The organism is Acidovorax sp. DMC1 (genome assembly GCF_056314325.1).
Genome location: NZ_JBQUYO010000005.1, coordinates 1 through 53,957, shown reverse-complemented (window position 1 = coordinate 53,957; position 53,957 = coordinate 1). Strand labels below are relative to the sequence as shown.

At 66.9% G+C, this 53,957-nt stretch carries 56 protein-coding genes and 1 pseudogene (1 of these 57 running past the window's edge); 35 read left to right on the top strand and 22 right to left on the bottom strand.

Annotation, left to right across the window (positions count from 1 at the left end; genetic code table 11):
- The 12 genes in view from ACT531_RS12250 to ACT531_RS12195 are tightly spaced (at most 39 nt apart) and all read left to right on the top strand, a layout consistent with a single transcriptional unit that may run on beyond the window.
- On the top strand, positions 1-758 hold the final stretch of the coding sequence (locus tag ACT531_RS12250; RefSeq protein ID WP_476017602.1) for a TonB-dependent receptor domain-containing protein. Its footprint begins 1,126 nt before the window's first position; 758 of the gene's 1,884 nt are visible here — the last part of the coding sequence; the start codon falls outside the window, past its left edge; it ends in the stop codon at positions 756-758.
- Entirely contained in the window at positions 755-2,137 is a 1,383-nt protein-coding gene (locus ACT531_RS12245; protein WP_476017601.1) for a cobyrinate a,c-diamide synthase, read from the top strand. The genes ACT531_RS12250 and ACT531_RS12245 overlap by 4 nt, the downstream gene beginning before the upstream one ends.
- The gene (locus tag ACT531_RS12240; RefSeq protein WP_476017600.1) at positions 2,134-2,736 is read left to right on the top strand and encodes a bifunctional adenosylcobinamide kinase/adenosylcobinamide-phosphate guanylyltransferase; all 603 of its coding nucleotides are present in this window, start codon (positions 2,134-2,136) and stop codon (positions 2,734-2,736) included. The genes ACT531_RS12245 and ACT531_RS12240 overlap by 4 nt, the downstream gene beginning before the upstream one ends.
- Positions 2,736-3,659 carry an ABC transporter substrate-binding protein gene (locus ACT531_RS12235; RefSeq protein WP_476017599.1) on the top strand — a complete coding sequence of 308 codons (924 nt, stop codon included), beginning with the start codon at positions 2,736-2,738 and terminating at the stop codon, positions 3,657-3,659. Before ACT531_RS12240 ends, ACT531_RS12235 begins: the two co-directional genes overlap by 1 nt.
- Positions 3,659-4,741: a FecCD family ABC transporter permease gene (locus tag ACT531_RS12230; RefSeq protein WP_476017745.1), complete on the top strand. Its 1,083-nt coding sequence runs from the start codon at positions 3,659-3,661 to the stop codon at positions 4,739-4,741. Before ACT531_RS12235 ends, ACT531_RS12230 begins: the two co-directional genes overlap by 1 nt.
- Positions 4,742-5,548, top strand: a complete 807-nt coding sequence (locus ACT531_RS12225) for an ABC transporter ATP-binding protein (protein WP_015014793.1) — start codon at positions 4,742-4,744, stop codon at positions 5,546-5,548. It begins immediately after the preceding gene.
- Between the two features lie 21 nt (positions 5,549-5,569).
- Positions 5,570-6,139, top strand: coding sequence for a cob(I)yrinic acid a,c-diamide adenosyltransferase (gene cobO, locus ACT531_RS12220; protein WP_015014792.1), 570 nt, complete (start codon positions 5,570-5,572; stop codon positions 6,137-6,139).
- A 39-nt stretch (positions 6,140-6,178) separates the two neighbouring features.
- The gene (gene cbiB / locus ACT531_RS12215; RefSeq protein ID WP_476017744.1) at positions 6,179-7,156 is read left to right on the top strand and encodes an adenosylcobinamide-phosphate synthase CbiB; all 978 of its coding nucleotides are present in this window, start codon (positions 6,179-6,181) and stop codon (positions 7,154-7,156) included.
- Entirely contained in the window at positions 7,153-8,217 is a 1,065-nt protein-coding gene (locus ACT531_RS12210; protein ID WP_476017598.1) for an aminotransferase class I/II-fold pyridoxal phosphate-dependent enzyme, read from the top strand. Before cbiB ends, ACT531_RS12210 begins: the two co-directional genes overlap by 4 nt.
- On the top strand, positions 8,214-9,008 hold the full coding sequence (locus tag ACT531_RS12205) for a HipA family kinase (RefSeq protein WP_291446125.1): 795 nt from the start codon (positions 8,214-8,216) through the stop codon (positions 9,006-9,008). The genes ACT531_RS12210 and ACT531_RS12205 overlap by 4 nt, the downstream gene beginning before the upstream one ends.
- Positions 8,995-9,387 (top strand): DUF3037 domain-containing protein, encoded by a 393-nt coding sequence (locus tag ACT531_RS12200; RefSeq protein ID WP_209820067.1) that lies wholly within the window; start codon positions 8,995-8,997, stop codon positions 9,385-9,387. The genes ACT531_RS12205 and ACT531_RS12200 overlap by 14 nt, the downstream gene beginning before the upstream one ends.
- Positions 9,388-9,422: 35 nt before the next feature.
- The gene (locus ACT531_RS12195) at positions 9,423-10,877 is read left to right on the top strand and encodes a cobyric acid synthase (protein ID WP_476017743.1); all 1,455 of its coding nucleotides are present in this window, start codon (positions 9,423-9,425) and stop codon (positions 10,875-10,877) included.
- Positions 10,878-10,905: 28 nt separating this feature from the next.
- On the opposite strand, the pseudogene ACT531_RS12190 reads toward ACT531_RS12195, so the two are convergent.
- Positions 10,906-11,694: pseudogene (locus ACT531_RS12190) on the bottom strand (class I SAM-dependent methyltransferase).
- Between ACT531_RS12190 and cobT the strand changes: the two are divergent.
- The gene (gene cobT / locus ACT531_RS12185; RefSeq protein WP_476017597.1) at positions 11,693-12,757 is read left to right on the top strand and encodes a nicotinate-nucleotide--dimethylbenzimidazole phosphoribosyltransferase; all 1,065 of its coding nucleotides are present in this window, start codon (positions 11,693-11,695) and stop codon (positions 12,755-12,757) included. The pseudogene ACT531_RS12190 and the gene cobT overlap by 2 nt on opposite strands.
- Positions 12,758-12,778: 21 nt before the next feature.
- Here the strand turns inward: cobT and ACT531_RS12180 are convergent, their stop codons facing one another.
- Positions 12,779-13,912, bottom strand: a complete 1,134-nt coding sequence (locus ACT531_RS12180) for a GGDEF domain-containing protein (RefSeq protein ID WP_476017596.1) — start codon at positions 13,910-13,912, stop codon at positions 12,779-12,781.
- 249 nt (positions 13,913-14,161) lie between these two features.
- Between ACT531_RS12180 and ACT531_RS12175 the strand changes: the two genes are divergently transcribed.
- The 6 genes from ACT531_RS12175 (at position 14,162) to ACT531_RS12150 (ending at position 20,115) form a co-directional block, all read left to right on the top strand.
- Entirely contained in the window at positions 14,162-15,232 is a 1,071-nt protein-coding gene (locus ACT531_RS12175; RefSeq protein ID WP_291438125.1) for an ABC transporter ATP-binding protein, read from the top strand.
- A 60-nt stretch (positions 15,233-15,292) separates the two neighbouring features.
- Positions 15,293-16,585: an ABC transporter substrate-binding protein gene (locus tag ACT531_RS12170; protein WP_476017595.1), complete on the top strand. Its 1,293-nt coding sequence runs from the start codon at positions 15,293-15,295 to the stop codon at positions 16,583-16,585.
- Positions 16,586-16,767: 182 nt separating this feature from the next.
- Positions 16,768-17,679: an ABC transporter permease gene (locus ACT531_RS12165; protein ID WP_476017594.1), complete on the top strand. Its 912-nt coding sequence runs from the start codon at positions 16,768-16,770 to the stop codon at positions 17,677-17,679.
- A gap of 1 nt (position 17,680) precedes the next feature.
- Entirely contained in the window at positions 17,681-18,568 is an 888-nt protein-coding gene (locus tag ACT531_RS12160) for an ABC transporter permease (RefSeq protein ID WP_146871346.1), read from the top strand.
- 13 nt (positions 18,569-18,581) lie between these two features.
- Positions 18,582-19,346, top strand: coding sequence for a GntR family transcriptional regulator (locus ACT531_RS12155; RefSeq protein ID WP_056747172.1), 765 nt, complete (start codon positions 18,582-18,584; stop codon positions 19,344-19,346).
- Between the two features lie 22 nt (positions 19,347-19,368).
- Entirely contained in the window at positions 19,369-20,115 is a 747-nt protein-coding gene (locus ACT531_RS12150) for an aspartate/glutamate racemase family protein (RefSeq protein WP_295941759.1), read from the top strand.
- Between the two features lie 137 nt (positions 20,116-20,252).
- Here ACT531_RS12150 and nth read toward each other — a convergent pair whose 3' ends face one another.
- Together nth and ACT531_RS12140 are read right to left on the bottom strand one after the other, a co-directional pair.
- Positions 20,253-20,891: an endonuclease III gene (gene nth, locus ACT531_RS12145; protein ID WP_056065129.1), complete on the bottom strand. Its 639-nt coding sequence runs from the start codon at positions 20,889-20,891 to the stop codon at positions 20,253-20,255.
- A 2-nt stretch (positions 20,892-20,893) separates the two neighbouring features.
- Positions 20,894-21,859 (bottom strand): LysR family transcriptional regulator, encoded by a 966-nt coding sequence (locus ACT531_RS12140; RefSeq protein ID WP_056747174.1) that lies wholly within the window; start codon positions 21,857-21,859, stop codon positions 20,894-20,896.
- 124 nt (positions 21,860-21,983) lie between these two features.
- Between ACT531_RS12140 and ACT531_RS12135 the strand changes: the two genes are divergently transcribed.
- Together ACT531_RS12135 and ACT531_RS12130 are read left to right on the top strand one after the other, a co-directional pair.
- On the top strand, positions 21,984-23,456 hold the full coding sequence (locus tag ACT531_RS12135; protein WP_476017593.1) for an amidase: 1,473 nt from the start codon (positions 21,984-21,986) through the stop codon (positions 23,454-23,456).
- An 89-nt stretch (positions 23,457-23,545) separates the two neighbouring features.
- Complete coding sequence (locus ACT531_RS12130; protein WP_476017592.1) at positions 23,546-24,523, top strand: Bug family tripartite tricarboxylate transporter substrate binding protein; 978 nt, start codon at positions 23,546-23,548, stop codon at positions 24,521-24,523.
- Positions 24,524-24,575: 52 nt separating this feature from the next.
- Here ACT531_RS12130 and ACT531_RS12125 read toward each other — a convergent pair whose 3' ends face one another.
- On the bottom strand, positions 24,576-25,055 hold the full coding sequence (locus ACT531_RS12125; RefSeq protein WP_476017591.1) for an AraC family transcriptional regulator: 480 nt from the start codon (positions 25,053-25,055) through the stop codon (positions 24,576-24,578).
- A gap of 125 nt (positions 25,056-25,180) precedes the next feature.
- Between ACT531_RS12125 and ACT531_RS12120 the strand changes: the two genes are divergently transcribed.
- Positions 25,181-26,371 carry an aminotransferase-like domain-containing protein gene (locus ACT531_RS12120; protein WP_146871809.1) on the top strand — a complete coding sequence of 397 codons (1,191 nt, stop codon included), beginning with the start codon at positions 25,181-25,183 and terminating at the stop codon, positions 26,369-26,371.
- A 7-nt stretch (positions 26,372-26,378) separates the two neighbouring features.
- Positions 26,379-26,606 (top strand): SlyX family protein, encoded by a 228-nt coding sequence (locus ACT531_RS12115; protein ID WP_008906148.1) that lies wholly within the window; start codon positions 26,379-26,381, stop codon positions 26,604-26,606.
- 24 nt (positions 26,607-26,630) lie between these two features.
- Here the strand turns inward: ACT531_RS12115 and ACT531_RS12110 are convergent, their stop codons facing one another.
- Positions 26,631-27,263, bottom strand: coding sequence for a TetR/AcrR family transcriptional regulator (locus tag ACT531_RS12110; protein ID WP_476017590.1), 633 nt, complete (start codon positions 27,261-27,263; stop codon positions 26,631-26,633).
- Between the two features lie 97 nt (positions 27,264-27,360).
- Here ACT531_RS12110 and ACT531_RS12105 point away from each other — a divergent pair, with 97 nt between their 5' ends.
- Positions 27,361-29,415: an oxidoreductase gene (locus ACT531_RS12105; protein ID WP_476017742.1), complete on the top strand. Its 2,055-nt coding sequence runs from the start codon at positions 27,361-27,363 to the stop codon at positions 29,413-29,415.
- Between the two features lie 219 nt (positions 29,416-29,634).
- Here the strand turns inward: ACT531_RS12105 and ACT531_RS12100 are convergent, their stop codons facing one another.
- The 3 genes from ACT531_RS12100 to pstS all read right to left on the bottom strand — a co-directional run bounded on the left by ACT531_RS12100 (position 29,635) and on the right by pstS (position 32,993).
- On the bottom strand, positions 29,635-30,303 hold the full coding sequence (locus tag ACT531_RS12100) for a 3'-5' exonuclease (protein WP_476017589.1): 669 nt from the start codon (positions 30,301-30,303) through the stop codon (positions 29,635-29,637).
- 20 nt (positions 30,304-30,323) lie between these two features.
- Complete coding sequence (locus ACT531_RS12095; protein ID WP_476017588.1) at positions 30,324-31,853, bottom strand: CYTH and CHAD domain-containing protein; 1,530 nt, start codon at positions 31,851-31,853, stop codon at positions 30,324-30,326.
- A gap of 102 nt (positions 31,854-31,955) precedes the next feature.
- Positions 31,956-32,993, bottom strand: coding sequence for a phosphate ABC transporter substrate-binding protein PstS (gene pstS / locus ACT531_RS12090; RefSeq protein WP_476017587.1), 1,038 nt, complete (start codon positions 32,991-32,993; stop codon positions 31,956-31,958).
- 359 nt (positions 32,994-33,352) lie between these two features.
- Between pstS and ACT531_RS12085 the strand changes: the two genes are divergently transcribed.
- Both ACT531_RS12085 and ACT531_RS12080 read left to right on the top strand, forming a co-directional pair.
- On the top strand, positions 33,353-35,002 hold the full coding sequence (locus ACT531_RS12085) for a methyl-accepting chemotaxis protein (protein WP_476017586.1): 1,650 nt from the start codon (positions 33,353-33,355) through the stop codon (positions 35,000-35,002).
- An 85-nt stretch (positions 35,003-35,087) separates the two neighbouring features.
- Positions 35,088-35,291 carry a hypothetical protein gene (locus tag ACT531_RS12080; RefSeq protein WP_056747226.1) on the top strand — a complete coding sequence of 68 codons (204 nt, stop codon included), beginning with the start codon at positions 35,088-35,090 and terminating at the stop codon, positions 35,289-35,291.
- Between the two features lie 60 nt (positions 35,292-35,351).
- Here ACT531_RS12080 and ACT531_RS12075 read toward each other — a convergent pair whose 3' ends face one another.
- Entirely contained in the window at positions 35,352-36,614 is a 1,263-nt protein-coding gene (locus ACT531_RS12075; protein WP_476017585.1) for a sensor domain-containing diguanylate cyclase, read from the bottom strand.
- 90 nt (positions 36,615-36,704) lie between these two features.
- On the opposite strand from ACT531_RS12075, the gene ACT531_RS12070 reads away from it, so the two are divergent.
- The gene (locus ACT531_RS12070; protein ID WP_476017584.1) at positions 36,705-37,034 is read left to right on the top strand and encodes a DUF6172 family protein; all 330 of its coding nucleotides are present in this window, start codon (positions 36,705-36,707) and stop codon (positions 37,032-37,034) included.
- A gap of 60 nt (positions 37,035-37,094) precedes the next feature.
- On the opposite strand, the gene ACT531_RS12065 is transcribed toward ACT531_RS12070, so the two are convergent.
- Positions 37,095-38,375: a DEAD/DEAH box helicase gene (locus ACT531_RS12065; RefSeq protein WP_476017583.1), complete on the bottom strand. Its 1,281-nt coding sequence runs from the start codon at positions 38,373-38,375 to the stop codon at positions 37,095-37,097.
- A gap of 227 nt (positions 38,376-38,602) precedes the next feature.
- On the opposite strand from ACT531_RS12065, the gene ACT531_RS12060 reads away from it, so the two are divergent.
- The 3 genes from ACT531_RS12060 to ACT531_RS12050 are packed head-to-tail and all read left to right on the top strand — an operon-like array spanning position 38,603 to position 39,658.
- Positions 38,603-39,073, top strand: a complete 471-nt coding sequence (locus ACT531_RS12060; protein WP_295941780.1) for a DUF2721 domain-containing protein — start codon at positions 38,603-38,605, stop codon at positions 39,071-39,073.
- Entirely contained in the window at positions 39,070-39,432 is a 363-nt protein-coding gene (locus ACT531_RS12055; RefSeq protein ID WP_476017582.1) for a translation initiation factor Sui1, read from the top strand. Before ACT531_RS12060 ends, ACT531_RS12055 begins: the two co-directional genes overlap by 4 nt.
- Before the next feature lie 13 nt (positions 39,433-39,445).
- The gene (locus tag ACT531_RS12050; protein WP_015014757.1) at positions 39,446-39,658 is read left to right on the top strand and encodes a DUF3820 family protein; all 213 of its coding nucleotides are present in this window, start codon (positions 39,446-39,448) and stop codon (positions 39,656-39,658) included.
- On the opposite strand, the gene ACT531_RS12045 is transcribed toward ACT531_RS12050, so the two are convergent.
- Together ACT531_RS12045 and ACT531_RS12040 are read right to left on the bottom strand one after the other, a co-directional pair.
- The gene (locus ACT531_RS12045; RefSeq protein ID WP_476017581.1) at positions 39,613-40,737 is read right to left on the bottom strand and encodes a branched-chain amino acid ABC transporter permease; all 1,125 of its coding nucleotides are present in this window, start codon (positions 40,735-40,737) and stop codon (positions 39,613-39,615) included. The genes ACT531_RS12050 and ACT531_RS12045 overlap by 46 nt on opposite strands.
- Positions 40,712-41,095 (bottom strand): GNAT family N-acetyltransferase, encoded by a 384-nt coding sequence (locus tag ACT531_RS12040; protein ID WP_476017580.1) that lies wholly within the window; start codon positions 41,093-41,095, stop codon positions 40,712-40,714. The genes ACT531_RS12045 and ACT531_RS12040 overlap by 26 nt, the downstream gene beginning before the upstream one ends.
- 335 nt (positions 41,096-41,430) lie before the next feature.
- Between ACT531_RS12040 and ACT531_RS12035 the strand changes: the two genes are divergently transcribed.
- The gene (locus ACT531_RS12035) at positions 41,431-42,324 is read left to right on the top strand and encodes a LysR family transcriptional regulator (protein ID WP_476017579.1); all 894 of its coding nucleotides are present in this window, start codon (positions 41,431-41,433) and stop codon (positions 42,322-42,324) included.
- Between the two features lie 37 nt (positions 42,325-42,361).
- Positions 42,362-42,535 carry a LiaI-LiaF-like domain-containing protein gene (locus ACT531_RS12030; protein WP_015014756.1) on the top strand — a complete coding sequence of 58 codons (174 nt, stop codon included), beginning with the start codon at positions 42,362-42,364 and terminating at the stop codon, positions 42,533-42,535.
- 44 nt (positions 42,536-42,579) lie between these two features.
- Here ACT531_RS12030 and ACT531_RS12025 read toward each other — a convergent pair whose 3' ends face one another.
- Both ACT531_RS12025 and ytfE read right to left on the bottom strand, forming a co-directional pair.
- Positions 42,580-43,056: a group III truncated hemoglobin gene (locus tag ACT531_RS12025; RefSeq protein ID WP_476017578.1), complete on the bottom strand. Its 477-nt coding sequence runs from the start codon at positions 43,054-43,056 to the stop codon at positions 42,580-42,582.
- 17 nt (positions 43,057-43,073) lie between these two features.
- A complete protein-coding gene (ytfE, locus tag ACT531_RS12020) occupies positions 43,074-43,823 on the bottom strand; it encodes an iron-sulfur cluster repair protein YtfE (protein ID WP_476017577.1) in 750 nt (249 codons plus the stop codon).
- A 90-nt stretch (positions 43,824-43,913) separates the two neighbouring features.
- Between ytfE and ACT531_RS12015 the strand changes: the two genes are divergently transcribed.
- Positions 43,914-44,432 carry an RrF2 family transcriptional regulator gene (locus ACT531_RS12015; protein ID WP_476017576.1) on the top strand — a complete coding sequence of 173 codons (519 nt, stop codon included), beginning with the start codon at positions 43,914-43,916 and terminating at the stop codon, positions 44,430-44,432.
- Between the two features lie 92 nt (positions 44,433-44,524).
- On the opposite strand, the gene serB is transcribed toward ACT531_RS12015, so the two are convergent.
- From serB to mfd, 6 genes are all read right to left on the bottom strand, one after another.
- On the bottom strand, positions 44,525-45,238 hold the full coding sequence (gene serB, locus ACT531_RS12010) for a phosphoserine phosphatase SerB (protein WP_056747189.1): 714 nt from the start codon (positions 45,236-45,238) through the stop codon (positions 44,525-44,527).
- Positions 45,239-45,354: 116 nt separating this feature from the next.
- On the bottom strand, positions 45,355-45,543 hold the full coding sequence (locus tag ACT531_RS12005; RefSeq protein WP_015014751.1) for a DUF3149 domain-containing protein: 189 nt from the start codon (positions 45,541-45,543) through the stop codon (positions 45,355-45,357).
- Positions 45,544-45,641: 98 nt separating this feature from the next.
- Positions 45,642-46,439 carry a type I methionyl aminopeptidase gene (gene map / locus ACT531_RS12000; protein ID WP_476017575.1) on the bottom strand — a complete coding sequence of 266 codons (798 nt, stop codon included), beginning with the start codon at positions 46,437-46,439 and terminating at the stop codon, positions 45,642-45,644.
- Entirely contained in the window at positions 46,436-46,690 is a 255-nt protein-coding gene (locus ACT531_RS11995) for a ParD-like family protein (RefSeq protein WP_015014749.1), read from the bottom strand. Before ACT531_RS11995 ends, map begins: the two co-directional genes overlap by 4 nt.
- 81 nt (positions 46,691-46,771) lie before the next feature.
- A complete protein-coding gene (locus tag ACT531_RS11990) occupies positions 46,772-47,434 on the bottom strand; it encodes a hypothetical protein (protein ID WP_295941790.1) in 663 nt (220 codons plus the stop codon).
- A 72-nt stretch (positions 47,435-47,506) separates the two neighbouring features.
- Complete coding sequence (gene mfd, locus ACT531_RS11985) at positions 47,507-50,971, bottom strand: transcription-repair coupling factor (RefSeq protein ID WP_476017574.1); 3,465 nt, start codon at positions 50,969-50,971, stop codon at positions 47,507-47,509.
- A 97-nt stretch (positions 50,972-51,068) separates the two neighbouring features.
- Here mfd and ACT531_RS11980 point away from each other — a divergent pair, with 97 nt between their 5' ends.
- Together ACT531_RS11980 and ispF are read left to right on the top strand one after the other, a co-directional pair.
- Complete coding sequence (locus tag ACT531_RS11980; RefSeq protein ID WP_209820101.1) at positions 51,069-51,983, top strand: IspD/TarI family cytidylyltransferase; 915 nt, start codon at positions 51,069-51,071, stop codon at positions 51,981-51,983.
- 120 nt (positions 51,984-52,103) lie between these two features.
- Positions 52,104-52,583: a 2-C-methyl-D-erythritol 2,4-cyclodiphosphate synthase gene (ispF, locus tag ACT531_RS11975; protein ID WP_209820102.1), complete on the top strand. Its 480-nt coding sequence runs from the start codon at positions 52,104-52,106 to the stop codon at positions 52,581-52,583.
- Positions 52,584-52,613: 30 nt separating this feature from the next.
- On the opposite strand, the gene ACT531_RS11970 is transcribed toward ispF, so the two are convergent.
- Positions 52,614-53,651 carry a LacI family DNA-binding transcriptional regulator gene (locus ACT531_RS11970; protein ID WP_209820103.1) on the bottom strand — a complete coding sequence of 346 codons (1,038 nt, stop codon included), beginning with the start codon at positions 53,649-53,651 and terminating at the stop codon, positions 52,614-52,616.
- Positions 53,652-53,957: the final 306 nt, after the last annotated feature.

The following is a 53,957-nucleotide window of genomic DNA, read 5'->3' as shown; positions in this document are numbered from 1 at the left end:
GTTACAACGCCGCCGGCCACACGGTGCAACTCAACCTGCGCCACGACTCCGACAGCGAGTTCGGCGGCAAGGGTACCGGCAGCGTGGCCTATGGCTATGCGATCACCCCGCAGTGGCGTGCCACGGCGTCGGTGGGAACGGCCTTCCGTGCACCCACGCTGTACCACCGGTTCAGCGAATACGGCGTGGCCACGCTGCGTCCTGAAAGCAGCCGCAATGCCGAGGTGGCGCTGCGCTACGCACAAGGCAATAGCACCTTCTCGGCCACGCTGTTTCGCAACCGCGTGAGCAACCTGATCTCCTTTGGCGGCGCGGGCACTTGTGCCTCCAGCTTTGGTTGCTATGCCAACACCGCCCGGGCCGAATACAAGGGCGTGACGTTTACTGGTTCGCACCGCCTGGGCGACGTGCAGTTGCACGGCTCCATCGACCTGCAGCGCCCGCGCGACCTGGACACCGGCAAGCAACTGGCACGCCGCGCCAAGCAGCACGCCACCTTCGGCGCCGACACGCGCCTGGCGGGCTGGACCGTGGGTGCCGAGGTGCAGGCTTCGGGCCGCCGCTTCGACACTGTGGCCAACACCAACGTGCTGGGCGGCTACACCCTGGTCAACCTGTACGCCAGCACCCGCATTGCGCGCGACTACACGCTGCTGGCCCGCATCGACAACCTGGCCGACAAGGACTACCAGCTGGCCCGCACCTATGCCACCGCAGGCCGTACGGTCTACGTGGGTGTGAAGTGGGCACCGCAGTGAACCTTGCCACGGCCACTGCTGCCCGCTGCCCGGCGCTGCTGATCGCGGCCCCGGCCTCCGGGCAGGGCAAGACCACCGTCACTGCCGCCCTGGCACGCCTGCATGCGCGCCAGGGGCGGCGTGTGCGGGTGTTCAAGTGCGGGCCGGACTTTCTGGACCCGCACTGGCACCAGCTGGCCAGCGGTGCACCCGTGCACCAGCTCGACCTGTGGATGAACGGCGAGGCCGACTGCGCGCAGCGCCTGCATGATGCGGCGTGCGAGTCGGACCTGATCCTCATCGAAGGCGTGATGGGCCTGTTTGATGGTGACCCCAGCGCGGCCGACTTGGCACGGCACTTTGGCGTGCCGGTGCTGGCGGTGGTCGATGCCTCGGCGATGGCGGGCACCTTTGGCGCGCTGGCCTACGGCCTGCGCCACTACCGGCCGGGCCTGCCCTGGGCCGGTGTGCTGGCCAACCGTGTGGGCAGCGCGCGCCATGCCGACATGCTGCGGGACGGTCTGCACGATGCCGATGACTGGATGGGCGCGCTGATGCGGGTGCAGCCCGGCAACGCTCCGACAACCGGCAAGGCCGGTGCCGCACTGCTGCCCGAACGCCACCTGGGTCTGGTGGCCGCACACGAGCTGGACGACAGCCTCCAGCGGCTGGATGCTGCGGCCGACGCGCTCGCCGCCACGCCGCTGGGCCAGATGACGCTGGATGACCTGCAGGGCTGGGCCGTGGACTTCCCTGCGCCCTTGTCGAAGATTGCCGTGCCTGCGCTGCTCGCAGGCCGCACAGTGGCCGTGGGGCGCGATGCGGCGTTCTGCTTCATTTATGCCGCCAACGTGCAGTGCCTGGAACAGATGGGCGCGCGCGTGGTGTTCTTCTCGCCGCTGCACGATGCCGCATTGCCTGATTGCGACGCGGTGTGGCTGCCTGGCGGTTACCCCGAGTTGCACACCGCGCAGATCGCTGCCAACACCAGCATGTTGGCCAGCCTGCGCGCCCATGTGGCCGCGGGCAAGCCCCTGTGGGCCGAGTGCGGCGGCATGATGGCACTGTTTGAATCCATCACCCTCGCGGACGGCAGCGTTGCCCCGCTGTGGAGCCTGCTGCCTGGCCGCGTGACCATGCAAAAGCGCCTGGCAGCGCTGGGCCCGCAGCACCTGACGGTGGCCGGGCACACGCTGCGCGGCCACACCTTCCACTATTCGACCAGCGACAGCAGCGCACCCGTGGTGGCCCGCACGGTGCGCCCCCACGAGGCCGTGGCGCCCGATGTGGGCGAAGCGCTGTACCAGCAAGGCAGCATCCACGCCAGCTACTTCCACGCCTGGTTCTCGTCCAGCCCCGAGGCGGTAGCACACCTGCTGGGCAGTGGGGGCAACGCATGACTTCGGCCCTGCATCCGATCACCACCGAACTGATCCTGGGCGGCCAGAAGAGCGGTAAATCCCGCCGCGCCGAACTGCTGGCGCGCGATTGGCTGGCGCAGTCTGCCGACCACCGCGCCGTGCTGATCGCCACCGGCCAGGCCTGGGACGACGAGATGCGCGAGCGCATCGCCCGCCACCAGCGCGATCGCGCCGAGCGCGTGCCCGGCCTGCGAACGGTGGAAGAGCCGCGCGACGTGGCGGCAGCCCTCACGCGGCTCAGCACGCCGCAGACCCTGGTGGTGGTGGACTGCCTCACGCTGTGGCTGACCCAGTGGACCATGCCGCTGGGGTTCGAAACCATGAATTCAGAGAAAAAACAGGCGCAAGCGCTAGAGTGGCATGCCCAAGCTGCTATGTTTTTAGAAGCGATTCGGCAATCCCCCGGGCCCGTTGTTCTGGTGGGCAACGAAATAGGCCTGGGGGTCATCCCGATGGGGCGCGAGGTGCGCGCCTTTGTGGATGCGCTGGGCACCCTCAACCAGCAGGTGGCGCAGGTCTGCCCCCGCGTTACGCTCATGGCCGCAGGCCTGCCGCTTACCTTGAAAGAACCCCGTTGATGAAACCCACCCCCGTGCGCCGCATCCTCTGGGTGATCGCCATCCTCATCGTGCTGGGCCTGCTCATGGCCGGGCTGGCGCGGGCGCAGCCGGTGCAGGTCACCGACGACCGGGGCCGCTCTGTGACGCTGCCGCGCCCGCCCCAGCGCATCGTGAGCCTGCTGCCTTCGCTCACCGAAACGATCTGCGCGCTGGACCAATGCCACCGCCTGGTGGGCGTGGACCGCTATTCCAACTGGCCCGAGTCCGTCACCCGCCTGCCGCAGGTGGGCGGCGGGCTGGACCCCAACATCGAGGCCATCGTGGCCCTGCGGCCCGACGTGGTGCTGATGGCCACATCGTCCCGCGCATCGGCCCGGCTGGAGCAGCTGGGCCTGGCTGTGGTGGCGCTGGAGCCCAAGACCCACGCCGACGTGCAGCGCGTGATGGGCAAGCTGGGCCAGGTGCTTGCCGTGCCTGACGCCCAGCGCGTGTGGCGCCATATCGACGCGGCGGTCGAGGCCGCCGCGCAGTCCGTGCCGCCGGCGGCACGGGGCGTGCGCGTGTACTTCGAGGTGAACCGGGGGCCGTACGGGGCAGGGGCCTCGTCGTTCATTGGCGAGACGCTGACCCGGCTGGGCGCGCGCAACATCCTGCCCGCGTCGCTCGGGCCGTTTCCCAAGCTCAACCCCGAGTTTGTGGTGCGGGCCGACCCTGACCTGATCATGGTGGGCGCGCGCAGCGTGGAGGGCCTGACCGAGCGGCCGGGCTGGAGCAGCCTGCGCGCCCTGCGCGAGCAGCGGCTGTGCGTGTTTCCGCCCGAAGACGCCGATGTGCTGGTGCGGCCCGGCCCGCGCATGGCTGAAGGCGCGCGCATCATGGCCCGCTGCCTGGCCAGCAAGGCCGCGCCCGGTGCCAAGGCGCCTGCGGCGGTGCGCCCATGATGGGATCGGTGGTGCTGCGCGGTCGCTGGCTGGCGGGCCTGCTGCTGCTGGTCAGCGCGCTGCTGGTGCCGCTGGGCACCGGCGTGGGCAGCGTGGGGCTGGAGAATCTGTGGCCCGCGCTGTGGGATCACAGCACCGACCCCGCCGGCCACGCCGCACGGGACATGGCCTGGCAGATCGTGTGGGAGATCCGGCTGCCACGCACGCTGGGCGCGTGGTGCGCCGGTGCGCTGCTGGGGTTGGCCGGTGCCGTGGCGCAGGGCCTGTTCCGCAACCCGCTGGCCGACCCGTACCTGCTGGGCAGCGCCTCGGGCGCCTCTCTGGGCGTGGCCACGGCGCTGGCGATGATGGGCGGCGCTGCGGGCATGGTGGGCAGCGCCAAGGGCGCGGCGGTGGCCATGGTGTTCTCGGGCCACTGGCTGGTGCGCCTGGGCCTGACCGGCGCGGCGTTTGCCGGGGCCGTGCTGGCGGTGCTGCTCACGCTCGCGCTGGCGCGCGGCGTGCAGCACACATTGCGCCTGCTGCTGGCCGGGGTCATCGTGGGCGTGGTGCTGGGCGCGTTCACCTCGCTCATCCTGCTGCTGTCGCCCGATTCCCTGCAGGCCATGCAGGCGTTTCTGCTGGGCTCCACCGGCTTTGTGGGCTGGACCTCTTGCCTGTTGATGGCAGGGGTGTGGCTGCTGTGCGTGGTGGCCGCCTGGGCGCTGTCGCGCGTGCTGGATGGCCTGGCGCTGGGCGAGGCCACGGCCCACAGCCTGGGCTTGCCGCTGGCACCGCTGCGCGCCGCGTTGGTGGCGGTGCTGGCCCTGGCCACCGGCACGGCCGTGGCGCAGACGGGGCTGATTGCTTTTGTGGGCCTGGCCGCGCCCCACCTGGTGCGGGCCGTGGTCAAGGTGCCGCACGGCCGCCTGATGGGGCTGGCCAGCCTGATGGGTGGTGTGCTGCTGGCCGGCGCAGACCTGCTGGCGCGGGGGCTCATCGCGCCGCAAGAGCTGCCCGTGGGCGTGCTCACCGCCGTGCTGGGTGGCGGCTACCTGCTGTGGCTGATGCACCGGCGCACCGGACCAGGAGGCGTGCTGTAAATGCGCAATGCTCCTGAAAACATAGCTGTCAGCGCAGAGGGAATCAGCGCCAGCATCGGAAAACACCCCATATTGCACGGCATCACGCTGCACCTGGCGGCGGGCCGCTGGACGAGCATCGTCGGCCCCAACGGCGCCGGCAAGTCCACGCTGCTGCGGGCGCTGGCGGGCCTGCTGCCTTGCACGGGCAGCGTGCAGTTGCTGGGCCGCCCGCTGGCCGCCTGGCACCGCAGCGACCGGGCGCGGGCGCTGTCGTGGCTGGGGCAGAACGAGGTGGCCGCTGATGACCTGCTGGTGTACGACGTGGCCATGCTGGGCCGCCTGCCGCACCAGCCCTGGCTGTCGCCCCCCAGCGAGGCCGACCACGCCGCCGTGGAGCAAGCCCTGCGCGCTACGCAGGCCTGGGACTGGCGCCACCGCGCGCTCTCGCAACTCTCCGGCGGCGAGCGCCAGCGCGTGTTGCTGGCCCGCGCGCTGGCCGTGCAGGCCCAGGTGCTGTTGATGGACGAGCCGCTGGCCAACCTGGACCCGCCCCACCAGTCCGACTGGCTGCTGCTGGTGCGCGAGCTGGTGGCCCAAGGCAAGACGGTGGTCAGCGTGCTGCACGAAGTCTCGTTTGCGCTGCAGGCGGACGATGTGGCTATCGTTGCAGCCGGCCGCCTGTGCCACCATGGCTCCACCCAGGACACGCACACCCACCGCGCACTGGAGCAGGTGTTTGACGACCGCATTGCCATCCACCCGGTGGAGGGCCAGTGGCTGGCCTTGCCCCGTTTGCTGCCTCGCCGCACCCCGGCGGAGCAATGACCTCTGATTGAAAGACACGCTATGCAGATCGAAGCCGCCCCCACCGAAAAACGCTACGAAAAGGCCGAAGGCGAACGCCGGGGCCTCATCATCGTCAACACCGGCGACGGCAAGGGCAAAAGCACGGCTGCCTTTGGCCTGGCGCTGCGTGCCCATGGCCGGGGTAAGGCTGTGAAGATTTTCCAGTTCATGAAGGTGCCCACCGCGCGCTTTGGCGAGCACCGCATGTTCGAGCAGATCGGCCTGCCCATCGAGGGCCTGGGTGATGGCTTCAGCTGGAAGAGCAAGGACCTGGAGCACTCGGCCCAGCTCGCGCGCGACGGCTGGGAAAAGGCGCGCGCCGCCATCCTGTCGGGCGAGCATTTTCTGGTGGTGCTGGACGAGATCACCTATCCGCTGATCTACGGCTGGCTGCCGCTCGACGGCGTGCTGCAGACGCTGCGCGAGCGGCCCCGAGACGTGCACGTGTGCCTCACCGGCCGCCGCTGCCCGCCCGAGATCATCGAGCTGGCCGATACCGTGACCGAGATGCAGATGGTCAAGCACGCGTTCAAGGCAGGCATTCCTGCGCAGCGCGGCATTGAAGACTAGGGCCCGGCCCTCGTGTCCACCCCCTGGCTTTTCCTGCTGATGCCCACCTGGGCCTGGCCCGCTGCGGCCGTGGGCCTGGGCGTGCCGTTGCTGGCGCTGGCCATCGACTGGTGGCTGGGTGAGCCGCCAGCGCGCTGGCATCCGGTGGTGTGGATGGGCTCGGCCTTGCACCGGGGGGGCGAGTGGGTGGCCCCGCTACAGCCTGTGGCACGGGACTTTCGGCGTTTTTGGCTGGGGGCGCTAGTGTGGATTGCCCTGGCTGCTATTGTTTTGATAGTTTCCTGGTGGCTGCAGCATGCGGCCTTGATGCTGCTGGCCTGGCTGGCTGTGGTGATACTGGCGTTTTTGCTCAAGCCCCTGCTGGCCTGGCGCATGCTGCACGACGAGGTGCTGGCGGTGGAGGTAGCGCTGGGCCAGTCACTGCCCGCCGGGCGCGCGCAACTGGCGCGCTTGGTGAGCCGGGACGTGAGCGCACTCACCGCCGTGCAGGTGCGCGAGTCGGCCATCGAGTCGCTGGCCGAGAACCTCAACGACTCGGTGGTGGCGCCGCTGTTCTGGTTTGCGCTGCTGGGCCTGCCCGGCGCTGCGCTGTACCGCTTTGCAAATACGGCCGATGCCATGTGGGGCTACCCCGGCATGCGCGGCGGGCGCTACTGGCAATGGGCGGGCAAGTGGGCGGCGCGGGCGGACGATGTGCTGTCGTGGGTGCCTGCGCGCATCACCGCCTTGTTGCTGGCCGTGGTGGCCAAGGGCCTGCCGTTTTCTGCCCTGGCCCGCCAGGCGCGCAAGACGCCATCCCCCAACAGCGGCTGGCCCATGGCGGCCATGGCGCTGGCGTTGAATGTGCGCCTGGCCAAGCCCGGTGTGTACACGCTGCACAGCAAGGGCCGCAGGGCGGGGCCGCTGGATACGCGGCGCGCTGCGCGTCTGGGCACGCAGGTGGTGCTGGCCATGCTGCCGGTGGTGGCGGCCTTGCAGCTTTTGGTGTTGGTGGTGGTTGCCTGGGCGCACACATGACGTCTCCCCGTTGTTCCTCCGCACCTGTGCATGGCGGCCCCGACGCTGCGGGCGTCCCTCTGTTTGATTTCTCGACCAACAGCAATGCCTGCGGGCCATGTCCCGAGGCGCTGCACGCCGTGCAGGCGGCCGACGCGACGCGTTACCCCGACCCGGCCTACACGGCGCTGCGCGAGGCCCTGGGCGCCTTCCACGGCGTAGACCCCGGCCGCATCGTGCTGGCGGCCAGTGCCAGCGAGTTCATCCACCGCATCACCGCGCTGGCCGCGCAGCAGGGCTCCGTGAAGGTGGTCGTGCCACCTCACAGCTATGGCGACTACGCCCAGGCCGCGCAGGTGCGTGGGCTGGAGGTGCTGAGGGGCGATCGGTCGGCTGCAGGTTTGCAGTGGGCTTGCGAGCCCTCTAGTCCTTTGGGCCTGACAGATCCAGCTTTGCACGCCTGGCGGCAGGGGGACGCGGACGCTGCCTGGCGTGTGCTCGACTGCGCGTATGTCCCCCTTCGGCTGGACCCTGAGGGCACATGGACGGGCGCGCCGTCGCGGCGCACGCCCTCGGCCTGCTGGCAGCTCTGGACCCCTAACAAGGCCCTGGGGCTCACCGGCGTGCGCGCCGCCTATGCGATTGCTCCATCGGACTGCGAGGAGCAGGCGCGTGCGCTCGCAGCCCTGGCGCCATCCTGGCCCGTGGGTGCCCATGGCGTGGCCCTGCTGCAGGCGTGGATGCAAGCCAGCGTGCAGCAATGGCTGGTGCACAGCCTGCGCACGCTGAGCGGCTGGAAGGCACGCCAGCTGGCCTTGTGCACCGACCTGGGCTGGGCCATGCACGCGGGCAGCCTCGCCAACTACTTCTGCGCGCAGCCCGCCACCACGACGTTGCAGAGCGACCTGGTGGCGCTCCGCGCCAGTGGCATCAAGCTGCGCGACGCCACATCGTTCGGCCTGCCTGGCACCGTGCGCCTGGGGGTGCTTGCGCCCGCCGCACAAGACGCGCTGCGGGCTGCATGGCAGGCACTGCCGGGCCGTACCATCCCGCATTCCATCGGATCGAGGGAGACCTTGTGAGAACCATCACCGTCAATCGCTACGTCACGCCGCTGCGTGAAGGTGGCTCCATGCCTGCCATCGTCGAAGGCGACGACCTGGGTACCTACGTGCTCAAGTTCCGCGGCGCAGGGCAGGGCGTGCGCGCACTGCTGGCCGAGATGATCGCCGGCGGCATCGCCCGTGCGCTGGGCCTGCCCGTGCCCGAGATCGTGCTGGCCCAGCTCGACCCTGCCTTGGCGCAGACCGAGCCCGACCCCGAGATCCAGGACCTGGTGCGCGCTAGCGGTGGCCTGAACGTGGGGCTGGATTACCTGTCGGGTGCGCTCAACTTCGACCCGGCGGTGGATGTGGTGTCCGATGACTTCGCCTCCCGCCTCGTGTGGTTCGACGCGCTGGTGGGCAATGTGGACCGCACTGCGCGCAACACCAATCTGCTGATGTGGCACCGCCAGCCCTGGCTAATCGACCATGGCGCCGCGCTGACCTTTCACCACGCGTGGAACGGCACGGTGGTGCAGCCCGCGAAACCCTTTGCACCGATTGCCGACCATGTGCTGCTGGCCCGTGCCACGCTGCTCGCGCAGGTGGATGAGGAGCTGGCCGCACGCCTCACGCCCGAGGTAGTGGCCGGCATCCTGGCCGAGGTGCCCGACGAGTTCTTGTTGCTGGCTGGTGCCGACCACGAAGAAGGTCTGCTGACCGCCGCCGCCACCCACCGCCAGGCCTATGTGGACTACTTTTGCGCCCGCCTGGCCGGGCGTGCCATCTGGGTGAATGCGTTGAAGGAGGCCGTCGATGCACACGCCTGAGGTGTACGACTACGCCATCGTGCGCGTGGTGCCGCGCGTGGAGCGCGAGGAATTCATCAACGCGGGCGTGATCCTGTCTTGTCAGCGCACCGGCTTTTTGCAGGCGGCCATTGCCCTCGATGAGGCTCGCCTGCTGGCCATGGACCCGCGGGCCGACATCGACACCGTGCGCCGCCATCTGGCCGCCATCGTGGCCATCTGTGCGGGCGACGAAGCCTGTGGCCCCATTGCCCGCCTGCCGTACCGCCAGCGCTTTCACTGGCTCACCGCCAAACGCAGCGCCATCATCCAGACCTCGCCCGTGCACACCGGCCGCTGCACCGATGCGGCCGCCGCACTTGAACACATCATGGACCGCATGGTCCGCCCATTGCCGTGACTTCCACCACCTCTTCCCCACTGGCCCGCTGCGTGATGGTGCTGGGCACCACCAGCGGTGCCGGTAAAAGCTGGCTCACCACCGCACTGTGCCGCCACTACAGCAACCTGGGCCTCAAGGTCGCGCCCTTCAAGGCGCAGAACATGAGCAACAACGCGCGTGCGGTGCCGGGCCCTGCGGGCGTGATGGGCGAGATCGGCAGCGCACAGTATTTCCAGGCCCTGGCTGCGCGTGCCGAGCCCGAGGTGCGCATGAACCCGCTGCTGCTCAAGCCCGAGGCCGACACGCACAGCCAGGTCGTGCTGATGGGGCAGGTGAGCGCAGAACTCACTGCCATGCCCTGGCGCGGCCGCAGCGAAAAGGTGTGGCCGCAGATCGCCGCAGCCCTCGATGCACTGCGCGCCGAAAACGATGTGGTCGTGATCGAGGGCGCAGGCTCGCCCGCCGAAATCAACCTGCACGCCAGCGACATCGTCAACATGCGCGTGGCCCGCCATGCCGATGCACGCTGCCTGCTGGTGACCGACATCGATAGGGGCGGCGCGTTTGCCCACCTGTACGGCACCTGGGCACTGCTGCCCGAGGACGAGCGCGCGCTGATCCACGGCTTTGTGCTCAACAAGTTTCGTGGCGATGCCAGCCTGCTGGCCCCGGCCCCGCAAATGCTGCAAGAGCTGACCGGCGTGCCCACGGTGGCCACCATCCCCATGCAGTGGCGCCACGGTCTGCCGGAGGAAGACGGCGTGTTTGACGACCGCACCTTGTCTGCAGGCGCCGTGCACACCACCGTTGCTGTGGTGGCCTACCCGCGCATCAGCAACCTGGACGAGTTCCAGCCGCTCAAGAACGTGCCCGGCGTGCGCCTGCTATGGGCCCGCAGCCCGGCCGATCTGGCGGGGCTCAAGCCCACCGACTGGGTGGTGCTGCCCGGCTCCAAGTCCACCGCTGCTGACCTGGCCTGGCTGCGCGCGCAAGGGCTGGACCAGGCCATTGCCCAGCACGCGGGGCAGGGCGGCACGGTGCTGGGCGTGTGTGGCGGCTTGCAGATGCTGGGCGAGGCGCTGATCGACACCGCAGGTATCGATGGCAATGCCCCGGGCCTGGGCCTGCTACCGCTGGTCACCACCTTTGAGGTTGCCAAGACCGTGCAATGCACGCAGGCACAGTTTGGCGCCATGCAGGGCGCCTGGGCCGCGTTGGCCGGTGTGGCCGCCACCGGCTACGAAATCCACCACGGCCAGACGGCCCAGCACCCGGCCATGGCTGCCAAGGGCGATGTGGCGCGCGAGGTCATCCCCGGCATCGCATGGCAGAACCCGGCGGGCAATGTGCTGGGCGTGTACCTGCACGGCCTGTTCGAGGACGCTGCGGTGCTGCACGCGCTGTTTGGCGCGCAGGTGCCCACGCTGGACAGCGTGTTTGACGGCCTTGCAGGCTTCCTGGGCAGCAGCTTCACACCGGGCGTGCTGGATGCGCTGGTGGCGCGGTAGGGACCCGGCCACCGTGCGTCTCAACGCCTCACAGTCGTTCGCAATGGCAGGCGAGGGTGGTGTACGGAAAGCGCACGGTGTCTTGCCCGCGCAGTGCGGGGTGCCGCTCTATCAAGGCCTCGATCTGCGCGCGCACTGCGGCGCGCTCGGCGTCGGGCAGGGCTGCAATGAAGCTGATCGACATGAAGCGGTCCACGATGACCTGCTGGGGTGGCCCCACATGCTCGTGGGTCAGCCGGGTCTCGACCAATGGGCTGAAGCCGGGATGCGGAAAGGGCTTGCGCTAGTCGCCCTTGTAGAAGCGCGGGGCATCGCCCTCGTAGGGCGTGATGATGGAGGTGAGCTCGGCCACCCAGTCCACCGACTCATCGCGAACGTTCCATACCAGGCCGAGCTTGCCGCCCGGGCGCAGCACGCGGTGGAATTCGTCCAGGGCGTCGCGGGTGGCAAACCAGTGGAAGGCCTGCGCACAGACCACGGCATCCAGCGTGGCTGCCGACAGCGGAATGGCCTGAGCCGTGCCCGCCATGGCGCGCACCGTGGGCAGTTGCAGTGCATCGATCTTGGCGCGCATGGCGTCCACGGGCTCCACCCCCACCACCGTGGCCCCGGTGGTCGCAAGCAGTGCGGTGAACTTGCCAGTACCCGCACCCACATCGGCCACCTCGCGGCCGGGGCCCAAGCCCAAGGCCTGTGCCAGCCAGGCCGACAGCGCCGCCGTGTAGTCCGGCCTGCCGCGCGCATAGGCCTGCGCCTCTTTTTCAAAACCCTGCTGTGCCGCTTTGTGCACGGCGTTCTTTGTGTTCTCCATCACCATGACCTCACCTTTCGTACTTCCATCCGTTGCTGACTTGCATGATGCCGCGTTGGCCAGCCGCCTGCAGCACGTCATTGACCACAAGACCAAGCCCCTGGGCTCGCTGGGCCTGCTGGAGCGCCTGGCGTTGCGCCTGGGCGTGATTCTGGGCACCGAATCCCCCGTGCTGCATGCCCCCCAGATGCTGGTGTGCGCGGGCGACCACGGCTTGGCCGCGCGGGGTGTCTCGGCGTTCCCGAGCGATGTGACCTGGCAGATGGTGGAGAACTTTTTGGCGGGTGGCGCGGCCGTGAGCGTGCTGGCCCGCCAGCATGGCCTGGGCCTCACGGTGGTGGACTGTGGCGTGGCCAAGCCCATTGCTGCGCGCGATGCAGCACCTGGCCAGCCGCGCCTGTTGCTGCGCAAGGTGGCACCGGGTACGCAAGACGCCTCCGTCGGCCCGGCCATGAGCGCCGAGCAATGTGCACAGGCGCTGGCCAACGGGGTGGAGGTGGTGCGTGGGCTGCCGGGTAACGCCTTGCTGCTGGGCGAGATGGGCATTGCCAACACCTCGGTGGCATCGCTGCTGCTGGCGCGCCTGGCAGGGCTGCCGCTGGCCGAGGTGACGGGCGCGGGAACCGGGCTGGATGCCGCAGGCATCGAACGCAAGCGCGCGGTGTTGCAGCAGGCGCTGGACGCCAATGCCGGCGCCACCAGCCCGCTGGATGCCCTGGCCGCGCTGGGCGGCTATGAAGTGGCCACGCTGGTGGGCGCGGTGCTGCAGGCAGCGGCCGAGCGGCGCGTGATTGTGGTGGACGGTTTTATCACCAGCGCGGCCGTGCTGGTGGCCAGCCGCATCGCGCCGCAGGTGCTGCAGCGCTGTGTGTTCGCCCACCGCTCGGGCGAGCGGGGCCACAGCCTGATGCTGGAACAGATGCAGGCCGAGCCTCTGCTGGACCTGGGCTTGCGCTTGGGCGAGGGCTCGGGCGCGGCGCTGGCCTGGCCGTTGCTGCAATCGGCCTGTGCCGTGCTGCGCGAGATGGCGAGTTTTGAATCGGCCGGTGTGGCCACGCAGACGGCCTGAGTCGCCTTACTGGAAGAGATTTCAGCCCACCACAGTGCGGTTGCGGCCTTCTTCCTTGGCGCGGTAGAGGGCGGCATCGGCGCGGGAGAGCATGGCGTCCAGGGTTTCTTGTGGCCCGGTCCAGCTGGTCAGCCCGATGCTCACCTCGCAGTCCAGCGGGTGGCCCGTGGCCAGCGTGGCGTGGATGCGCTGGGCCACACCCAGGGCTGCCTCGGCGTCGGCTCCCGGCAGCAGCACCAGGAATTCCTCACCCCCATAGCGGCCCAGGCGGTCGGCGCGGCGCAGCACCTGGCGGGTGCGCTCGGCAAAGTGCACCAGCACCGCATCGCCATGCTGGTGGCCGCGTGTGTCGTTGACTGCTTTGAAGTTGTCCAGGTCCACCATCATGATGGACGGCCCGTTGCCGTAGCGCTGCGCGCGCTCCAGCTCGTCCGCGCAGCGTTGCAGCAAGGCTCGGCGGTTGAGGGCCTGGGTCAGCGAATCGTAGGTGGCCAGGTGTTCCAGCTCGGTGCGCAGGCGGTCCGTGGCCATCAGCACCGCGCCGATGGACAGCATCAGGACGGTGAGCGCATAGGCCCCGATGTACAGGGTCTGGAACAGCGATGGCTCCATCAGGTCATTGCCTGCATGCCCAGCCAGAATAGATCCCAGCCGCATCCCCAGCACCAGCATGTGCAGGCCCAGCATCACCTCCACCAGCCGTACTGGGAAGTTGCGCCCGCCGTGGCGCAGCATGAAGCGCAGTTGCGCGGCATACAACGCCCCCATCACCACGGTGAAAAACCCCACCCGCACCGCATAGTTGGGCCACCCGTAGGTCAGCCAGGCAAACACGACCGTGGTGCCCGCCATCACCCAGTTCCAGGTGCGCCAGGTGGCGGGCTGGCCCATGAACTGTCGCGTGCCCATGTAGTAGATGACCGAGCCCAGCACCAGCAGCTGGTTGGCCAGCACCAGGCCCAGCCAGTCAGGGATGGCGCCGCGCGCGCCAAACAGCACGGTGGACAGCAGCCATAGCAGCGGCGCCGCTGCCCAGCCCCCCACACCGCGAATGCTGGGCGGGTAGTGCCGCCGCATGAACAGCAGCACCATGGCCATGACGGCAGACATGAAGCCCGCCAGGGCGATCATGGAGCGCGGGTCGAGGTTCGTCATGCGGCAGGCAGGAGAAGGGGGAGGAACGCGCTGACGTAATAAATTGTTTCAGATGCGAAGCCAGTATAGCCACGCACCTGAAAGGCAAAGCGCTGTTTCGGTGCATGGTTTGCCCGGGGTGGAGGCGGAGGCAGGACGGGTGTGGGCCGGTATGGGGCGGCAATCTGCGCCGTGTTGGTGCATTTTGTATGCAATGTGACTAAAACATTGTGTACAAAGTTGGCATGGGCTTTGCGTAGGGCATACCCCATGCAAAGCACCCACCCTGCGCCTACCCCCGCCGCCATCGAAATCATCGCGCTCACCAAGCGCTATGCCAGCGGCAAGCCTGCCGTGGATGCCATCAACCTGCGCATCGCCAATGGCAGCTACTGCTGCCTGCTGGGGCCCTCGGGCTGCGGCAAGAGCACCACCTTGCGCATGATTGCGGGGCACGAGTCGGTGACCAGCGGCGACATCCTGCTGGAGAACCGCAACATCACCGACCTGCCCGCCGCTGCGCGCGGCACGGCCATGATGTTCCAGAGCTTTGCGCTGTTCCCGCACCTCTCGGCGCTCGATAACGTGGCCTTCAGCCTGAAGATGAAAGGCGTGGCCAAGGCCGAACGCCAGGCCAAGGCGCGCGACCTGCTGGAGCGCGTGGCCCTGGGGCACCTGGCCGAGCGCAAGCCCGCAGAACTCTCCGGTGGGCAGCAGCAGCGCGTGGCGCTGGCACGGGCTCTCATCACGCAGCCGCGCGTGCTGCTGCTGGATGAGCCACTGTCCGCCCTCGACCCCTTCCTGCGCATCCAGATGCGTGCCGAACTGCGCCGCTGGCAAAAGGAGCTGGGCCTGACCTTTATCCATGTGACCCACAGCCAGGAAGAGGCCATGGCCCTGGCCGACACCATGGTGGTGATGAACCACGGCGTGATCGAGCAGGTGGGCAGCCCGCACGAGGTCTACAACCGGCCCGCCAGCGAATTCGTGGCGCGCTTCATGGGCGGGCACAACGTGATCGACACGCCCGAAGGCAAGGTCGGCGTGCGCACCGACCATCTGCAGATCGCCCCCGCCAGTGCCGAATTGCCCTGGGGCGCCCAGCGCATGCAGGCCGTGGTGACCGACGTGGAGTACCAGGGCACCTACGTGCTGCTGGGCCTGCAAAAGCAGGGCGTGGCCTTGTCGGCCAACGCCACGGCGGCGTATTCGGTGATGGTGTCCGAGGCCGCCTTTGCTGCGCAGCCCTACCAGGTGGGGCAGGGCGTGCAACTGCACTGGACGCCCGACCAGGCGCACCCGCTGTCTGTGCCCGCTCCCGCCATGGCCGTCGCCGCCTGACCGCGCCGCCACGTCCCCTCTTTTCCACCCGTCCCCTTCCGCAACCCAAGGAGTTTTCCCATGTCCGATGCTTCCCGTGCTGATTCCCCTGTTGTTGTCTCCGATGCCACTGGAGTGGCGCGCCGTTCGTTGCTCAAGGGCACGGCGGGCATCCTGGCCGCTGGCATGTTCCCGGCCGTGCATTCGCAGGAAAAGATCGTGCTGCGCTACCTGGGCACGGCGGTGAACCAGGACAAAGCGATTGCCGAGAAGTTCAAGGCCGACACCGGCATCGAGATCCAGTACGTGGCCGTGACCACCGACGACGTGACCAAGCGCGCCGTCACCGCGCCCAACAGCTTTGACCTGATCGACACCGAGTACTTCTCGCTGAAAAAGATCGTACCCACGGGCAACCTGAAGGGCATCGATACCAAGCGCATCAAGAACGCCGAAAAGATCACCACGCTGTTCACTACCGGCCAGGTGGCCGGCAAAGCCGTGGGTGACCAGGGCACCGCACCCAAGAAGGTGATCTACCTGGAAGGTGAAAAGTCCAAGAAGTTCGCGACCGCGCCCACGCAGTTCATGAGCCTGATCCCCACCGTGTACAACGCCGACACGCTGGGCATCCGCCCCGACCTGATCAAGCGCCCGATCAACTCGTGGGCCGAGCTGCTCAACCCCGAGTTCAAGGGCAAGACCGCGATTTTGAACATCCCCTCCATCGGCATCATGGACGCCGCCATGGTGGTCGAGGCCATGGGCCTCTACAAGTACCCCGACAAGGGAAACATGACCAAGAAGGAGATCGATCTCACGATCAAGACCCTGATCGAGGCCAAGAAGCAGGGCCAGTTCCGCGCGCTGTGGAAGGACTTCAACGAGTCGGTGAACCTGATGGCATCGGGCGAGGTGGTGATCCAGTCGATGTGGAGCCCGGCTGTGACGGCCGTGCGCACCAAGGGCATTGCCTGCAACTTCCAGCCGCTCAAGGAAGGCTATCGCGCCTGGGCCGCCGGCTTTGGCCTGCCCGCCACGCTGAGCGGCCGCAAGCTCGATGGCGCCTACGAGTTCATCAACTGGTTCCTCGACGGCTGGGCTGGTGCTTACCTGAACCGCCAGGGCTACTACAGCGCCGTGCTGGAGACCGCCAAGTCCAAGATGGAAGCCTACGAGTGGGCCTACTGGATGGAAGGCAAGCCCGCCACGCAGGACATCAAGAGCCCCAATGGCGACGTGCTGGCCAAGGCCGGTGCAGTGCGCGACGGCGGCAGCTACGAGTCGCGCATGGGTGGCATTGCCTGCTGGAACGCGCTGATGGACGAGAACAACTACATGGTGCAGAAGTGGAATGAGTTCGTCGCGGCGTAAGGAGTGCACCCCCTGAGGCGCTGCGCGCCTTCACCCCTCTCTCGACCCGCTGCGCGGGTCGGGAGGGGGACGCCCCCGGTGCGGCGGGGCGGCCCTTGCACGGGGGCACTGGCCTTGGGCAGCGCCAGTCTCAAGAGCAAGCGCCGAACGGTAGACCTTTGGATTCATTGATTGCAAACACCATGAGCACGACCACACAGTCCTTACCTGCTGCAGCTGTCCCCGGCCGCAGCATTGCCGCCTGGTGGCAGGCTGCGCCGTTCACGCTGGTGTTCGCGCTGTTTTTTCTGATTCCGCTGGCGCTGATCGTGATGGTCAGCTTCTGGGACTTCAATGAGTACGAGCTGTTGCCCGGCTTCACGTTCAAGAACTACGTGTCGATCTTCGCGGGCTGTGGCGATGCGTCAGACGGCCTGTGCGTCACGCTCAAGACGTATTACTCCACGCTCAAGTTCAGTTTTCTGGTGTGGCTGATCACGCTGGTGATCGGCTTCACCGTGGCCTATTTTTTGGCCTTCCATGTGCGCTCTTCGGGCATGCAGACCCTGCTGTTCGTGCTGTGCACCATCCCGTTCTGGACATCGAACGTGATCCGCATGATCTCGTGGGTGCCGCTGCTGGGGCGCAATGGGCTGGTCAACCAGACGCTGATGGGCATGAACCTGATCGAGACGCCTATTGAGTGGCTGCTGTTCTCTGACTTCTCGGTGGTGCTGGCCTTCGTGCACCTGTACACCATGTTCATGATCGTGCCCATCTTCAACAGCATGATGCGCATCGACCGCAGCCTGATCGAGGCTGCCAGCGACAGTGGCGCCAGTGGCTGGCAGACGCTGTGGAACGTGATCGTGCCGCTCTCGCGCACCGGCATCATCATCGGCTCGATCTTTGTGATCACCATCGTCATGGGCGATTTCGTGACCATCGGCGTGATGGGCGGGCAGCAGATCGCATCGATTGGCAAGATCATCCAGGTGCAGACGTCCTACCTGCAGTTCCCGCTGGCGGCGGCCAATGCCGTGATCCTGCTGGCCGTGGTGCTGATGATCATCTGGGGCCTCACGCGCCTCGTCGACATTCGCAAGGAGCTGTGAGATGAAAGTCCGAGAATCTCGTCCCGCCAGCTTCTGGCCCCTGGCCATCTTTTTTGCGCTGTTCGTGCTGTTCATGTACGGGCCCATGTTCGTCATCTTCATCCTGAGCTTCCAGGGCCCCGAGGGTGGACTGACCTTCCCCATGCGCGGCGTGTCGCTGCACTGGTTCGCCAAGCTGGCCGAAGGGCTGGGCGTGGTGGACATTGGCGCGGCGCTGTGGCGCTCGCTGGGCCTGGGCGTGGCGGTGATGCTGTGCACGGTGGTGCTGTCGGTGCTGGCGGGCCTGGCCTTTCGCAAGCGGCTGGCGGGCGGCAACACGCTGTTCTTCATCGTCGTGGCCAGCCTCATCATGCCGTCCATCATCGTCTCGCTGGGCATCGGGCTGGAGTTCCGGCTCATCGACAACGGCATCAAGGCGGCGCTGGAATGGCTGGGCATGGAGAGTGCGCTGGAGGGCTATGGCACGTCGCTCGGCCTTTTCACCTCGGCCCTGGGCGCGCACCTGACGTGGACGCTGCCGTTTGGCCTGCTCATCATGTTTGCGGTGTTCAACCGCTTCAACCCTGCGTACGAAGAAGCCGCACGCGACCTGGGGGCCACGCCCTGGCAGGGCTTTGCGCATGTGGTGCTGCCGCTCATTGCGCCCTCGGTCGTGGGCATTGGCATGTTCGGTTTCACGCTCAGCTGGGACGAGATCGCCCGCACCTCGCAGGCCATTGGCGACGTGAACACGCTGCCGCTGGAGCTGCAGGGCCTGACCAGCACGGTGACCACGCCGTCCATCTACGCGCTGGGCACGCTGACCACCGTGGTGTCGTTCGTCGTCATGGGCATCACGCTGGCCCTGGTGTGGGCATTGGGCCGCAGGCGCAAGGGCCGTTCGGGGTAAAAACGGCACCCTTATGACGACCACCCTCCCCAAGCCCCGGCGCGCGCGCGCTGCGGTCACCGAACCGCCCGTGCAGCCCGACACGACCGGCCAGCTCAGTGACAACGACATGTACGACCGCATGGTGTCGGCCATCCTCGACCACCGTCTGCCGCCCGGCACCAAGCTGGTGGAGGACAAGCTGGCGGCGGCCTTTGGCGTGTCGCGCACACGCGTGCGGCCCGTGCTGGTGCGGCTGGCCAACGAACAGGTCGTCACGCTCACACCCAACCGGGGCGCATCGATAGCGCAGCCCACGCCGCAAGAGGCGCTGGAAGTGTTCGAAGCCCGCCGCCTGCTCGAGCCGCGTCTGGTGGAGCTGTTCATCGCCAACGCCACCGATGCCGACATCGCCGCACTGCGCACCTGCATCGACGACGAAGAGGCCGCGCGCGCCAGCGGTGACATGCGTCGTGCGATCCGCCTGTCGGGTGATTTCCACCTGCACATCGCGCAGGCCGCAGGGCACCAAACGCTGGGCCGCATCCTGCGAGAGCTGGTCTCGCGCACCTCGCTCATCCTGATGACCTACAGCCCCAGCCACGCGCAGACCCGCGAAGAGGCCACGGCCTGCGGCTGCCGCGAGCACCGTGCGCTGATCGACGCCATCCGCCTGCGCGACGCGCGCGAGGCGCCCCGGCTGATGCTGGCCCACCTGGCGCGGATCGAGTCGCAGCTGGAGTTCACGCCGCCTGCGGCAGAGGCGCCCGATCTGGCGCGGTTGCTGGGCGGGGTCTGACGGTTTTTTCACACGCTTGCCCATGCGCCAACTGCTCGTCATCAACCCCAACATGTCGGCCCATGTCAGTGCCTTGCTGCAGCGGCATGTGCAGGGGGCTGCGGGCTCGCATGTGGCGGTGCGCACGGCCACGGCCCGCTTTGGCGCACCGTACATCGCGTGCGAGGCGAGCTACGCCGTGGCGGCCCACGCCGCGCTCGATGTGTGGGCGCATGAGATCGCACAGCCGCAGACCGCGCCCGACGCGGTGCTGATCGGCTGCTTTGGCGACCCTGGCCTGATGGCGCTGCGCGAGAGCAGTCCGGTGCCCGTCACTGGCCTGGCCGAAGCGTCATTCATCGAGGCTGCGCGCCACGGCCGCTTTGCCATCGTCACCGGCGGCGAGCGCTGGGGCCCCATGCTGCAGCGGCTGGCCCAGGCGCTGGGCCACGCCCACGCACTGGCAGGCATTCACACCGTCGCCCCCACCGGGGCGCAACTGGCGGCTGACCCCGAAGCAGCCCGTGCCTTGCTGGCCCAGGCCTGCCGGGATGTGGTGCGGCAGATGGGGGTGCAGGCCGTCATTTTGGGTGGGGCGGGGCTGGCAGGCATGGCTGCCGCCGTGCAGCCGCAGGTGTCGGTGCCCGTGATCGACAGCGTGTTGGCCGGTGCCACCTGGGCGCTGCGCGCGCATCCCGTGCCGCCGGAGCGCAAGGTGGCTGGGTTTGATGTGGCCTGGGTGGGGGTGTCGCAAGAGATGGCGGCGCTGGGCACCCGCTGCGTTGTCTGACCCGGCCTTGCAGGCTGGCGGTTGCGCAAGGGCTCGAAATCTCTGCCAGAGAGCAGGTTTCGAGTGTTTTTGGCTGGATGCGCTAGAAGAATATGCGCTGGTTGCTATGAAATTTGAAACGCTGTGCGTTCTGCGCGTTAGGGCGCCAGCGTCTTCGGCCGGTAGTCGCAATACTCGCTCACCACACATTCCCAGCAGCGCGGCTTGCGCGCCTGGCACACATAGCGGCCCAGCAGGATGAGCCAGTGGTGCGAATCCACCGCATAGGCCGCAGGCACGCGCTTCATCAGCTGCAGCTCCACCGCCAGCGGGTTCTTGCCCGGTGCCAGGCCGGTGCGGTTGCTCACGCGAAAGATGTGCGTGTCCACCGCCATGGTGGGCTGGCCAAAGGCCACGTTCAGCACCACGTTGGCCGTCTTGCGGCCCACGCCGGGCAGGGCCTCCAGCGCCTCGCGCGTGCGGGGCACCACACTGCCGTGTTGCTCCACCAGGATGCGGCAGGTTTCCATCAGGTTCTTGGCCTTGGTGCGGTACAGGCCGATGGTCTTGATGTAGCCCTCCAGCCCCTCCAGTCCCAAATCCAGGATGGCCTGGGGCGTGCCTGCCACGGGGAACAGCTTGCGCGTGGCCTTGTTCACCCCCACGTCAGTGGCCTGGGCCGACAGCAGCACGGCGGCCAGCAGCTCGAACGGGGTGGTGTATTCCAGCTCCGTGTTGGGCATAGGGTTGGCCGCCTTCAGGGTGGCGAAGAAGGGCTCGATCTGGGCGGTTTTCATCATCATCGTTGGCGGGGTGGGGCAGGTGGCTGGCTTCTTTTGGCGGGCGTGGCCGGTGGCGCATTGTCCCGCAGCTGCGCCTGCAGAAACTCCAGGAACATGCGCACGGCAGCGGGCAGGGTGCGGCCGCTCAGGGTTTGCAGCTCGGCGGCGCGGGCGCTCATGCCGGGCTCGCGGATCTGGGCGGCATGCATTTCGCCGCGCTGCACCCGATCGCGCACCGTCACCTCGCCCGAGATGGACAGGCCGCCGCCATGCAGCACAAAGTGCATCAGCGTCTCGAAGTGGTTGCACACCAGCGCGGGCTCAAAGACGAGGCCACGCTGGCTGCAGCCAATGTCGAACAGCTGGCGCACAGTGTTGTCGCGCTCGGGCAGGGCGATGGGGTAGGCGTGCATCTGCGCCAGCGTGACGGAGTGGGCGCGTGCGAGCGCGTGGTCAGGCCGCATGATGGCGATGACGGGTGCGGCCTGGCGGTGCTGCACGGTGATGTCCCGCTCGGCCGAGCGGCTGTAGGTCAGCCCAATGTCCGCATCGCCGTTGAGCACCGCCACCGTCACAGCTGCGGGGCTGGCCACGCGCAGGTGGAACTGGATGCCGGGGTACTGCAGGCGGAACTGCGCCATCACGCGGGGCAGGAACTCGATGGCAAAACCCGCAGAGCTGCAGATGCGCACCAGCCCCGTGCGCAGGCCCTGCAGTGCCTGGATGTCGGAGACCACGCGGTCGGCCTCCAGCGCGCCGCGCCGGGCATGGGCGGCCAGTAGCTCGCCCGCCGCGCTGGGCGCCATGCCGCGTGGGCGCCGGTCAAACAGCGGCACGCCCAGCAGGTCTTCGAGGGCAGCCACCTGGCGGCTCACGGCCGAGGGCGACACATTGAGGCGCGCGGCGGCCTCGCTGACCGAGCCGCTGCGCACCACCTCCAGAAAGTAGCGCAGCGCCGTGTCCTGCAAGCGGCTGGAAAGCATGGAGGGCCTTTCGGGGTGTGGATTGCGTAAAACGCAAAGATAACCCCAGAAATCGTTGATTGTCGAAACGCAGCAGGCTGCTTATGCTGACTTACCAATGACACATTCACCGGCCCCAGCCCCCATGCCTTCTGCAAACAGCGTCACCCCGGGTGGCACCCCCAGACACATCGTGGACTACACGGCTACCGAACTGTCGCGCGCCATCCATGCGCTGGAGGTCTCCTGCACCGAGGTGCTGGACGCCTACCTGGCCCAGGTAGACCGGCTGAACCCCGTGGTGAATGCATTGGTGGCGATGGTGGACCGCAACGCCCTGCGCACGCAGGCGTCAGAGCGCGATGCGCAACTGGCGCGCGGCGAGAGCCTGGGCCCGCTGCATGGGTTTCCGCAGGCGCCCAAGGACATCATGCCCGCCGCAGGCATGGTCACCACGCGGGGCTCGCCCATCTTTGCCGGGCAGGTGTCTGCCACCGACGCCGTGGTGTTCGAGCGCATGCGCGCAGGCGGCGCACTGTTCATCGGCCGCAGCAACTCGCCCGAGTTTGGCCTGGGCGGGCACACCTACAACCCGGTGTATGGCACCACGCGCAACGCCCACAACCCGGCTGTGTCGGCGGGGGGCAGCAGTGGCGGCGCAGCCGTGGCAGTGGCCCTGCACATGCTGCCTGTGGCCGATGGCTCGGACATGATGGGCTCGCTGCGCACGCCAGCGGCGTTCAACAACGTATACGGCCTGCGCACCTCGTTCGGCCTGGTGCCGCACGGGCCGACGGAAGAGGTGTTTTTTCAGCAGTTCAGCGTGGCCGGGCCCATGGCGCGCAACATCCCGGACCTGGCGCTGCTGCTGTCGGTGCAGGCAGGTTTTGATGCGCGCCTGCCGCTCACGCGGCGCCATGAGGACGTGGCCCTGTTGGGCCAGCCGCTGGAGCGCGACTGGCGCGGTGCCCGCATCGGCTGGCTGGGTGACCTGGGTGGCCACTTGCCCACCGAGCCGGGCGTGCTGGCCACCTGCGAGCAGGCGCTGGAGCACTTTCGCACCGTGGGCTGCACAGTGGAGTCCGTGGTGCCCGCGTTCGACCTGACGCAGCTGTGGAGCGCCTGGATCGACCTGCGCAGCTTCAGCGTGGCAGGGGCCAATGCAGCCCTGTATCGCAACCCGGCCACGCGTGCACTGCTGAAGTCCGAGGCGGTGTGGGAGATCGAGCGTGGCATGCGCCTGACGGCCCTGCAGGTGTACGACGCAGCCCGCGTGCGCAGCGCGTGGTATCAGGTGCTGCGCGGCCTGTTCGAGCAATTCGATTTTCTGGTGTTGCCCGCTGCGCAGGTCTTCCCGTTCGATGCCGGGCTGGACTGGCCCCACGAGGTCGGCGGCCGCACCATGGACACCTACCACCGCTGGATGGAGACCGTGGTGCCCGCCACCATGGCCGGCCTGCCCGCGCTGGCAGCCCCCGCAGGTTTTGGCCCCGGCGGCCTGCCTGCGGGGCTGCAGATCATCGGCCCGGCACAGTCTGACGCCGCCGTGCTGCAGATCGGCCATGCCTACGACCAGGCCAGTGGGTACGCGCGCCAGCGCAGCCCCTTGCTGGGGTGACCTGGGCCTCGCTGCTCGCCATTCCGTCTCCCACCGTGAACCCCCGCTACCCCTCGCTTTTGTCAACGTGCTTTCTGGAGAGCTTCACCATGCTGCGTTCCCGCTTCGTATCGAGTCTTCTGCTCAGCGCCTTGGTACTGGGCGCGCCCGGCCTGGCGCAGGCACAGAGTTACCCTGACCGGCCCATCAAGCTGGTCGTGCCTTTTGCAGCGGGTGGCGCGACCGACATCCTGGGGCGGCTGCTGGCCACCGCGCTGGGGGAGCGTCTGGGGCAGCCCATGGTGGTCGAAAACCGGCCCGGTGCGGGCACGGTGGTGGCGGCGTCCATGGTGGCCAAAGCGCCTGCTGACGGGTACACGCTGCTGCTCGGGTCCAACACCACGCTCACCATGAACCCGGCCATCCGCACCAACCTGCCGTACGACCCCCTCAAGAGCTTCACGCCCCTGGCCCTGGTGGCCGACATGGGGTTGCTGCTGGTGGCCCACAACGACACCCCGGGCCAGTCGCTCAAGGACATCGTGGCCCAGGCCAAGGCCGCGCCGGACAAGTTTTCGTATGGCTCCTACGGCACGGGCTCGTCGGTGCACTTTGGCGCCGAGATGCTCAAGACCACCGCAGGCTTTCCGATGATGCACGTGCCTTTCAACGGCAGCTCACCCAGCCTCACGGCGCTGATGGGCGGGCAGGTGCAACTGGCAGTGGACACCGTGGTGGCATCCACCCCGCTCATCAAGTCCGGCAAGATCAAGGCGATTGCCGCACTCAGCCCGCAGCGCCTAGCCCTGCTGCCCAATGTGCCCACGGTGGCCGAGAGCGGCTACCCCGGCTTTGACATGGGATCGTGGTTTGCCTTCGTAGGCCCGGCGGGCCTGCCCGCAACCGTGCAGAAGAAGCTGGAAAAGGCCCTGGCGGAGACCCTGGCCTCGGCGGAGTTCAAGAAGAAGATGGTGGACATCGGCCTGACGCCGCTGGGGGGCAATGGCGAAGCGCTGCGCGCACGCATTGAGCGCGAGCTGCCGCTGATGCGCGCCGTGGCGGCGCGGGCGGATATCCGGGTGGATTGACGGTGGGCGCCGGAACCTGGCTGACCAGCCTGTCAGCGCCTCCCGACAGGTTTCAGCGAGCCCGCTGGACCGGAATACACAGCCAGCACGGAAAGCGCCCCGTGGCAGGGTCCACCGCAAAGTCTTCGTCGTAGATCTCCAGCGCAGCACGCGGCTCCCATTCCCAACCCTCGGGAATCTGGCCCTGCGCGCCCATCTGCGCCCAGGCGGCGGCGATCTCGGGCCCTGTGCCCACAAAGTGCATGCAGGCGTAGTCGCCGCCGGCGTAGTCCATCACCTGCACATCGGGCCCGGTGCGCAGGCCCACACCAATCTGCACCGCTGCGTCGTAGCGGCACTGCTCGGGCGGCGTGCAGGCGGGGTCGTCATGGCTGAAACCGTAGAACTTGGGGCGCGGATGATCCAGGCGGTTGGCGGCACACCAGCTGCCAAAACGCTCCCACAACTCGGTCAGGCCCGGGTGGCCGTAAGCGCCGGTGTGGCGCATGGTGGCAAGGCGCATGCGGGGCAGGGTGTGGAGGGTCAGGGTCATGGCGGGCGGGGCTATGGCGGTGGAGGGAAAACCCAGTTTAGGGCCTCTCGGGCGGACACCGCATGAATCCAGCGTCGCAATTGGCGACAATGCACAGTTTGTTGCCAACCACTTCTGTCCACGCCATGCAATTTGCCGACCGCCTGAACAACGTAGAAACCTCCGCCATCCGCGAGCTTTTCAAGCTGCTGGGCAAGCCCGGCATCATCAGCTTTGCGGGTGGCTTTCCGGACAGCGCGATGTTTGACGTGGAAGGCATCCGCGCAGCCAGCAACGCCGCCCTGGCCGAAGAGCCTGGCGCAGCATTGCAATATGGCGCCACCGAGGGCTACAACCCGCTGCGCGAGCAACTGGCCGCCTTCATGACCAGCAAGGGCGCCAAGGATGTCGCGGCCGACAACCTCATCGTCACCACCGGCAGCCAGCAGGCGCTGGATCTGCTGGGCAAGACCCTCATCAGCCCCGGCGACAAGGTGATTGTGGAAGGCCCGACCTTCCTCGCCACCATCCAGTGCTTTCGCCTGTACGGCGCCGAACTCATCAGCGCGCCCATCGATGGCAACGGCGTGAAGACCGACGAGCTGGAAAAGCTCATTGCCGAGCACAAGCCGAAATTCGTTTACCTGATCCCCACCTTCGGCAACCCCAGCGGCGCCATGCTGAGCCTGGAGCGCCGCAAGGCCGTGCTGGAGATGGCGGTGAAGCACAACACGCTGATCGTCGAGGACGACCCCTACGGCGACCTGTACTTTGGCGATGCGCCTCCACCCAGCCTGCTCAACCTGTCGGCCACCGTGCCCGGCAGCCGCGATCTGCTGGTGCACTGCGGCAGCTTGAGCAAAGTGCTGTCGCCCGGCCTGCGCGTGGGCTGGATGATTGCCCCGGCCGAGCTGCTGGGCAAGGCCACCATGTGCAAGCAGTTCAGCGATGCACACACCAGCACCTTTGCGCAGGCCACGGCCGCGCAGTACCTCAAGGCCGGCCGCATGCCTGGCACCCTGGCCCATGTGCGCAAGGTGTACGCCGAGCGCGCCCAGGCCATGGGCGATGCGCTGCGCAAGGAGCTGGGCGACGCCATCGAATTTGTGCAGCCCCAGGGCGGCCTGTTTGTGTGGGCGCGCCTCACGGGGGCAGGCGGCAAGGTGGCCGATGGCAACGTGCTGGCCAAGCGCGCGATTGATAAGGGCGTGGCCTTTGTGCCCGGCACGCCGTTCTTCTGCGCTAACCCCGACCACGCCACCTTCCGCCTGTCGTTTGCGACGGCCGATGTGGACAAGATCCGCGAAGGCGTAGCGCGCCTGGGCCAGGCGATCTGACGCCTCCATGTCCGACACCAACGATCTCGCCAACGTTCTCCAGCGTCTCGAAAGCCTGGAGATCAAGGCCAGCTTTACCGAAGACCTGCTGGACCAGCTGAACATGACCATCTACCAGCAGCAGCAACTGATCGACCGGTTGACGCACGAGGTCATCCAGCTGCGCCAGCAGGCGCCCGAAGGCGGCTCGAACGGCCCGCGCAACCTGCGCGACGAGCTGCCGCCGCATTACTGATCGGAGCTGATCCGATCGCTCGGTCTACGCCCTCACCGACCGCCAGGCAGCCTCGGCCAGCTCGGTGCGGTAGGTGGTGGGCGAGGGCAAACCCCCTTGGGCCGCGTTGCCCGACAGCCAGGCCCTGCAATAGCTCTGCACCGGCCCCATCACCAGTGATGGCATCAGCTCACATGGCAGGTCGCGCAGCGCGCCGGCCCTGCGGTGGGGTTCAAACCAGGCCACCAGCGCCTGGTTGCGGCGCCGCGCGGCCTCGGCCAGGTCTGGCGTGCGCGGGCCGGCGGCCACGGCGCCACGCGCCTGGAACAGAAAACGCGCCCGCTCGGGCTGCGCCACCACCCAGTCCAGATAGCCCGTGACCAGGGCCTGCACGCCCGCCTCCACGCCCTGGGCGGCATCCAGCTGCGCCTGCACGCTGCGCGACTGGTCGTGATAGATCTCGAAGAACAGCGCCGCCACGATGCCGTCGCGGTTGCCAAAGTGGTGATAGATGCTGCCCACGCTGGCCCCGCAGCGCGCGCGTACGCCGTCGATGGTGACCGCGTCCACGCCGCCGTCGGCCGCGCAAGCCAGGGCGGCGTTTAGGATGTCCTGGCGGCGGTCGGTGGTTGCCTCGGCAGGGGATGCGGTGGGGGGCGGGGAATTGCGGCTTGCCATGGAACGGGATTCTAGAATAAAGTTCTAGAAAATATTTCTAGTCCACGATCCTTCCATGCATTCCTCTCCCATTGCCACCTCTGCAGGCGCTGCCTCCATGTCCGGTGCCGCCTTGTACCCCCACCTGCTCGCCCCCCTCGACCTGGGGTTCACCACCCTCAAAAACCGCGTGATCATGGGCTCCATGCACACGGGGCTGGAGGACGGGCGTGACCTCTCGCGCATGGCGGCGTACTTTCGCGAGCGGGCTGAGGGTGACGTGGGCTTGATCGTGACGGGTGGCTTCGCACCGAATATCGCGGGCTGGGCCAAGCCGTTTGCGGGCACGCTGGCAACGTCCGGCGCGGCCAAGCGCCACCGTGTGGTGACCGAGGCTGTGCACGCAGCGGGCGGCAAGATTGCCTTGCAGATTCTGCACACGGGCCGCTATGCCTACCACCCGCTGGCCGTGGCGCCCTCGCGGCTGCAGTCGCCCATCTCGCCGTTCACGCCGTTTGCGCTGTCGGCACGCGGGGTGGAGCGCCAGATACGCGCGTTCGTCAATTGCGCAATCAAGGCGCGCGAGGCTGGCTACGACGGTGTGGAGGTGATGGGCTCCGAGGGTTACTTCATCAACCAGTTCCTGTCGCAGGCCACCAACCTGCGGCGCGATGAATGGGGCGGCGACTACAGCCACCGCATGCGCCTGCCGGTGGAGATCATCGGCCGCATGCGCGAGGCCGTTGGCAAGGACTTCATCATCATCTACCGCCTGTCGATGATCGACCTGGTGCCTGGCGGCAGCGCGTGGGACGAGATCGTCACCCTGGGCAAGGCCGTGGCCACGGGCGGCGCCAACATCGTCAACACCGGCATCGGCTGGCACGAGGCGCGGGTGCCTACCATTGCCACCAGCGTGCCGCGCGCAGCGTTTGCGTGGGTCACGCAGAAGATGAAGGCCGAGTTCGCGGCGGCGGGCATCACCACGCCGCTGGTCACGTCCAACCGCATCAACACGCCCGAGGTGGCCGAGCAGGTGCTGGCCGATGGCTGCGCCGACATGGTGTCCATGGCGCGGCCCCTGCTGGCCGATGCGGCCTTTGTGAAGAAGGCTGCGCAAGGCCGGGCCGACCGCATCAACACCTGCATTGCCTGCAACCAGGCCTGCCTGGACCATGTGTTCCAGAACAAGACCAGCAGCTGCCTCGTCAACCCGCGTGCTTGCCATGAGACGGAGCTCGTGTACCGCCCCGTGTCGTCGCGCAAACGCATCGCGGTGGTGGGCGCGGGGCCTGCAGGCCTCACCGCTGCCACGGTGGCTGCCGAGCGTGGCCACGAGGTCCACCTGTTCGACGCGGCGCCCGCCATCGGCGGCCAGCTCAACATGGCCAAGGTGATTCCGGGCAAGGAAGAGTTCCACGAAATGCTGCGTTACCTGGCCACGCGGGTGGAAGACACTGGCGTGTTGCTGCATCTGAACCGCAAGGTCGCAGCCGCCGACCTGGCGGGCTTTGACCAGGTCATCGTGGCTACGGGCGTGGAGCCGCGCGACCCGAAGATCCCTGGCCAGGACCACCCCAAGGTGCTGAGCTACATCGATGTGTTGCGTCACGGCAAGCCGGTCGGCGAGCGCGTGGTCATCATCGGCGCGGGCGGCATTGGCTTTGACGTGGCCGAATTCCTCACGCATGGCGACCACCCTTCCACCACGCTCGATTTGCCCGCCTGGAAGGCGGAGTGGGGCATCACCGACCCGGCCGAAGCGCGCGGTGGTCTGGCCGCCAGCGGCCCGCGTGTGACGCCCCCTGCACGGCAGGTGACGCTGCTGCAGCGCAAGAAGGGCAAGCTCGGCGGCGGCCTCGGCAAGACCACAGGCTGGATCCACCGCACCGTGCTGAAGATGAAAGCGGTGGAGATGGTGGGCGGCGTGAACTACGAGCGCATTGCCGACGAAGGGCTGCTGGTGTCGTACGGCGAGAAGCGCGAAGACCCGACCTGGATTCCGTGCGACACCGTGGTGCTGTGCGCGGGCCAGGTGCCGTTGCGCAGCCTGGCGCAGGACCTGGAGGCCCAGGGCCGCAAGCCCCACCTGATCGGGGGGGCGCTGGAGGCGGGTGAGCTGGACGCCAAACGCGCTATCGACCAGGCGGCGCGGCTCGCGGCCCGGCTGTAGGTCGGTGCATGGATCGCCTGCGGGGACTCACAGGGCCTCGCAGGGCCTGTCAGGCGCGTTGTTGAGGCCGTTTTGGCCGGTAGCGCTAGTGAATCATGCCTGAGAAGCTATTGTTTTGATAGTGAACGCAATGCACAGACTGCCGTGCCGTGCCGTGCCGTGCCGTGCCGTGCCGTGCCGTGCCGTGCCGGGCCGCCGCCGCTGTGCGCGCGCAGCCCCTCAGGCGGTCGGATGCAAGGCGTTGAACACCCGCAGCGCCGCCCAGGCGTCGTTGGCGGCGTAGACCAGCTGGGCATCGCTCAGCCGGGCGTTGGCCCAGTTGGAGGTGGCGGCCTTTTTAGACTTGATGAAACGCCGGTTGAACAGCACGGCCACGGCCCCTTTCACGCCCATGTCCTTGCGGTAGCCGCGTTGGCGGAACACGGTGTTCAGCTCCAGCACATCGGCCGGTTGCACGCCCAGCTTGTGCTGGATGCGCTTCGTGTCGTCGCCCAGCCCAAAGCCTGCCTTGGTCACACCGCGCAAGGCCAGCAGCTCGGCCACACGCGCGCGGCAGCCGGGGTCGTGCAGCTGGAACACCCAGGCCCGCTCCAGTGTGGCCAGTTGCACGATGTGCGGGCCGTCCGACGCCTCGCCCTGCACAAAGGTGGGTTTGGATTCGGTGTCAAAACCCCAGGCGCTCGCACCGGCCAGCGCATCGCAAGCCTGGTCGGCCTGGGCAGGTGTGGAGACGAGGGCGATGCGGTCCAGGCCCAGGCGTTCAAAGGGCTCCAGCAGCGCGATCTGGTCTTTGTCGGGTGTGGGGCGCGGGGCGGTGTGCGCAGTGGGTTGGCGGGGCGTGGAGGGCGGCTGGCGCCGCGAAGGAGGAGAGTCCGTCATGCGGGCCATTGTGCCGTGCAGGTGGCCCTTCAGCGTTTGCCGGTTTTGCGCAGGCGGGGCGCCTCTGCGATCTGCGCCAGGGCCTGCTCGCAGGCGGCCACCGACTGGGCTTGCCGCCCTGCCAGCCAGCCCGCGCCAAACCAGGCGTTCGGCTCGCCCGACTCTGCCAGTTCGCGGTACAGCACCGCCGCCACACGCTCGTCGTTCAGGCGGCCCAGGGCCGACAGCGCAGGCTGCAGGCTGTCGAGAAACCGGGTGCTGTGCGCATCCAGTGCGGGCGCCACAAACTCGGTGAGGTAACGCAGGCGCTTGAGTCGTTTGCGCAGCCGGTGCTGTGCCTGGGGCGTGCGCGTGGCAAAACCCCGTGCGCCTTTTTGCACCTGGGCATGCAGTGCGCGCAGGCGCTGCTGCAGCAGGCGGCGCGTGGCACGGGCGTCCAGACCTTCTGGGGCACTGCCCGTGGCATCCAGCCCTGGGGTGGTAAAGGCCATCAGATGCACCAGCGCTTCCTGAAAGGCCGCATCGCGCACGATGTGTTGTGCCACCTGGGCCTCCAGCCCGGTAGCGCCGTTCGGGTGGGTGGACAGGGGCGGCGCTCCGGCATCGCGCAGTTCGGCACCGATGCGTTGCATCACGTGGCTGCGGTCCCGCAGGTGGCCGAGCTGCTGGAACACATGGACCAGGGGCGGCTCCCAGGCGGGGTCCAGGTGGCCCGGGGCCAGGGGCGCCAGCTCGCGCAGGGCGGTGCGAAGGCGGCGGATGCCGATGCGCAATTGGTGCAGTTGCTCTTCATCGTTGGACCCTTCTGCCAGGTCGCTGGCAGGGCCCAGGATCTGCTGCAGGCACTGCGCCACCACGGCGCGCTGCAGGGCCAGCCCGGCGGGCAGTTGCTGGTACAGGGGGGAAGGGGACCGGGCCTTGCGGGGCGAACTGCGATCGGGTGCGGCCAGCAGGCGCTCGCCCCGTTCGGCCTTGGACACGGTGCTCAGATACAGTCCATGCCGTGTGGCCCACTGCGCGGCGAGCGCTGCCAGGCCCGTCACGGGCCCGGCCTTGAGTTCCAGCTCCAGCTCGCAAATGGGGGCTTCGGCCTGCCGCGCTGTGCCCCGGTGGGCCACCACCCGGCCGGTGTCCAGCGCCAGCTCGACCACGGTTCCCTGGCGGGTGATGTCGCGGGTCAGCCGGTCCATCTCGGTGCCATAGGTCTCGACGAGGGGGCTGCCTGCGGCTTGCAACGCCTGCTGCAGCCGCGCGCCCGCCACGGTGCCACTGTGCAATTGAGGTTGGGGCTCGGGCGCGGTGCCTTCGGTGGCGGGGCCGCGTGCGACGTTGTGCTCCTGCCGGTCCAGCGGGCCATCGCCCAGCGCCTTGACGGTTTGCACCCACTGGTCGCCCTCACGCCGCAGGCGAAACGCAATGCCGCGTGACCCCAGTGCGCCGTCGGGCGTGTCGAAGTAGCGGGCCTCCATGCGGATAGCGGTACACCGGCCCCGGCGCAATGCCGCTTGCACAGCGGCCAGGCGCTCGGGCGGGATGCAGAATTTGAATTCGATTTCCATGATGGCGGCATTATCCTGTGGTATTCCCTTCACAGGGTGATGCCGGATCAAGATAGTGCGCTGGTTATCTGTGAATAATCAATGTTTTACGCGAAACCGGATTTATTGCGAAGAGCGATTGAAAGACGATATCAAGTTCATGCCCAACGGTTTTCCTTGATTATCTCGGATGGAGGTAATGATTTTGAATGCCGAAGCCTGAACCCGGTCTGGCAGGCGCACAAAGTTATTTTCTTGCACCAAGGTGTCTCCATTGAGGAACGACCACAGAATGAACCGCAGGGCCTGGGCCGTCTGGTCGGGGTTCTGCGTGACCTTTGGGAACACCACAAATGTGCCCATGGTGATGGGCCACACCGATTTGCCGGGCCGCTGCGTCAAGGTGCTGTTGAAAACCCCGGTGGCCGACCAATCGCTGTTGGCCAGTGCTGCCTTGAAAGCGTCGATGGAGGGTTTGACGTATATGCCGTCGGCATTTTTCATCTGCACGGTGGTCAGGCCGTATTCGGCCACGTAGCCGTGGTCCACATACCCGATGGCGCCCACCGTGTCGCGCACGCCCTTGGCCACTCCGTCGCTGCCTTTGAAGGCCAGCACCCCTGCAGGCCAGGCAATGCTGGTTTTGGCGCCGTAGGTTTTTTTCCATTGCGGGCTCACCTTGCCCAGGTAGTCCGCAAAGTTGTAGGTGGTGCCTGAGCCATCGGCGCGCACCACCACCTTGATCGGCATGTCGGGCAGGGGCAGATCGGGGTTCAGCGCGGCGATGTCGGCCGCATTCCAGCGGGAGATTTCGCCCATGAAGATGCGGCTGAGCACCTCGCCCGTCAGGCGCAGCTGGGCGTTGGGCACCTTGGGCAGGTTGACGATGGGGCTGATGCCGGTGATGGCCACGGGCAGCGCGAGCAGTCCGTGCTCCAGCAGGTCCTTCTCGGCGGGGTACACGTCGGTCGCACCAAAGCCGACGGCTTGTTGCTGGATCTTTTTCATGCCCGCGCTGGACCCTACCGGGTCGTAGTCCACTGCACTGCCGGTGGCCTTGGCATAGGCCTTGGCCCAGCTGCGGTAGATGGGGGCCGCCGCCGACGAGCCCGCGCCCGTCACGGTCTGCGCGCTGGTCAGCCCCGCCTGCACAAGGGCCATGGTTGCCAGCAAAAGAAAGTAAATATATTTCATGTGTTTTATGTAATGGTTTTTATGAATAACGATATGCCGCGCACTATTTCCGGTGCAATGAAAGTCGGCGCACTCTCATTGAGCTGGTAAGCCGCTTGCGGTGCCGATCCTAGCAAAATGACAGCGATTTGAAGCATTGGCCTGAACGGTCAAGGTTTCTCTCTCCGTCATTAATCTGTCATTTGAAACAATTAGTATCTTTCGCATTCCGCCGGGAAGTCGCTGTGCGCAAAGGGTGGGCATTCTCCAGCGGGCCACACGCGTTCGTTCCCACAAGGCGGCGACGCCTCGGCGGACCTTCACGAAAGATTTAGATGCTTCAAAAAATGAAAATTGGTACCCGGCTGGCGCTGGCGTTTGCGGTGCTGTTATTGCTGATCTCGGCCCTGGCGGCGGGGGGCATCAGCGGGGCCAAGCGGTTGACCGAGCGCAGCGCAGCCCTGTACGGCGACCGCACCGTGCCGATGGGCGTGCTGGCCGAGATCAGCCACCTGACGCAGCGCAACCGCGTGCTGGTGATGGACATGCTGATGGACCCCGGCACCAGCAACCTGGAGGCCAGCCACGCGGCCCTGACCGCCAATGTCGAGCGCATCCAGGCCCTGTGGAAGGAGTACGCCGCCAAGCCCCTGGGGGCCGAGGAGCAGGCCCTGGCGCAGGCCTTTGCCGATGCCAACGCCACCTATCTGGACAAGGGCCTGATCCCGGCGTCGGCCGCGCTGGTGGCCGGCAAGTACGACGACGGCTCGGAGCTGTACATCACCCAGATCCGGCCCAACGCGCTCAAGGTGCAGGACGCCATCGAGCGCCTGGTGGCGCTGCAGATCAACGTGGCCGCGGCAGAGTTTGACGGGGCCCGCGCCATGAGCGACACCATCCACTGGTGGATGCTGGCCGCCACGGCCTTGGCACTACTGGCGGGCGCGGCGATGGCCTGGGTCATCACCCGCTCCATCTCGCGCCCGCTGCGCCAGGCCGTGGTGCTGGCACGCACCGTGGCGGGGGGCGACCTGACGGCGCAGATTGAGGTGCGCGGCAATGACGAGACCGCCGAGCTGCTAGGTGCCCTGCGCGAGATGAACCACCAGCTGGTGCGCGTGATCACCGAGGTGCGCGCCAGCACCGAGACGGTCGCCCACGAGGCCGTGGTGATGGCGGGCGGCACCGAAGACCTGGCACGCCGCACCGAGGTGCAGGCATCCAATCTGCAGGAGACGGCCGCGTCGATGGAGCAGCTGACCATCACGGTGCAGCACAACACCGACAACGCCCAGCGTGCCACCGCCCTGGCGCAGGAGGCCAGCAGTGTGGCCAACGAATGCGGCAGCGTGATGCGCGATGTGATCGCCACCATGCAGGAGATCAAGACCCAGTCGCAGAAGATCACGGACATCATCAAGGTGATCGACGACATCGCCTTCCAGACCAATCTGCTGGCGCTGAATGCGGCGGTGGAGGCCGCGCGTGCGGGTGAGCAGGGCCGGGGCTTTGCGGTGGTGGCTGGCGAGGTGCGGGGCCTGTCGCAGCGCAGCAGCATGGCGGCCCGGGAGATTCGCGGCCTGATCTCGGCCAGCGTGCAGGGTGTGGAGCGCGGGTCCACCCTGGTGGGGCAGGCGGGCGAGCGTGTGGCCAACACCGTGCACCATGTGAACCAGGTGGTGTCGCTCATCACCGCCATCAAGGATGCCGGGCAGGAGCAGGCCCGGGGCATTGCCCAGATCGGAGAGGCCGTGCGCCAGCTGGACGCGGCCACACAGCAGAACGCTGCGCTGGTGGATGACAGTTCGTCCGCCTCGACCGGCATGAAGAATCAGGTAAGGCGCCTGCTGGAGGTGATTCACCAGTTCCGCCTGACGCCGGATATGCCCCTGCCTGCTGCAGGCGCGCCCTTGCTGGAAACGGCAGGGTTGCCCCCTGCTGTGGCTCTGGAGGGCGGGGCCGGCAGTCGCGCGCAACTGGCCATCTCGGCCCGCTAGCCCGGCGGCGGCGTGGTCTCTGCGTCGCGTGGCCTATGCAGCCAATGACAGAGACATTGCCACCCACCACGCCAAGTCCTGCGCCATGAACCGCACCGACGTATTGATCGCGATTGCCGAAGTGGCGCGCAGTGGTGGCGCTGCCGCCCCCGAAGACGCCATCTCCCAGCTGGCGATGCTCATTGATGATCTGGAGCTGTCCTGCAGCGGCTCGGAGCAGGTGATGGAGATGCTGCTGCGCATCGCAGCCTGCCTGTGGAACCTGCAGCAGGAACGCATGCGCCTTTGAACAGGTGCCTTGGCATGCTGCATGGCCCTGATCTCTCACCGATCAGGGCGACTGAAATGATCACTCGTCCAGTGTCTCGAGCGAAGCCACCTGGTTGCGCCCCCGGTGCTTGGCCAGGTACAGCGCCTGGTCGGCACGGTCGAGCATGTCGCGCAGGCTGCGATCGCTCTGGCGGAAGGTTCCCACACCCAGGCTGGTGGTGACGCGGTAGCTGTGGCCTGCATCGTCCGTCAGCTCCAAGGCGCGGATGCTGTGCAGCATGCGCGTGGCCACCTCCAGGCCCTCGGCCAGTGTGGTCAGGGGCAACAGCACGCCAAACTCTTCGCCGCCCAGCCTGCCTACGGCATCGCTGGCGCGCAACTGGCCCTTGATGGCCTGCGCAAACGCCATCAGCGCACGGTCGCCCTCCAGGTGACCAAAACGGTCGTTGATGGTCTTGAAGTGGTCCAGGTCCAGCATCAGCAAGGTCAGGGGCTCGCCGTTGCTCCGTGAATGGGCATAGGCCGACTCGGCACATTCCAGAAACGCGCGGCGGTTGGCAATGCCCGTCAGCATGTCGGTGGTGGCCAGGCGCTGCAGTTCGCGCTCCAGGTTCTTGCGCTGCGTCACGTCGCGGTAAATGCCCTCGACCCCCGCAAAATTGCCGGCATGGTCGTATAGCGCGTGGCTGCTGATGGAGATGTCGATCACCGTGCCATCGCGCCGCACCATCTGGCCCGGAAAGTCCGACACCTCGCCGTGCTCCATGATTGCGGCCTTGAACGCGTCGCGGTCCTTGCTCTGGGGGTAGTACGACTCGGCGGTGCGGCCTTCGATTTCATGCGGTTCGTAGCCGAGCACGCGGCGCACGCCAGGGCCTACATGCTGCACGATGCCCTGTGCGTCGGTGCGGTAGTACACGTCCTGCATGTTGTCGAACAGGCGCCGGAAGTTCTGCTCACTCTCGCGCAGCTGGGCCTCAATCTCGCTCTGGTGCGTCATGTCCATGCCGCACATGAGCACGGCGGGCGCACCGTCCCATTCAATAGCCACGCTGCTGATCAGCACCATGCGCAGGTTGCCCCGCTCGGTGCGAATGCGGAACTCGGACGACTTGTTGGGCCGCCCGGCCTGCTCGGGCACGGCCACCTGCTGGATGCGGTTGGTGGAGCGCACCTGGTCGAGGGGGTGCACAAAATCGCCGGACAGCCGCCCGATCAGGCTGTCGATGCTGGGCGCCTCCAGCAGCTCCATGCTGGCGGCGTTGGCAAAGCGGATGGCACCCTCTTGTGTGACAAGCACAGCCGCTGGCAACAGGTGCAGCAGGCGCAGGTCGTGGTTCATGGGCTGGTGGGTAACCAAAAGTAATGCACCATTGTGGCACCGGGAAGAGGCGCCATCAAAGATCATCTGTCGCAGGCGGTACTATCGCCCATGAGAAAAACTTTCCAACTCCACGTTGAAGGCAAGAACCGCGACCGCGTTCTGGATGCCGTCAAGCACGAAATCCGCAAATACATCAAGCGCGAACGGCGCCGCGACCTGCCCGAAGGCGCCGATTTCTGGGACTTTGACTGCCGGTTTGGTCGCACCAAGGAAGACGCCGCTGTGGCGCATCTGTCGGCCTTGACCGGCTTGATCAACGACGTGGCGGCCGAGGGGGGCGCCCAGTTCTATGTGGAAATTCTGGCCAAACCCGGCAAACGCACGCCACGTCCCGCAGGGCAGGCGCCGCAGGGCGGGGACGAAGAAGACGTCGTGTGAGCCCGGGTCCTGGGTGTGTACCACCCCAGCCCACTCTGTATCCCGACACTGCAGGCCCCTTCAGGGGCCTTTTTTCTGGCCAGCAGGGGTTTGAGCGGTTTGCGCTGCGGCGGCTGCGCGCAGCTTGTCCTTTTTGCTGGGGCGTTTGCCCTTGATGCCACCGGTGCCTTGAGGATCTGCAGGGGATGGGGGCTGGGACGTTTCGGTCGGCTCAAAGCCTGCGATCTGCTCACGCGGAATGGTGAGGTGCTGGCGCTTTTCGATCAGCCGGAAATGCGCCTCGGCATCGGCCGTCACAAAGCTCACGGCCATGCCGCTTTCGCCCGCGCGACCGGTGCGACCGATGCGGTGCACATAGTCCACGGCAGAGCGGGGCAGGTCGTAGTTCACCACGGCGGGCAGCTGTGCAATGTCGATGCCGCGCGCAGCCAGGTCGGTGGTGACCACCACCTGCCAGCGCTCGTCCTTGAACTCCTGCAGCACCTGGTTGCGCGCGCCCTGGCTCAGCCCGCCGTGGAACGGTGTGGCGTAGATGCCCGCCTTGTAGAGCTTTTCCGCCACGTGCTCGGCCGCGTACTGCGTGGCCACGAACACCAGCATGCGCGACCAGTTGTGCTCCTTGACCAGATGGCGCAGCAGTTGGGTGCGGCGGCTCGCATCCACCGCAATGGCGCGTTGTTCGATGGCGGGCTCGTTGCCCGGGGTGTGCGGCACTTCCACCCGCACGGGGTTCTGCAGAAGGCCATCGGCCAGCGCCTGCACTGCAGCGGGAAAGGTGGCCGAGAAGAACAGGTTTTGCCGCCGGGCAGGCAACAGCGCCAGCACGCGCTGCAGTTCTTCGGCAAAGCCCAGGTCCAGCAGCCGGTCGGCTTCGTCCAGCACCAGGTGCGCCACGGCCGACAGGCGCAACGCGTTGTGGTCCACCAGGTCCAGCAGGCGCCCCGGGGTGGCCACCACAATGTCGGCACCGCCGCGCAAGCCCAGCATCTGCGGGTTGATGGATACGCCGCCAAACACGATGGCGATCTTGAGCGGTTGCTGCAGGTGCTGCGCCAGGCTGCGCAGCACTTCGCCCACCTGCGCGGCCAGTTCACGCGTCGGCACCAGCACCAGGGCACGCACCCGGCGCGGCCCGCCGGTGGCGCTGAGCTGCAGCTGCTGCAGCAAGGGCAGGGCGAAGGCCGCCGTTTTGCCCGACCCCGTCTGCGCCGCACCCAGCAGGTCTACCCCTTGCAGGATGGCCGGAATGGCGCCCGCCTGAATGGGCGTGGGCGCCACAAAGCTCGCCTGGGTGGCAGCGTGGACAAGGGCGGGGGAGAGACCGAGGGAAGCAAAAGGCATGGAAAGGCGCAGGGGACGCGTTGAGGGAGACACGCGAGGCAGCGCAGACAAAGCAGTAATGGCCCGCATTGTCGCCGCAGTTGCCCGATACGCTCTTCCTACAGGCCTGCAATGCGTGGTTAGCACCTGCCGGATCGCAGGGAATGCGATTGCCCGTTCTCTGCGTTGGGCAACCGATAATCGGGCCGCCTCGTTTTTCGTTGACAGTTTTCCCGGACCCGAACCCCATGGCTTTGCCCCTTGATACCTCTGCCATCACCCACGGCATCCAGCTGGCGGTGGCGCCCGTGTTCTTGCTCACTGCGGTGTCCGGGATGATCGGCGCGGTAGCCGGCCGCCTGGCCCGCATCATCGACCGGGCGCGTGTGGTGGAAGACCGCGCGCGCGTCAACACCGAACCCGAATTCCTGGCCCGTGCCTACAAAGAACTGGGCGACTTGCGCTTGCGCGGACGGCTGGCCAACGGCTGCATCGCGCTGCTGACGTTCTGTGCCTTCCTGATCGGCACGACCATCATCCTGCTGTTCCTGGGCGAAACTACGGACTTCCAGTCCAGCCGCCTCGCGGTGGGTGGGTTTCTGGCGGGCGTTGCCTGCTTTTTGCTGGCGCTGGTGTGTTTTCTGACCGAGACGCTGCTGGCCACGCGCCTGCTCGACTTTCACATGCTGCAGCAAGAAGTGGAGGGGAAGCAGCCATGAAGTCTTTTGCCGACCTGGGTGGCCTGGTGTATTCCACCGAGTCAGGCCGCATGTGCCCCACCTGCCGCCAGCCGGTGGCGCAGTGCACCTGCAAGCAGAACAAGCCCTTGCCCACGGGCGACGGCGTCGTGCGCGTGTCGCGCGAGACCAAGGGGCGCGGCGGCAAGGCGGTCACCTTGGTCAAGGGCGTGTTGGTGGACGAGGCCGCGCTGGAGCAACTGGGCAAGCAGCTCAAGACCGCGTGTGGCAGCGGCGGCACGGTGAAGGACGGCGTGATCGAAGTGCAGGGCGACCATGTGGAACGCGTGATGGCCGCGCTGCAGAAGCTGGGCCACAAGGTCAAGCGCGCGGGCGGTTGAGCGAGGCGGGGCAATGGACGCAGAGAAACTGCAACGCCTGGTCACCACCGAGATGCCGTACGGCAAGCACAAAGGCACGCTGCTGGCCGACTTGCCGGGCAACTACCTCAACTGGTTTGCGCGCGAAGGGTTTCCCAAGGGCGAGCTGGGCCAGTTGCTGGCGCTGATGCACGAGATCGATCACAACGGGCTGTCGGACCTGCTGCGGCCCTTGCGGGGGCGTTGATTCTTCCCCAGTGCCTGCGCCGCATCGGGCGCTGGCCACAGGCCGCTGGAGCGCCACAGCATGGTGATGATCATGGCCAAGGCAATCAGCAGCGGGCGCATCACGCCCGCATCCAGCAGCCCGTGTGTTGCAGTCTGCAGGGGGCCCACCACATAGCGCAGCAGCTCTGGCAGCGCTGCGAGCAGCACGGCTCCCAGGACCACCCCGGGGATATGCCCCATGCCGCCAAACACCACCATCGCGACGATGAGCACAGACTCTTGCAGGCTGAAGGCCTCGGGGGACACAAAGCACTGAAAAGCCGCAAACATGGCGCCAGTCACTCCGCCAAAGCTGGCGCCCACGCCAAAGGCCAGCAGCTTGAGGTTGCGGGTATTGATGCCCATGGACCGCGCTGCGGTTTCGTCGTCGCGGATGGCCATCCATGCGCGGCCGATGCGGGAGTGCTGAAGGCGCTGGCAGACAACGATGGTGAGCGTCACGAGCGCCAGGAACAGGTAGTAGTACAGCGTGACTGACGCCACCTCATGGCCCGCCACCACTAAGGGACGGCCCAGGTCCACCCCCAGGATGTGCACCGGGTCAATCAAGCCCAGACCCTGGGCGCCCTGGGTGATATTGACGGGGTGGCTCATGTTGATGACCAGCAGGCGCACGATTTCGCCAAAGCCCAGGGTGACCACGGCCAGGTAGTCCCCCCGCAGCTTGAGGGTTGGGGCTCCCAGCAGCATGCCGAGGAGGGCCGCGCACGCAGCGCCCAGCGGGATGGTCACCCACCAGGGGGCGTGCAACCCCTCAGGGAACAGCGCAGCGATCCATGCAAAGTGGTCGGTCAGGTGGGGTGAGGTCAGCAGGGCAAACAGGTAGGCCCCCAGTGCGTAGAAGGCCACATACCCCAGGTCCAGCAGGCCCGCATAACCCACCACCACGTTCAGGCCCAGTGCCAGCATCACGTACAGCAGGCTGACGTCAGCAACGCGCACCCAGTGGTGGCCGAAGGGTTGCAGTACCAGGGGCAGCAGGAGCACTGCGAGGACCAGGCCTGCTTGCGTGCTACGCCGTTCGAAGATCGTGCTCATGGGTGGTGCCGTGGCTGGGGCGGTGGATGGGACGCTGCATGAAGCGCCAGCGGCTGTGCAGTGCCAGCGGCACCTCGGTGCCTTCGTAGGCCGCGCAGTCGGCGTAGCCGTGGGCTTCGTACAGGCGGTGTGCTGCCTGCATGAAAAGGGCGGTGTCCAGACAAATGCGGGTGTAGCCCGCCTGACAGGCATCTGCGTACAGCTTGCGCAGTGCCGACGAGCCGAGATGCAGCCCCCGGTAGGCGGGGCGCACGTACAGGCGCTTGACTTCAACGGTGCCTGGGCCCAAGGGCCGCAGGCCACACATGCCTGCGGCTTCGCCATCCACCGTGATCAGGTAGTACACGCTGTTTGGCATGTTGTCGGTCTGGGACGCCTTCCATCCGGGCAGGTCCTCCAAGGGCAGCGACAAGCCGGCACGCGGGGATAGGGCCGGAAAGCACCGGGCTATTTCGCCATGCACCCAGCGCAGATATTCAGCCTGCAAACCCATCAGCGACTTTCGGGTTTCGCATGCACTGGCGGAGTGGGCGCGAAGGAATGACGGGTTCGGCATGGGGTGGATGTGTGGAAGTACAAGAAGGTTAGACTGGATCGAATCAGCCAAAAAGTGGCTTTCATTCCTTTTATTGCGGAATGGATGGATTGAATCGGCCGTACTCACAACGTACTCAACTGGAGTGAAGAACGCAGATGGACAAGCTCAGTGGCATGTTGGCCTTCGTAAAAACGGCAGAGCTGGGCAGCTTTGTGGCCGCCGGACGGGCGCTGGAGATATCGGCGTCTGCCGTGGGTAAGGGCGTGGCGCGGCTGGAGCAAGAGGTGGGCGTGCGCCTATTGCAGCGCAGCACCCGGCGCATCCAGCTCACGGCAGAGGGGCGCCTGTTCCATGAGCGCTGCCGACGCGTGCTGGACGACCTGGATGACGCGCAGGCCATGTTGTCGCTCTCGCGGGAGACTCCACGGGGAAAGTTGCGGGTGAGTGCGCCCATCGTGGGCTATCACTTCCTGATCCCGTTGGTGCCGGAGTTTTTGGCGCGCTACCCCGAGGTGGAACTGGACATCACGTTCAGCGACCGTGCGATCGATCTGATCGACGAAGGCATTGACGTGGCGATTCGCAGTGGCGACCTGCGCGATTCACGCTTGGTGTCGCGGCCCTTGCAGACCTTTCGGCTGCTGCTGTGTGCTGCGCCCAGCTACCTGGAGCGCCATGGCACTCCGGCTGAACTGCGTGATCTGGCGCAGCATGCGTGCGTGCGCTTTCGCCACCCGGATTCCGGCAAACTGCTCGACTGGCCGTGGCGTGAGGACCTGGCAGGTGACGAGCCACCCCTTCGCACGGTGCTGGCCTGCAACAACATCGAAGCCGTTCTGGGGGCTACCCTGCGGGGGATCGGTATTGCCTGCATGCCCGACTTTCTGGTGCGCGATGCCCTGGCAGAAGGGCGGCTGGTGAGCGTGCTGGAGCCGCACCTGGGCCCGGCCCGCCAGTTCCGGGCGTTGTGGCCCTCCAGTCGCCATCTGTCGCCCAAGGTGCGCGTGTGGGTGGATCATCTGGGCGCGCAGTTGTCCAGCCCGCCATAATCGCGGCCATACCAACAACCACACCGAGGGAATGCACATGAAGGGCAATATCGCAGCGATCGTTCTGGTCGTACTGGGCGTGTTTTTTCTGCTGACCAACCTGGGACTGATCAGCATCAGCCTGCGCGAGCTGCTGCGCGTTTGGTGGCCGGTGGCGCTGATTGCGGTTGGCGTAGCGCTGTTCTTCACGCCGGGCAACAAGAGCAAATAATCCGGGGAGGGCGCGGGCCCTGCTGGCGCGCGAGGTGCCAGTCCTCAGCCCTGATGGGCCCCTTCGCTGCCGCGGGGTTGGGCGCCGTGCCCGCCATGCTCCTCGCGGGGCTGCACAAAACCAGGGTCGTTGCCAAAGTAGCCCCGGAACAGGTTGCGTGCAATGCCATGGGCCGCCACCTGCAGGTCGCGCGCCACCTCGGGTGCAAACAGACGGCTGGTGTGTTGTTGCCACAGCCCCACCCAGGCCGCAAAGTGGGCAGGGGTGACGCCCTCCAGCGCCATGTGTTTGCCGAAGACATCGCCCTTGAAGCTGCGGGTGCCCAGCGCGACGGTGCTCCAGAAGTCCACCAGCCGCTGCAGGTGGGCGTCCCACTGGCCGTGCAGTGCCTTTTCAAACACCGGGCCCAACAGCGGGTCGCGCCGCACATCCCCATAAAAGCCGTGCACCAGCTGCGTGATGCTCTCCACGCTGGGGGCGATCTGGCTGGTGGGCTGTGTGTGGGTGGCTTCGTCGGTCATGGCGGCAGTGTGCCCGCTCACTGGCAACCGCAGGCTGACGTGGCACAAGCTTGCGCGGGCGCAGCGCTGGCTTCGAACCGCGGAAACAGCACGTTGTTTTCCAGGTGGATGTGGTTGATGAGGTCGTCGCCCAGCTGGGCAATGCCCGCGTAGAGCGCGCGCCAGGTGTTGCATGCACCTTGGGGAGGCGTGGCGTCATTCGTCAGCGCGTTGAGCTTGTCCAGCGCCTCGCCATGGTCCACATGTTCGGCGCGCATCATGCCGATGGGCTGGCCCACAAACGGGTTGCCGCCGTTCTTGAGCATGGGGAACAGCACCTGCTCTTCCTTGAGCATGTGCGACAGCAGCTCCTCGTGCATGGCCTCCAGGTGGTCGGCCAGGCCGGCCGGCACCTGCGGGTGGTCGCGGTGCACAGCCTCCACGCGGCGGGCCATGCGGATCAGCTCGGGCAACTGCTGGCGGTGCACCTCGTGGTAGCGCGCCAGGATGTGGTCGATGAGCGCACTGGGCGACGCTGCCTCGGGCACGGCGTCGCTGCGCTGCAGGGCCGCCAGCTCGGCCAGCACGGCGTCGGCGTCCAGCCCCTTGTTGGCAGCCGCCTTGGCCAGACTCACTTGGCCGCCGCAGCAAAAGTCCAGCTTGAGGCGCCGAAACACCGCCGTGGCGCCCGGCAACTGCACGGCGATCTGGCCGATCTGCTGCTCGGCGCTCAGTGGCAGCGGGGTGGTGGGGGCTGTGGCGTGCAGGGTGTCGATGCGGGCGTTCATGGCGGTCCTTTAAAGATTCATATAGTGTGAATATTTTAGCGAATAAAATTCAGGCTGTATGTATCTTTTTGATTGATCTGCGGCAAACCCATGCGACTGACCCAATGGACCGACTACACGCTGCGCGTGCTGATGTACTGCGCTGCCACCGAGGGGCGGGCGCAGCCCGTCACCATCACGGAGGTGGCCGAGGGCTACGGCATCTCGCGCAGCCACCTGATGAAGATCGTGCAGCAGCTGTCGGCCCAGGGCCTGCTGGAGACCACGCGCGGGCGGGGCGGTGGCATGCGGCTGATGGTGCCGGCCTCGTCCATCCACATTGGCGCGGTGGTGCGAGCCACCGAGACGGACTTCAACCTGGTGGAGTGTTTTGACCCGGCCTCCAACCAGTGCCGCCTGAGCAGCCACTGTCGGCTCAAAGGGGTGCTGGGTCAGGCCATGCAGGCCTATCTGGCGGTGCTGGATGGCGTCACGCTGGCGGACCTGGTGGCGCCCACTGCACCGCAGGGTGTGGCGCTGCAGGCCACGGTGGCGGCCCCGCGTGCAGGCAGTGCCCGCCGCAAGGCCGCGCTGGTGCCCGGATTGCCCGATACACCGGGTTTTGAATAAAAACGGCGTGATGCGCTAGTGCTACATGCCTGGATAGCTATCAAATTAATAGTTTCCAGTGGCGCCCTGTACGTACTGAGGCGCCACGCCGCTCAGCGCAGCACTTCGAGCAAGCGGTCGAGTCCGCCCTGGTTGATGGCCACCTTGGCCTGTGCACGCACGGCGGGCTTGGCGTGGTAGGCCACCGACAGGCCGGCGGCACCCATCATCGGCAGGTCGTTAGCGCCATCGCCCACGGCAATCGCTTGCTGCGGCGAAATGCCCATGAGCGAGGCCACTTCCAGCAGCGTGCGGCGCTTTTCTGCGCCGTCGCAGATGTCGCCCCAGGCCTGGTCCACCATGCGGCCGGTCAGCTGGCCGTCTTGCACTTCCAGCATGTTGGAGCGCGCAAAGTCGATGCCCAGGCCCGCCTTCACGCGGTCGGCAAAGAAGGTGAAGCCGCCCGAGACCAGCAGCGTGGTCAGGCCTGCGGCCTTGGCGGCGGTGATCAGCTCCTTGGCGCCGGGGTTGAAGCGCAGGCGCTCGGTGAACACCTGCTCCATGTGCTGCACCGTCACGCCCTTGAGCAGCGCCACACGCTGGCGCAGGCTCTCCTTGTAGTCGGTGATCACGCCCTGCATGGCCGCCTCCGTGATGGCGGCCACCTCGGCCTTGCGACCGGCGGCATCGGCGATCTCGTCCACGCACTCGATGTTGATGAGGGTGGAGTCCATGTCAAAAGCGATGAGCTTGTAGGCAGACAGGGACAGCGGAGGCTCGATGCCCTGGATGACGAGGCCAGGGGCGAATTCGGTAGCGTGGGTCATGGCAGAAAAAGGGGAACAAATGCGGGGGTAAGAACCCGCAATGGTATCCCCGGCGGGCTTCTGCTCCCGCCTTGCCCGCAGTGCTTCGCGCGCAGGCTCTCGTCAGATCCTTTGCCTCAGCGCGGATGCGGAAGGTTCTGGCTGCCGCCTTTCAGCGCCTTGGCGGCCGGGTTGGGCTGGGGCGGCTCGTTCATCTTGACCAGGAACATGCGCACAAAAAATGCGGCCATGCAGATCATGAACCCGATGCCGATGATGCTCATCAGGCCGTAGTCGGTGGAAAACAGATCGTTCAGCAGCTTCATGGAGACCCTCCTTGTGGTGGTGTTCACCACTATCGGACGGTCCCTGCGGCGGCTGCTTGTGCTGTGTCAAAGACTGCGGCGTGCGGGCAAGATGCAGGTCAAACCATGGCGGGATAGCGGCCAGTGCCTTCGGGCCAGGGCGTGAGCAGCTCGAACCCATCGGCCGTCACGGCCACCATGTGTTCCCACTGGGCGGACAGCGAGCGGTCGCGGGTGACCACGGTCCAGCCGTCGGCCAGCTCCTGCGTATCGCGCTTGCCGGCGTTGATCATGGGCTCGATGGTGAAGACCATGCCTTCCTCCAGCCGCAGGCCCTGGCCACGCTGCCCGTAGTGCAGCACCTGGGGCTCGTCGTGGTAGATCTGCCCGATGCCGTGGCCGCAGTATTCGCGCACCACGCTGAACCGCTCGCGGTGGGCCACGCTCTGTATGGCATGGCCCACATCGCCCAGCGTGGCGCCGGGACGCACCTGGGCAATGCCCGCGCACATGGCTTCGTAGGTGGTGTCCACCAGTCGGCGCGCCAGCGGGCTGGGCTCGCCCACAAAGTACATGCGGCTGGTGTCACCAAACCAGCCGTCCTTGATGATGGCCACGTCGATGTTGATGATGTCGCCCGACTTGAGCACTTGGCCGGGCGACGGAATGCCGTGGCAGATCACGTGGTTGACCGAGGTACACACCGTTTTGGGATATCCCAGGTAGCCCACGTTGGCGGGGGTGACCTGCAGTTCGTTCACGATGTAGTCGTGGCAGAGCCGGTCCAGCGCCTCGGTGCTGACGCCGGGCTGCACGTGTGGCGTGATCATGTGCAGCACGCGGGCGGCCAGGTGGCCGGCCTCACGCGCCTGGGCGATTTCGGCGGGGGAGCGCAGGGTGACGCGGGACGACTTCATTGAACGCGCCGCCCGCTGTGGCCCGGCTTGGCGGCCACAGAGGCCGCCACCGTGTCCAGATCGAAGCCTCCGGCCTGCTCGGCGCGGATCAGCAACTGGCAGATGTCGCTGTGATCGAGGTTGGGATGCAGTTCGGCCAGCATGCCGATGCGCATCCAGTGCTCTGCCTGTGCGTTGATGGAGCGAGACAGGGCGTTGCTGGCAACGCGCAGGTTCTCGTGCATTTGGTCTGAAATTTTGACAATACCCATGCAGTGAATTGTATGCGAAACATATATGTTTCGTATCGCTGCGTGTCTGCAGTCCTTGTGGTGTGCGTTGGCAACGCTGCGCTACTGCGGCGGCCGCTTCAGATAGAGCTGGTCCGACCAGGTGGCCAGCCACTCGGGCTTGAAGGCCACAAAGATGGCCGCGAGCATGCCCGTCACAAACCCGTCGCCCCAGGCCATGAGCCAGCGGGCCACCAGCGACAGCTCGTTGCCCACACCCGGCAACAGGTGTCCGGTCCATTGCGAGAGCACACCGGCGGCGAACACGCAGGCCACGGTGCCCAGAAAAGCCCGGCCCAGCACGTACACAAATGGCTGGGTGCCCACCCAGCGCCGCAGCAGTGCGCCCAGCGCCAGGGCCAGCGTGGCGGGCACCACACCCAGCCAGATGGCGGCGCCCAGCGCGTCGGCCCAGTCCAGGGCGGGTGAAAGCAGGCCCGCAATGGCGCCCACCGCCAGCAGCACGGGGATGGCCAGCGGCCAGCCCAGCATCAGCACCACCAGACACGCGCCCGACCATTGCAATTGCAGCGGCATCGCATGCAGGGTAGGCAGGGCCCACATCCAGGGCAAAAACACCAGCGTGGCCAGCAACGGCGTCCACAGCGGAGACGCCGCACCGTGGGACTCATGCACCAGCGGCTTGCGGCTGGCCAGCAGGCGCCAGGGCCGCGTGGCCAGGGCGGCCGTCAGCGTCACCAGCGCGAGAAGAGACTCCAGCCACATTGTTTGCTTCTCTTTTGATAGCTATCAGCGCATGATTCACTATAGCTTGCAGCCTCTTTGGCTTGTAAAACGCTATGCAGCCACCACGGGTTGCCCCAGGCTGCGCAAAATGTCGCGCACCATCTGTGCGCGGTCCTTGGGCTCCTTCAGCTCGCGCTCGATGCGCAGCTTTTCGTTGCCCGCCAGCTTGATGTGCTTGTTCTTCTGGATCAGCTCGATGATGCGCATCGGATCAATCGGCGGCTGGGGCTTGAAGGTGATGTTGATGACGCCCGGAGCGGCATCGACCTTCACCACGCCGTAGGGCTGGCTCAGCACGCGCAGGCGGTGCACGTCGATCAGGGTCTGGGCCTGCGGCGGCAGCTTGCCGAAGCGGTCCACGATCTCTTCGAGCAGGCCGTCGATCTGGTCGGGGGTCTTGGCCGTGGCCAGCTTCTTGTAGAACGACAGGCGCAGGTGCACGTCGCCGCAGTAGTCGTCGGGCAGCAGAGCGGGGGCGTGCAGGTTGATGTCGGTGGTGACGGACAGGGGCGAGAGCAGGTCGGGCTCCTTGCCCGCCTTGAGCGCCTTGACGGCCTCGTTCAGCATCTCGTTGTAGAGCTGGAAGCCGACTTCGAGCATGTTGCCGCTCTGGTTCTCGCCCAGCACCTCGCCTGCACCGCGGATCTCCAGGTCGTGCATGGCCAGGTAAAAGCCGCTGCCCAGTTCCTCCATCTGCTGGATGGCTTCGAGCCGCTGCTGTGCCTGCTTGGTCAGGCCATCCACGTCGGGCACCATGAGGTAGGCGTACGCCTGGTGGTGGCTGCGGCCCACGCGGCCGCGCAGCTGGTGCAGCTGCGCCAGGCCGAACTTGTCGGCACGGCTCATGATGATGGTGTTGGCCGTGGGCACGTCGATGCCGGTCTCGATGATGGTCGAGCACAGCAGGATGTTGAAGCGCTGGGCCACGAAGTCGCGCATCACGCGCTCCAGCTCGCGCTCGGGCATCTGGCCGTGGGCCACGGCAATGCGGGCCTCGGGCAGGATCTCTTCGAGCTTCTGGCGGCGGTTCTCGATGGTCTCCACCTCGTTGTGCAGGAAGTAGACCTGCCCGCCTCGCTTCAATTCGCGCAGCACCGCCTCGCGGATCACGCCCGTGCCCTCGTTGCGCACAAAGGTCTTGATCGCCAGGCGCCGCTGCGGCGCGGTGGCGATGACCGAGAGATCGCGCAGCCCTTCAAGCGCCATGCCCAGCGTGCGCGGGATGGGGGTTGCGGTGAGGGTGAGCACATCCACCTCGGCGCGCAGGGCCTTCATCTGCTCCTTGTGGCGCACGCCAAAGCGGTGCTCCTCGTCGATGATGAGCAGGCCCAGGTTGTGGAACTTGGTGGATTCGGAAAGCAGCTTGTGCGTGCCCACCACGATGTCCACCGTGCCGTCGCCGATGCCCTTGATGGTGGCGGTGATCTCCTTGCCCGAACGAAAGCGCGAGACCTCGGCCACCTTCACCGGCCACTTGCTGAAGCGGTCCACCAGGGTCTGGTAGTGCTGCTCGGCCAGCAGCGTGGTGGGCGCGAGGAAGGCCACCTGCTTGCCCCCCGTGACGGCCACGAAGGCCGCGCGCAGGGCCACCTCGGTCTTGCCGAAGCCCACGTCGCCGCAGACCAGTCGGTCCATGGGGCGCGGGCTGATCATGTCCTGGATCACCGCGTGGATGGCGGCGTTCTGGTCGGCGGTTTCTTCGAAGCCGAAGTCGTTGGCAAAGGTCTCGTAGTCCTGCGGGCTGTAGCGGAAGGCATGGCCTTCGCGCGCCGCGCGGCGGGCGTAGATGTTGAGCAGCTCGGCCGCGCTGTCGCGCACCTGCTCGGCCGCCTTGCGCTTGGCCTTTTCCCACTGGCCGCTACCGAGCTTGTGCAGCGGCGCCTCGTCGGCGCTCACGCCGGTGTAGCGGCTGATGAGCTGCAGCTGGCTCACGGGCACGTACAGCACGGCCTTGTCGGCGTATTCGAGGTGCAAGAACTCCTGCATGGCGGGCGTGCCGTCGGGGTTCTTGTTGCCCACGTCCATGTTGATCAGGCCCCGGTAGCGGCCAATGCCATGCTGGCTGTGCACCACGGGGTCGCCCAAGGTTAGCTCGGCCAGGTCCTTGATCAGCGCCTCGACATCGCTGACTTGCTCCTGCTTCTTGCGGCGGCGCGTGGTGGGGCCGGCGGCAAACAGCTCGGTCTCGGTGACGAAGTCAATGCCGTCCTCGATCCAGCTGAAGCCCACGGTGAGGCCGGCGGTGGCGATGCCCACCTTTTCGTCGGCCGTGCCCTGGAACTCGGCCAGCGAGTCGAAGGCCGGCGGGTTCACGCCGCTGGCGCGCAGGAAGTCGAGCAGGCTCTCGCGCCGGCCATCGCTCTCGGCCAGCAGCAGCACGCGGTGCTGTGTGTTGCGGATATGGGCGTGCAGGCGCGCCAGTGGGTCTTCGGCCCCGCGCACCACTGACAGGTCGCCCAGTTTCTGAAAGTGCGGGTTGTCCTCCACGTCCTCCACGCCGGGGCGGATGGCCAGCTGGGCATGCTCCTTGGCGCGGGTGTAGAACTGGTCGGCCGAAAGGAACAGCGTCTCGGGCGGCAGCACCGGCCGCTCCGGGTCGCCCTGCACCAGGCGGAAACGGTCGCGCGTGTCCTGCCAGAAGCGCTGGAAGGCGGGCTCCAGGTCGCCGTGCAGCACCACGGTGGCCTGCTCGCCCAGGTAGTCGAACACGGTGGCCGTGTCGTCGAAGAACAGCGGCAGGTAGTACTCGATGCCGGCCGTGGCCACGCCCGCGCCCATGTCCTTGTAGATGCGGCTCTTGGTCGGGTCGCCCTCCAGCATTTCGCGCCAGCGGCTGCGGAATTTGGCGCGCGCGTCGTCGTCCATGGGGAACTCGCGGCCGGGCAAGAGGCGCACCTCGGGCACGGGGTACAGGCTGCGCTGGCTGTCGGGGTCGAAGGTGCGGATGCTGTCGATCTCGTCGTCGAACAGGTCCACCCGGTAGGGCACCAGCGAGCCCATGGGGAACAGGTCGATCAGCCCGCCGCGCACGGCGTATTCGCCGGGGCTGACCACCTGCGAGACGTGGGAGTAGCCGGCCAGCGTGAGCTGGGCCTTGAACTTGGCTTCGTCCAGCTTTTGCTTCACCTTGAAGTGGAAGGTGTAGCCCGCCAGGAAGGACGGCGGGGCAAGGCGGTACAGCGCCGTGGTGGCGGGCACCAGCACCACATCGGCCTCACCCTGCGAGATGCGCCACAGCGTGGCCAGCCGCTCGCTGATCAGGTCCTGGTGCGGGCTGAACGTGTCGTAGGGCAGCGTTTCCCAGTCGGGGAACAGCGCGCAGCGCAGGCCGGGCGCAAAAAAGGCCATCTCGTCGATGAGCCGCTGCGCGTCGGTGGCATCGGCCGTGACGATGGCGGTGGTACGGCCGGCGGCCTTGTCGCGTTCGGCCAGGCGGGCCAGCAGCAGGGAGTCGGCACTGCCCACGGGGCGGGGCAGGGCAAAGCGTTTTCCGGGGGAGAGTTTGGGGAGTTCCATGCGGACGGTGTCGTCAGTGGGCCCGCCGCATCCCCAGGGGCGCGAAACACGCACGGGTTGGATCGGGGGCAACGGGAGATTTTAGAATGAGCGCTCCATGACTGCTTCCCTGCTGCACCCCTCGCTCACCCCCTTGTCGGCCCAAGGGCGTTTTTGGGCGCTGGTGCCCTGCGCCGGGGTTGGGTCACGGGCTGTGCTGGCAGGTGCAGGCAGCCCCCCTCCAGCACAGCCCGTGCAGGCATCGACCGTGGCGGCGTTCTCGCCTGCCGCAGCGCTGTCTGCCAGCGCTCCTGCGGCGGCGGGCCCGCTGCCCAAGCAATACCACCTGGTGGCAGGCCACCCGATGGTGCTGCACACACTGGCTGCCTTTGCCGGTGTCGGGCGCCTGCTGGGCACGCTGGTGGCTGTGGCACCGGGAGATCGCTTTTTGGATGCCCATGCCCACCCCGCATTTTTTGTGGTCGAGTGTGGTGGCCCCACGCGTGCCGACACGGTGCTGGGCGGCCTCAAGGCGCTGCTGGAGCGTGGTGCGCAGCCTGACGACTGGGTCCTGGTGCATGACGCTGCGCGCTGCCTGGTGACCTCAGAGCAGATCGATGCGCTCATCGACCAGTGCGCGGGCGACAGTGTGGGCGGGCTGCTGGCGCACAAGCTGGCCGACACGCTCAAGACTTCCATCGACGGCCCGGGCGGCGTGCGCGTGGCTTCTACCGTGGACCGCAGCGACAAGTGGCTGGCGCAGACGCCCCAGATGTTCCGCATCGGCCCGCTGATGGAGGCGATTGACAAGGTGGGCTCCAACGTGACCGATGAAGCCAGCGCCATGGAGGCCATGGGCTTTCACCCCCGGCTGGTGCCCGGCGGGGCACAGAATTTCAAGGTCACTTACCCGGACGACTTTGCGCTGGCGGCTGCCGTGCTGGCCCAGCGGGCGCACAGCACCACGCTGGAGCGTTTTGGGGGCGAGCGGGGGCAGGTGAACATGGCCCCCGGCAAGAAGAATCTTTTTTAAGCCCATAGCACAAGGGCTGCTGGCATCACCGGTCTGCTGCCAACGTTGCGCGGCTTGGGAGTCTGACGGACTGCACCGGCGACCCAACACTCAAACAATCACAAAGACAAAGGCAAGCAGATGAATTTCAGGATTGGAGAAGGCTGGGATGTGCATGCCTTGGTGCCCGGCCGCCGGTTGGTGATTGGCGGGGTGGAGATTGCCCACCCCACGGGCCTGCTGGGCCACTCGGACGCCGATGTGCTGCTGCACGCCATCACCGATGCCTTGCTGGGGGCCGCAGCGTTGGGGGACATTGGCAGTCACTTTCCCGACACCGACGCTGCGTTTCGCGGCGCCGACTCCGGCGTGCTGCTGGCCGAGGCGGCACGGCGGGTGCGCGCCGTGGGCTTTGAGATCGGCAACATCGACAGCACGGTCGTCGCCCAGGCCCCGCGCCTGGCGGCGCACATCCCCGGCATGCGGGCCGCCATCGCCAGGGCGGTGGGCGTGGCCGAGGGCCAGGTCAATGTGAAGGCCAAGACGGCCGAGCGCCTGGGCCCGGTGGGGCAGGGCTTGGCCATGGAGGCACGGGCCATCGCGCTGGTGTACCGGGCATAACCCAGCCTTCTGCAACGGCGTCTGCAGCGCTCAGCTGCTGCCGCGCTCCACGATGGAAAAGCCGATGTCCACCACGCTCTGGGCGACTGCTTTGCCTTCGGCCCGGTCGGCAATCCATCCAGCAGCCGTCTGCCCCATGCGCGTGCCATCAATGCGCACCGTGGAAAGGGCCGGAGTGACCGTTTCGGCAAAGTCGATGTCGCCAAATCCCACCACCGCGAGTTGCTGTGGTACCGCGATGCCGCGTGCCCTGGCTTCGGTCAGCACGCCCAGGGCCAGCATGTCGGAGCTGCAGAACACAGCGTCGATATCGGGAACGTCGGCCAACAGGGCAGCCAGCCCGGCACGGCCATCTGCGTGGGTGGTGGGCGATTTACCCAGTCGAACGGCGGGCGGGCGCAGACCCAGGCGTGCAGCGGCGTCGGCAAAACCCTGGGCGCGCCGCGCGGCACGCTCATCACCACCGCTCAGCAGAGCCAGCCGTCGCCGTCCCCTGGCGAACAGGTGCTCGCACACGGCGGCGCCGAGCGCTTCATGGCGCAGGCCGACGAGCATGTCGATGGGGGTGTCGGTGAAGTCCCAGGTTTCAACCACCGGAATGCCCGAGGCCATCAGCAAGCGCCGTCCTTCGGGCGAATGCATGACCCCCGTGAGCACGATCCCATCGGGCCGCCGGCCCACGATGGCGCGCAGCAGCGCGTCTTCGCGGGAGCGTGCATAGCCCACCTGGCCCACCATGACCTGAAAGCCGCGCAGTTCCAGCGCATCGGTGAGGGCCTGCACCATTTCACCGAACAAGGGCCCTGTGAGCGTGGGCACCAGGGCCGTCACCACATGGCTTCGCGCCGAGCGCAAACCACCTGCCACGAGGTTGGGCACGTAGCCCAGGGCCGACACGGCCTCCTGAACCCGTGCTCTTGTCCGTTCAGACACCTGCTGCGGCGTGTTGATGGCGCGTGACACGGTAATCATCGACACGCCCGCCCGTTCGGCCACCTCGCGCAGCGTGACCGCCGAGCGGTCGCGACCGGAGGGCGGGGCGGGGCGGGCCGGATCAGGAGCTTGCATGGGGGTGGAGTCTAAGCGCGTGTGACTTGAGGCCGACAGCGTCTGCGCCCCCGTGTAGCGGCACGTCTAAAAAATTCGAAGAAATAAGGGTTTTTACTGTGTTGTCTGATAATGTTAACGTTAACATTTTCGTAATTCGCAAGAATTTACAGTTATCGAGTCAAATTTTTGCGACTTGTATGACCTGTTGAGACGCTGCAACCAACGCCCGCTATTCACCATGACCCCTCAAGAACTCAAAACCATCATGGGCTCCGGCCTGCTCTCGTTCCCCATCACCGACTTCGACGAGCAGGGCAACTTCCG

Excerpts from the sequence above, each read along its gene's own strand:
- cobT (WP_476017597.1), top strand. The coding sequence starts at position 11,693 with ATGACCTCACCTTTCGTACTTCCATCCGTTGCTGACTTGCATGATGCC.
- ACT531_RS12170 (WP_476017595.1), top strand. The coding sequence starts at position 15,293 with ATGTCCGATGCTTCCCGTGCTGATTCCCCTGTTGTTGTCTCCGATGCC.
- ACT531_RS12075 (WP_476017585.1), bottom strand. The coding sequence starts at position 36,614 with ATGAACCACGACCTGCGCCTGCTGCACCTGTTGCCAGCGGCTGTGCTT.
- ACT531_RS12110 (WP_476017590.1), bottom strand. The coding sequence starts at position 27,263 with ATGGCAAGCCGCAATTCCCCGCCCCCCACCGCATCCCCTGCCGAGGCA.
- ACT531_RS12165 (WP_476017594.1), top strand. The coding sequence starts at position 16,768 with ATGAGCACGACCACACAGTCCTTACCTGCTGCAGCTGTCCCCGGCCGC.
- ACT531_RS12200 (WP_209820067.1), top strand. The coding sequence starts at position 8,995 with ATGCACACGCCTGAGGTGTACGACTACGCCATCGTGCGCGTGGTGCCG.
- ACT531_RS12235 (WP_476017599.1), top strand. The coding sequence starts at position 2,736 with ATGAAACCCACCCCCGTGCGCCGCATCCTCTGGGTGATCGCCATCCTC.
- ACT531_RS11995 (WP_015014749.1), bottom strand. The coding sequence starts at position 46,690 with ATGGGTATTGTCAAAATTTCAGACCAAATGCACGAGAACCTGCGCGTT.
- ACT531_RS12160 (WP_146871346.1), top strand. The coding sequence starts at position 17,681 with ATGAAAGTCCGAGAATCTCGTCCCGCCAGCTTCTGGCCCCTGGCCATC.
- ACT531_RS12085 (WP_476017586.1), top strand. The coding sequence starts at position 33,353 with ATGAAAATTGGTACCCGGCTGGCGCTGGCGTTTGCGGTGCTGTTATTG.
- serB (WP_056747189.1), bottom strand. The coding sequence starts at position 45,238 with ATGACCCACGCTACCGAATTCGCCCCTGGCCTCGTCATCCAGGGCATC.
- ACT531_RS12040 (WP_476017580.1), bottom strand. The coding sequence starts at position 41,095 with ATGCCAAACAGCGTGTACTACCTGATCACGGTGGATGGCGAAGCCGCA.
- ACT531_RS12015 (WP_476017576.1), top strand. The coding sequence starts at position 43,914 with ATGCGACTGACCCAATGGACCGACTACACGCTGCGCGTGCTGATGTAC.
- ytfE (WP_476017577.1), bottom strand. The coding sequence starts at position 43,823 with ATGAACGCCCGCATCGACACCCTGCACGCCACAGCCCCCACCACCCCG.
- ACT531_RS12055 (WP_476017582.1), top strand. The coding sequence starts at position 39,070 with ATGAAGTCTTTTGCCGACCTGGGTGGCCTGGTGTATTCCACCGAGTCA.
- ACT531_RS12115 (WP_008906148.1), top strand. The coding sequence starts at position 26,379 with ATGTCCGACACCAACGATCTCGCCAACGTTCTCCAGCGTCTCGAAAGC.
- ACT531_RS12240 (WP_476017600.1), top strand. The coding sequence starts at position 2,134 with ATGACTTCGGCCCTGCATCCGATCACCACCGAACTGATCCTGGGCGGC.
- ACT531_RS12120 (WP_146871809.1), top strand. The coding sequence starts at position 25,181 with ATGCAATTTGCCGACCGCCTGAACAACGTAGAAACCTCCGCCATCCGC.
- ACT531_RS12025 (WP_476017578.1), bottom strand. The coding sequence starts at position 43,056 with ATGACCGACGAAGCCACCCACACACAGCCCACCAGCCAGATCGCCCCC.
- pstS (WP_476017587.1), bottom strand. The coding sequence starts at position 32,993 with ATGGCCCTTGTGCAGGCGGGGCTGACCAGCGCGCAGACCGTGACGGGC.
- cobO (WP_015014792.1), top strand. The coding sequence starts at position 5,570 with ATGCAGATCGAAGCCGCCCCCACCGAAAAACGCTACGAAAAGGCCGAA.
- mfd (WP_476017574.1), bottom strand. The coding sequence starts at position 50,971 with ATGGAACTCCCCAAACTCTCCCCCGGAAAACGCTTTGCCCTGCCCCGC.
- ACT531_RS12105 (WP_476017742.1), top strand. The coding sequence starts at position 27,361 with ATGTCCGGTGCCGCCTTGTACCCCCACCTGCTCGCCCCCCTCGACCTG.
- cbiB (WP_476017744.1), top strand. The coding sequence starts at position 6,179 with ATGCCCACCTGGGCCTGGCCCGCTGCGGCCGTGGGCCTGGGCGTGCCG.
- ACT531_RS12150 (WP_295941759.1), top strand. The coding sequence starts at position 19,369 with ATGCGCCAACTGCTCGTCATCAACCCCAACATGTCGGCCCATGTCAGT.
- ACT531_RS12125 (WP_476017591.1), bottom strand. The coding sequence starts at position 25,055 with ATGACCCTGACCCTCCACACCCTGCCCCGCATGCGCCTTGCCACCATG.
- ACT531_RS11990 (WP_295941790.1), bottom strand. The coding sequence starts at position 47,434 with ATGTGGCTGGAGTCTCTTCTCGCGCTGGTGACGCTGACGGCCGCCCTG.
- ACT531_RS12060 (WP_295941780.1), top strand. The coding sequence starts at position 38,603 with ATGGCTTTGCCCCTTGATACCTCTGCCATCACCCACGGCATCCAGCTG.
- ACT531_RS12035 (WP_476017579.1), top strand. The coding sequence starts at position 41,431 with ATGGACAAGCTCAGTGGCATGTTGGCCTTCGTAAAAACGGCAGAGCTG.
- ACT531_RS12155 (WP_056747172.1), top strand. The coding sequence starts at position 18,582 with ATGACGACCACCCTCCCCAAGCCCCGGCGCGCGCGCGCTGCGGTCACC.
- ACT531_RS11970 (WP_209820103.1), bottom strand. The coding sequence starts at position 53,651 with ATGCAAGCTCCTGATCCGGCCCGCCCCGCCCCGCCCTCCGGTCGCGAC.
- map (WP_476017575.1), bottom strand. The coding sequence starts at position 46,439 with ATGAAGTCGTCCCGCGTCACCCTGCGCTCCCCCGCCGAAATCGCCCAG.
- ACT531_RS12005 (WP_015014751.1), bottom strand. The coding sequence starts at position 45,543 with ATGAAGCTGCTGAACGATCTGTTTTCCACCGACTACGGCCTGATGAGC.
- ACT531_RS12100 (WP_476017589.1), bottom strand. The coding sequence starts at position 30,303 with ATGGCCCGCATGACGGACTCTCCTCCTTCGCGGCGCCAGCCGCCCTCC.
- ispF (WP_209820102.1), top strand. The coding sequence starts at position 52,104 with ATGAATTTCAGGATTGGAGAAGGCTGGGATGTGCATGCCTTGGTGCCC.
- ACT531_RS12225 (WP_015014793.1), top strand. The coding sequence starts at position 4,742 with ATGCGCAATGCTCCTGAAAACATAGCTGTCAGCGCAGAGGGAATCAGC.
- ACT531_RS12175 (WP_291438125.1), top strand. The coding sequence starts at position 14,162 with ATGCAAAGCACCCACCCTGCGCCTACCCCCGCCGCCATCGAAATCATC.
- ACT531_RS12080 (WP_056747226.1), top strand. The coding sequence starts at position 35,088 with ATGAACCGCACCGACGTATTGATCGCGATTGCCGAAGTGGCGCGCAGT.
- ACT531_RS12210 (WP_476017598.1), top strand. The coding sequence starts at position 7,153 with ATGACGTCTCCCCGTTGTTCCTCCGCACCTGTGCATGGCGGCCCCGAC.
- ACT531_RS12065 (WP_476017583.1), bottom strand. The coding sequence starts at position 38,375 with ATGCCTTTTGCTTCCCTCGGTCTCTCCCCCGCCCTTGTCCACGCTGCC.
- ACT531_RS12050 (WP_015014757.1), top strand. The coding sequence starts at position 39,446 with ATGGACGCAGAGAAACTGCAACGCCTGGTCACCACCGAGATGCCGTAC.
- ACT531_RS12030 (WP_015014756.1), top strand. The coding sequence starts at position 42,362 with ATGAAGGGCAATATCGCAGCGATCGTTCTGGTCGTACTGGGCGTGTTT.
- ACT531_RS12230 (WP_476017745.1), top strand. The coding sequence starts at position 3,659 with ATGGGATCGGTGGTGCTGCGCGGTCGCTGGCTGGCGGGCCTGCTGCTG.
- ACT531_RS12070 (WP_476017584.1), top strand. The coding sequence starts at position 36,705 with ATGAGAAAAACTTTCCAACTCCACGTTGAAGGCAAGAACCGCGACCGC.
- ACT531_RS12180 (WP_476017596.1), bottom strand. The coding sequence starts at position 13,912 with ATGACGAACCTCGACCCGCGCTCCATGATCGCCCTGGCGGGCTTCATG.
- ACT531_RS12045 (WP_476017581.1), bottom strand. The coding sequence starts at position 40,737 with ATGAGCACGATCTTCGAACGGCGTAGCACGCAAGCAGGCCTGGTCCTC.
- ACT531_RS12095 (WP_476017588.1), bottom strand. The coding sequence starts at position 31,853 with ATGGAAATCGAATTCAAATTCTGCATCCCGCCCGAGCGCCTGGCCGCT.
- ACT531_RS12195 (WP_476017743.1), top strand. The coding sequence starts at position 9,423 with ATGGTGCTGGGCACCACCAGCGGTGCCGGTAAAAGCTGGCTCACCACC.
- nth (WP_056065129.1), bottom strand. The coding sequence starts at position 20,891 with ATGAAAACCGCCCAGATCGAGCCCTTCTTCGCCACCCTGAAGGCGGCC.
- ACT531_RS12135 (WP_476017593.1), top strand. The coding sequence starts at position 21,984 with ATGCCTTCTGCAAACAGCGTCACCCCGGGTGGCACCCCCAGACACATC.
- ACT531_RS11980 (WP_209820101.1), top strand. The coding sequence starts at position 51,069 with ATGACTGCTTCCCTGCTGCACCCCTCGCTCACCCCCTTGTCGGCCCAA.
- ACT531_RS12130 (WP_476017592.1), top strand. The coding sequence starts at position 23,546 with ATGCTGCGTTCCCGCTTCGTATCGAGTCTTCTGCTCAGCGCCTTGGTA.
- ACT531_RS12140 (WP_056747174.1), bottom strand. The coding sequence starts at position 21,859 with ATGCTTTCCAGCCGCTTGCAGGACACGGCGCTGCGCTACTTTCTGGAG.